Origin of the sequence: uncultured Sphingomonas sp. (assembly GCF_964237155.1) — a bacterium.
In the GTDB taxonomy this organism is placed as follows: Bacteria; Pseudomonadota; Alphaproteobacteria; order Sphingomonadales; family Sphingomonadaceae; genus Sphingomonas.
The window spans coordinates 1-53,646 of sequence record NZ_CAXSHH010000012.1 but is presented as its reverse complement, the minus strand read 5'-3'; the positions used below and the strand labels follow the sequence as shown (position 1 = coordinate 53,646).

43 protein-coding genes and 1 pseudogene are annotated in these 53,646 nt (G+C 67.8%); 16 read left to right on the top strand and 28 right to left on the bottom strand.

Annotated elements, in window-relative coordinates; translation table 11 throughout:
• Window positions 1-256, top strand: a pseudogene (locus ACFE71_RS04855) (translational GTPase TypA); the annotation flags it as partial.
• On the opposite strand, the gene ACFE71_RS04850 reads toward ACFE71_RS04855, so the two are convergent.
• Window positions 253-630, bottom strand: a complete 378-nt coding sequence (locus tag ACFE71_RS04850; RefSeq protein ID WP_375427687.1) for a hypothetical protein — start codon at window positions 628-630, stop codon at window positions 253-255. The pseudogene ACFE71_RS04855 and the gene ACFE71_RS04850 overlap by 4 nt on opposite strands.
• A 47-nt stretch (window positions 631-677) precedes the next feature.
• Between ACFE71_RS04850 and ACFE71_RS04845 the strand changes: the two genes are divergently transcribed.
• Together ACFE71_RS04845 and ACFE71_RS04840 are read left to right on the top strand one after the other, a co-directional pair.
• Window positions 678-953: a type II toxin-antitoxin system Phd/YefM family antitoxin gene (locus tag ACFE71_RS04845; RefSeq protein WP_375427686.1), complete on the top strand. Its 276-nt coding sequence runs from the start codon at window positions 678-680 to the stop codon at window positions 951-953.
• A gap of 62 nt (window positions 954-1,015) precedes the next feature.
• Entirely contained in the window at window positions 1,016-1,222 is a 207-nt protein-coding gene (locus ACFE71_RS04840; RefSeq protein WP_375427689.1) for a Txe/YoeB family addiction module toxin, read from the top strand.
• Here the strand turns inward: ACFE71_RS04840 and ACFE71_RS04835 are convergent.
• Window positions 1,210-1,614, bottom strand: coding sequence for an EVE domain-containing protein (locus ACFE71_RS04835; RefSeq protein ID WP_375427685.1), 405 nt, complete (start codon window positions 1,612-1,614; stop codon window positions 1,210-1,212). The two genes, ACFE71_RS04840 and ACFE71_RS04835, sit on opposite strands and share 13 nt — an antisense overlap.
• 134 nt (window positions 1,615-1,748) lie before the next feature.
• On the opposite strand from ACFE71_RS04835, the gene ACFE71_RS04830 reads away from it, so the two are divergent.
• Both ACFE71_RS04830 and ACFE71_RS04825 read left to right on the top strand, forming a co-directional pair.
• Window positions 1,749-2,231, top strand: a complete 483-nt coding sequence (locus ACFE71_RS04830; protein ID WP_375427684.1) for a hypothetical protein — start codon at window positions 1,749-1,751, stop codon at window positions 2,229-2,231.
• Between the two features lie 90 nt (window positions 2,232-2,321).
• A complete protein-coding gene (locus tag ACFE71_RS04825; RefSeq protein WP_375427683.1) occupies window positions 2,322-2,606 on the top strand; it encodes a DUF3297 family protein in 285 nt (94 codons plus the stop codon).
• On the opposite strand, the gene ACFE71_RS04820 is transcribed toward ACFE71_RS04825, so the two are convergent.
• The 10 genes from ACFE71_RS04820 to map all read right to left on the bottom strand — a co-directional run bounded on the left by ACFE71_RS04820 (window position 2,603) and on the right by map (window position 17,214).
• The gene (locus ACFE71_RS04820; RefSeq protein ID WP_375427682.1) at window positions 2,603-4,462 is read right to left on the bottom strand and encodes an ATP-binding cassette domain-containing protein; all 1,860 of its coding nucleotides are present in this window, start codon (window positions 4,460-4,462) and stop codon (window positions 2,603-2,605) included. The genes ACFE71_RS04825 and ACFE71_RS04820 overlap by 4 nt on opposite strands.
• Window positions 4,463-4,523: 61 nt before the next feature.
• On the bottom strand, window positions 4,524-5,213 hold the full coding sequence (locus ACFE71_RS04815) for a hypothetical protein (protein ID WP_375427681.1): 690 nt from the start codon (window positions 5,211-5,213) through the stop codon (window positions 4,524-4,526).
• A 79-nt stretch (window positions 5,214-5,292) separates the two neighbouring features.
• Window positions 5,293-6,099: a LytR/AlgR family response regulator transcription factor gene (locus tag ACFE71_RS04810; RefSeq protein WP_375427680.1), complete on the bottom strand. Its 807-nt coding sequence runs from the start codon at window positions 6,097-6,099 to the stop codon at window positions 5,293-5,295.
• A gap of 9 nt (window positions 6,100-6,108) precedes the next feature.
• Window positions 6,109-7,275, bottom strand: coding sequence for a sensor histidine kinase (locus tag ACFE71_RS04805; RefSeq protein WP_375427679.1), 1,167 nt, complete (start codon window positions 7,273-7,275; stop codon window positions 6,109-6,111).
• A gap of 116 nt (window positions 7,276-7,391) precedes the next feature.
• A complete protein-coding gene (locus ACFE71_RS04800) occupies window positions 7,392-10,775 on the bottom strand; it encodes a TonB-dependent receptor domain-containing protein (protein WP_375427678.1) in 3,384 nt (1,127 codons plus the stop codon).
• 146 nt (window positions 10,776-10,921) lie between these two features.
• Window positions 10,922-13,057: an NAD-dependent DNA ligase LigA gene (ligA, locus tag ACFE71_RS04795; RefSeq protein WP_375427677.1), complete on the bottom strand. Its 2,136-nt coding sequence runs from the start codon at window positions 13,055-13,057 to the stop codon at window positions 10,922-10,924.
• 9 nt (window positions 13,058-13,066) lie between these two features.
• Complete coding sequence (locus ACFE71_RS04790) at window positions 13,067-13,408, bottom strand: hypothetical protein (protein WP_375427676.1); 342 nt, start codon at window positions 13,406-13,408, stop codon at window positions 13,067-13,069.
• 22 nt (window positions 13,409-13,430) lie between these two features.
• Complete coding sequence (gene purL / locus ACFE71_RS04785) at window positions 13,431-15,659, bottom strand: phosphoribosylformylglycinamidine synthase subunit PurL (RefSeq protein WP_375427675.1); 2,229 nt, start codon at window positions 15,657-15,659, stop codon at window positions 13,431-13,433.
• A 32-nt stretch (window positions 15,660-15,691) separates the two neighbouring features.
• Complete coding sequence (locus ACFE71_RS04780; protein WP_375427688.1) at window positions 15,692-16,306, bottom strand: GNAT family N-acetyltransferase; 615 nt, start codon at window positions 16,304-16,306, stop codon at window positions 15,692-15,694.
• A gap of 80 nt (window positions 16,307-16,386) precedes the next feature.
• Window positions 16,387-17,214, bottom strand: a complete 828-nt coding sequence (map, locus tag ACFE71_RS04775) for a type I methionyl aminopeptidase (protein ID WP_375427674.1) — start codon at window positions 17,212-17,214, stop codon at window positions 16,387-16,389.
• Between the two features lie 66 nt (window positions 17,215-17,280).
• On the opposite strand from map, the gene ACFE71_RS04770 reads away from it, so the two are divergent.
• Window positions 17,281-18,039: a competence/damage-inducible protein A gene (locus ACFE71_RS04770; RefSeq protein WP_375427673.1), complete on the top strand. Its 759-nt coding sequence runs from the start codon at window positions 17,281-17,283 to the stop codon at window positions 18,037-18,039.
• Between the two features lie 133 nt (window positions 18,040-18,172).
• On the opposite strand, the gene ACFE71_RS04765 is transcribed toward ACFE71_RS04770, so the two are convergent.
• On the bottom strand, window positions 18,173-18,496 hold the full coding sequence (locus ACFE71_RS04765) for a hypothetical protein (RefSeq protein ID WP_375427672.1): 324 nt from the start codon (window positions 18,494-18,496) through the stop codon (window positions 18,173-18,175).
• 124 nt (window positions 18,497-18,620) lie between these two features.
• Window positions 18,621-18,974: a hypothetical protein gene (locus ACFE71_RS04760; protein WP_375427671.1), complete on the bottom strand. Its 354-nt coding sequence runs from the start codon at window positions 18,972-18,974 to the stop codon at window positions 18,621-18,623.
• 26 nt (window positions 18,975-19,000) lie between these two features.
• On the opposite strand from ACFE71_RS04760, the gene ACFE71_RS04755 reads away from it, so the two are divergent.
• The gene (locus ACFE71_RS04755; RefSeq protein WP_375427670.1) at window positions 19,001-19,780 is read left to right on the top strand and encodes a metallophosphoesterase family protein; all 780 of its coding nucleotides are present in this window, start codon (window positions 19,001-19,003) and stop codon (window positions 19,778-19,780) included.
• A 12-nt stretch (window positions 19,781-19,792) separates the two neighbouring features.
• On the opposite strand, the gene ACFE71_RS04750 is transcribed toward ACFE71_RS04755, so the two are convergent.
• The 3 genes from ACFE71_RS04750 to ACFE71_RS04740 are packed head-to-tail and all read right to left on the bottom strand — an operon-like array spanning window position 19,793 to window position 24,101.
• The gene (locus ACFE71_RS04750) at window positions 19,793-20,437 is read right to left on the bottom strand and encodes a hypothetical protein (RefSeq protein WP_375427669.1); all 645 of its coding nucleotides are present in this window, start codon (window positions 20,435-20,437) and stop codon (window positions 19,793-19,795) included.
• A gap of 5 nt (window positions 20,438-20,442) precedes the next feature.
• Window positions 20,443-22,428, bottom strand: a complete 1,986-nt coding sequence (locus ACFE71_RS04745; protein WP_375427668.1) for a S9 family peptidase — start codon at window positions 22,426-22,428, stop codon at window positions 20,443-20,445.
• Between the two features lie 53 nt (window positions 22,429-22,481).
• Complete coding sequence (locus tag ACFE71_RS04740) at window positions 22,482-24,101, bottom strand: M28 family peptidase (protein ID WP_375427667.1); 1,620 nt, start codon at window positions 24,099-24,101, stop codon at window positions 22,482-22,484.
• Window positions 24,102-24,734: 633 nt separating this feature from the next.
• On the opposite strand from ACFE71_RS04740, the gene ACFE71_RS04735 reads away from it, so the two are divergent.
• A complete protein-coding gene (locus ACFE71_RS04735) occupies window positions 24,735-26,339 on the top strand; it encodes a M16 family metallopeptidase (protein ID WP_375427666.1) in 1,605 nt (534 codons plus the stop codon).
• A gap of 255 nt (window positions 26,340-26,594) precedes the next feature.
• Here ACFE71_RS04735 and rpoC read toward each other — a convergent pair whose 3' ends face one another.
• Both rpoC and rpoB read right to left on the bottom strand, forming a co-directional pair.
• Complete coding sequence (gene rpoC, locus ACFE71_RS04730; protein WP_375427665.1) at window positions 26,595-30,881, bottom strand: DNA-directed RNA polymerase subunit beta'; 4,287 nt, start codon at window positions 30,879-30,881, stop codon at window positions 26,595-26,597.
• A gap of 139 nt (window positions 30,882-31,020) precedes the next feature.
• A complete protein-coding gene (rpoB, locus tag ACFE71_RS04725) occupies window positions 31,021-35,202 on the bottom strand; it encodes a DNA-directed RNA polymerase subunit beta (RefSeq protein WP_375427664.1) in 4,182 nt (1,393 codons plus the stop codon).
• A 363-nt stretch (window positions 35,203-35,565) separates the two neighbouring features.
• Here rpoB and ACFE71_RS04720 point away from each other — a divergent pair, with 363 nt between their 5' ends.
• Window positions 35,566-36,660 (top strand): hypothetical protein, encoded by a 1,095-nt coding sequence (locus tag ACFE71_RS04720; RefSeq protein WP_375427663.1) that lies wholly within the window; start codon window positions 35,566-35,568, stop codon window positions 36,658-36,660.
• 856 nt (window positions 36,661-37,516) lie between these two features.
• On the opposite strand, the gene rplL is transcribed toward ACFE71_RS04720, so the two are convergent.
• Both rplL and rplJ read right to left on the bottom strand, forming a co-directional pair.
• Window positions 37,517-37,891: a 50S ribosomal protein L7/L12 gene (rplL, locus tag ACFE71_RS04715; RefSeq protein WP_375427662.1), complete on the bottom strand. Its 375-nt coding sequence runs from the start codon at window positions 37,889-37,891 to the stop codon at window positions 37,517-37,519.
• Between the two features lie 48 nt (window positions 37,892-37,939).
• On the bottom strand, window positions 37,940-38,473 hold the full coding sequence (gene rplJ / locus ACFE71_RS04710) for a 50S ribosomal protein L10 (RefSeq protein WP_375427661.1): 534 nt from the start codon (window positions 38,471-38,473) through the stop codon (window positions 37,940-37,942).
• 460 nt (window positions 38,474-38,933) lie between these two features.
• On the opposite strand from rplJ, the gene ACFE71_RS04705 reads away from it, so the two are divergent.
• From ACFE71_RS04705 to ACFE71_RS04695, 3 genes are all read left to right on the top strand, one after another.
• Window positions 38,934-39,320: a response regulator transcription factor gene (locus ACFE71_RS04705; RefSeq protein ID WP_375427660.1), complete on the top strand. Its 387-nt coding sequence runs from the start codon at window positions 38,934-38,936 to the stop codon at window positions 39,318-39,320.
• Window positions 39,321-39,475: 155 nt separating this feature from the next.
• Entirely contained in the window at window positions 39,476-42,037 is a 2,562-nt protein-coding gene (locus tag ACFE71_RS04700) for an alkaline phosphatase PhoX (RefSeq protein ID WP_375427659.1), read from the top strand.
• Between the two features lie 93 nt (window positions 42,038-42,130).
• On the top strand, window positions 42,131-42,979 hold the full coding sequence (locus ACFE71_RS04695; protein ID WP_375427658.1) for an MBL fold metallo-hydrolase: 849 nt from the start codon (window positions 42,131-42,133) through the stop codon (window positions 42,977-42,979).
• A gap of 4 nt (window positions 42,980-42,983) precedes the next feature.
• Here ACFE71_RS04695 and ACFE71_RS04690 read toward each other — a convergent pair whose 3' ends face one another.
• The 3 genes from ACFE71_RS04690 to rplK all read right to left on the bottom strand — a co-directional run bounded on the left by ACFE71_RS04690 (window position 42,984) and on the right by rplK (window position 45,564).
• Entirely contained in the window at window positions 42,984-44,177 is a 1,194-nt protein-coding gene (locus ACFE71_RS04690) for an FAD-binding domain-containing protein (RefSeq protein ID WP_375427657.1), read from the bottom strand.
• A gap of 260 nt (window positions 44,178-44,437) precedes the next feature.
• A complete protein-coding gene (gene rplA, locus ACFE71_RS04685; RefSeq protein ID WP_375427656.1) occupies window positions 44,438-45,130 on the bottom strand; it encodes a 50S ribosomal protein L1 in 693 nt (230 codons plus the stop codon).
• 2 nt (window positions 45,131-45,132) lie between these two features.
• Window positions 45,133-45,564 (bottom strand): 50S ribosomal protein L11, encoded by a 432-nt coding sequence (rplK, locus tag ACFE71_RS04680; RefSeq protein WP_375427655.1) that lies wholly within the window; start codon window positions 45,562-45,564, stop codon window positions 45,133-45,135.
• A 171-nt stretch (window positions 45,565-45,735) separates the two neighbouring features.
• On the opposite strand from rplK, the gene ACFE71_RS04675 reads away from it, so the two are divergent.
• Window positions 45,736-46,230, top strand: a complete 495-nt coding sequence (locus ACFE71_RS04675) for a DUF2141 domain-containing protein (RefSeq protein WP_375427654.1) — start codon at window positions 45,736-45,738, stop codon at window positions 46,228-46,230.
• 6 nt (window positions 46,231-46,236) lie between these two features.
• Here the strand turns inward: ACFE71_RS04675 and ACFE71_RS04670 are convergent, their stop codons facing one another.
• From ACFE71_RS04670 to ACFE71_RS04655, 4 genes are all read right to left on the bottom strand, one after another.
• Window positions 46,237-47,316: a sugar-transfer associated ATP-grasp domain-containing protein gene (locus tag ACFE71_RS04670; RefSeq protein ID WP_375427653.1), complete on the bottom strand. Its 1,080-nt coding sequence runs from the start codon at window positions 47,314-47,316 to the stop codon at window positions 46,237-46,239.
• Window positions 47,317-47,326: 10 nt separating this feature from the next.
• Window positions 47,327-48,121, bottom strand: a complete 795-nt coding sequence (locus ACFE71_RS04665; RefSeq protein WP_375427652.1) for an NTP transferase domain-containing protein — start codon at window positions 48,119-48,121, stop codon at window positions 47,327-47,329.
• Window positions 48,122-48,126: 5 nt separating this feature from the next.
• Window positions 48,127-49,179, bottom strand: a complete 1,053-nt coding sequence (locus tag ACFE71_RS04660) for a phosphoribosylglycinamide synthetase (protein ID WP_375427651.1) — start codon at window positions 49,177-49,179, stop codon at window positions 48,127-48,129.
• 268 nt (window positions 49,180-49,447) lie between these two features.
• Window positions 49,448-51,043, bottom strand: coding sequence for an isocitrate lyase (locus ACFE71_RS04655; protein ID WP_375427650.1), 1,596 nt, complete (start codon window positions 51,041-51,043; stop codon window positions 49,448-49,450).
• A 185-nt stretch (window positions 51,044-51,228) separates the two neighbouring features.
• Here ACFE71_RS04655 and ACFE71_RS04650 point away from each other — a divergent pair, with 185 nt between their 5' ends.
• The 3 genes from ACFE71_RS04650 to ACFE71_RS04640 all read left to right on the top strand — a co-directional run.
• Complete coding sequence (locus tag ACFE71_RS04650) at window positions 51,229-52,248, top strand: hypothetical protein (RefSeq protein WP_375427649.1); 1,020 nt, start codon at window positions 51,229-51,231, stop codon at window positions 52,246-52,248.
• Window positions 52,249-52,332: 84 nt separating this feature from the next.
• Complete coding sequence (locus ACFE71_RS04645; RefSeq protein WP_375427648.1) at window positions 52,333-52,587, top strand: ribbon-helix-helix domain-containing protein; 255 nt, start codon at window positions 52,333-52,335, stop codon at window positions 52,585-52,587.
• Between the two features lie 294 nt (window positions 52,588-52,881).
• Window positions 52,882-53,646, top strand: a 765-nt coding sequence (locus ACFE71_RS04640) for a hypothetical protein (protein WP_375427647.1), incomplete at its 3' end; no start/stop codon positions are given.

The window sequence follows — 53,646 nt, the reverse complement described above, 5'->3', positions numbered from 1 at the left end:
CGGCGAGAACGCCAAGCCGGACGACCTCGAGGTCAATCCGATGAAGACCAAGGCGTTGACCAACTTCCGCGCGTCCGGCGGCAAGGACGACCAGGTCCGGCTGGCCCCGCCCAAGCGCATGACGCTGGAGCAGGCGATCGCCTATATCGATGACGACGAGATGGTCGAGGTCACCCCCAAGTCCATCCGCCTGCGCAAACGCCACCTCGACGCCAACGAGCGCAAGCGCGCGAGCCGGGCCAAGCAGGCGGCCTAAGCGCGGTCCAGCGCGGCGTCGAGCGCGCCGATCAGCGCCTCGACATCGCCGACGCCGTCCAACGTCCCCGCATCCACCAGGATGCGGGGATCGTCGTTTCCGGGATCGAGCAGGATCGCAGGCAGCGGGACCGCTACGCCGGGATAGGCGCGCGCGAACTCGCGCCGATGCAGGAAGCGGGCGGGGTAGGGGAGCGAGCGGAGATAGGCCCGCCATTCCGGCCGCATGCGGAGCGCGCCGTAGGTGATCGCGCACAACGAGCAGGGGTAGGTGTCGGGCGACACGACCTTGTGCACCGCGTCTCCGATCGCGGCGAACACGCCGTCGGCGGCGTTGTAGACGAAGACCAGGGTCGTCGGTTCGCCGACCATCATTAAAACTCCGGATTGACTCATTCAGCTCCGTACTGCATTCTGTACCGATGATACATGTCAGTTACACCGACCTTCGCAAGCGCCTCGCCCACTATATGGACCGTGCGAACGATGACCGCGACGCGATACTCGTCACGAGACAGGGATCTGACCCCGTGATACTGTTGGCGCAAAGCGAATATGAAGGCCTGCTCGCGACGCTTCATTTGCTTTCCAGTCCGGCGAACACGCAGCGTCTTCAGGACTCAGTCGCGGCGCTAGATGCTGGTGAGGGATTTGAAGTCGTGTGGGACGATGCCGCTCAAGCCTATCGTCCGAAGTGAAGCTAATCTTCGAGCCTAAGGGCTGGACTGACTATCTACATTGGCAGGCGCACGATCCCAAGATGGCACAGCGGCTAAACGCGCTAATCCAGGATACGATGCGTTCGCCATTCCGAGGGATCGGCAAACCCGAGCCGTTGCGCGAAAGCTTAACCGGCTTGTGGTCTCGCCGGATCGATCACGAGCATCGTCTGACTTACCGCATTGCAGGCAAGGGAAGTGAGCAGCGACTTGAGATAGCGCAGTGCCGCTTCCACTACGACCGCTGAGCCAGCTTCATCAGCACCACCCATTCCTCCTCCCCGACCGGCGACACGGATAGGCGCGACTGGCGAAGCATGGTCATGCCGGCGAGGCGCGGGTCGGCCTTCATAGCGGCCAGCGTGATTGAGTATGCGAGCGGTTCGACCGGCTCGATCCTGACCGACACCCAGTTGCCTTCGTCGCCATCCTTGCGCGCGGCGCGGGTGATGCGGGCCACGCCGACCGCGGCCTTTTCCGCGCCCGAATGGTAGATCAGCGCGAGGTCAGCTTCCCGCATCGCGCGCAGGTGACCCGCGGCGGCGGCGTTGCGGACGCCATCCCACTCGGTGCCGCCGTCACGCTCTAAGTCGGCCCAGCCGTAGCTGCCAGGTTCGGTCTTGAGCAGCCAGCCCGCCATATTCCGCTCCGTTCTCCGAACCTTAACGACCCGTTCCACTGCGGTTCAGATCGACTCGGGCATACCCCTGCTCACGCTCGCATAGTAGTTGCGTTCCTATAGCGGACCGGGCGTTTCTGTATGGAGGTCTGTTCATGGCTAATGTGATGACGAAAGCGGTCTTGGGCGCGACGCTCGCGGCGACCGCGTTGACGGCGGCGGCTCCGGCCGACGCGCAGCGTTACCGGCGTTACAACCGGGGCGGCGGCGACGTGGCGACGGGCGCCGTGCTCGGCGGTATCGTCGGGCTCGGCATCGGCGCGGCGATCGCGTCGAGCAACCGTAACCGCTATTACGACCGCAACTATCGCGGCGGTGGCGGTTATTACGACCGTAGCTACGGCTATAACGGTTATAACGGCTACAACGACGGTTATGTCGACGATCGCCGCTTTGATCGACGTCAGGCACGCCAAGCTCGCCGTGCCTACCGCAACGGCTACCGTGACGGTCGCGGAAACGGCTATTATGTCGATCCGCGCGGCCAGTATGGTCAAGGCGACGGCTATCGTGGCAATGGCCAGTACCGCCGCAGTGACGGCTACTACGTCGCGCCGCGCGGCTATTACGGCTACTGAGCCGAGCATCGTTCGACAAGGCGGCGCGGGGGCGACCCCGCGCCGCTTTTTTGTGGCGGCCCGTGCGTCGATGCGGTTAGGACCGCTGGAATGACCGACACCGCCCCCGACCGCTTGTCCACCAACCCTGACAGTCCCCACTATGACGAGGCCCTGCTCGCGCGCGGCGTCGGCATCCGCTTCAAGGAGTTGGAGCGCCACGATGTCGAGGAATATTGCCTGTCCGAGGGCTGGATCCGCGTCGCGCTGGGCAAGAAGGTCGACCGGCGCGGGCGTCCGCTGACGCTCAAGCTATCCGGTCCGGTCGAAGCCTGGATCGAACGGCCGGCGGACGGCGAAGCCGCTTCGACCGACGGCGAGGACGTTCAGGCCTAAGCCGCCTCTTCCACCACCGCGCTTGCCGCCAACCAGCGCGCCTCGGCCGCCTCGACCTTCGCCTGGACCTCGGCGCGGCGCTTCATCAAGTCGCTCATCGCCAGCTTGGCGAGTTGCGGATCGGCCGCCTTCGGATCGAACATCGCCTTGTCGAGCGCGTCGCGCTGCGCGGTCAGCCGTGCGGCCTCCGCCTCCGAGTCCTTGAGCTTCTGGCGGGCAAGCTTGTCCGCCTCGCGCGCGGCGGCGGCGAGGCGCTTCTCCTCCTTCTTGTCCCGCTTGGACGCGGCGGGCTTGCTGTCGCCCGTCAGCACCAGCCGGATATAATCGTCGAGCGTCCCGTCGAACTCGCGCGCGGTGCCGTCATCGACGAGCACCAACCGGTCGGCGGTCATCTCGAGCATGTGGCGGTCGTGGCTGACCACCACCACCGCGCCCGTATAGCTGTTGAGCGCCTGCACCAGCGCCTCGCGCGCATCGACGTCCAAGTGGTTGGTCGGCTCGTCGAGGATCAGCAAGTGCGGCGCGTCGCGCGTCACCAGCGCCAAGGCCAGCCGCGCGCGCTCGCCGCCGGACAGCCGCCCGACCTTGGTCACGGCCTTGTCACCCGAAAAGCCGAATCGGCCGAGCTGCGCGCGCACCGCCGCCGGGCTCGCGCCGCGCATGACGCGCGCCATATGCTCGAGCGCGGTGTCGTCGCCGTCGAGCTCCTCGACCTGGTACTGCGTGAAATAGCCGACCTTCATCTTGGCCGAGGACGCCATCTCGCCGTCCATCGCCGCGAGCTGGGCGGCGAGCAGCCGAGCAAGCGTGGTCTTGCCGTTACCGTTGCGGCCAAGCAACGCGATCCGGTCGTCCGGGTCGAGGCGAAGGTTAAGCCGCTTCAGGATCGGCACATCGCCGTAGCCGACGCTCGCCATGTCGAGCGTGATCAGCGGCGGGCGCAGCTCGGTCGGATCGGGAAAGTCGAACCGCAGCGACGGGTCCTCATGCAGCTCGGCGATCGGCTGCATCCGGCCGAGCGCCTTGGCGCGGCTCTGCGCCTGCTTGGCGGTCGAGGCGCGCGCCGAGTTGCGGGCGATATAGTCCTGGAGCTTGGCGCGCTGCGTCGCTTGGCTGGCGCGCGCCGCCTCGATCTGCGCGACCCGCTCGGCGCGCTGCCGTTCGAACGCGTCGTAGCCGCCGGGATAGAGCTGCACCTTGCCGCCGCTTAGATGCAGGATGTGGTCGACGACATTGTTCAGGAAGTCGCGCTCGTGGCTGACCACGACGATCGTCGCGCGGTAGGAGCGGAGGAAATCCTCGAGCCACAACACCGCCTCGAGGTCGAGATGGTTCGACGGCTCGTCGAGCAGCAGCAGGTCGGGCTGCGAGAACAATAGCGCGGCGAGCCCCACGCGCATTTTCCAGCCGCCCGAGAAGCTGTCGAGCGGCCGCCCCTGCGCCTCCTCGTCGAAGCCGAGCCCCGACAGGATGCGCGCCGCGCGGCCGGGCGCGGCGTACGCGTCGATCGCGAGCAGGCGTTCGTGGACGTGGCCCAGCCGGTCGGGATCGTGGCATTCCTCGCTTTCGACCAACAACGCCGCGCGCTCGGTGTCGGCGGCGAGCACCGTCTCGAACGGCGTGGCCGGCCCAGACGGCGCCTCCTGCTCCAGATAACCGATGCGGCTACCGCGCGGCATGTCGGCCGATCCGTCGTCCGGGTCAAGCAGGCCGGCGATCACGCGCACCAGGGTCGATTTGCCAGCACCATTGCGCCCGATCAGCCCCACGCGCGAGCCCGGCGGCAGCGACGCGGTGGCGCGGTCGAGGATGACGCGCCCGCCGAGGCGGACGGTGACGGCGTCGAGACTGAGCATGATCCGATGCCTAGCAGATAAGGAGGTGGGGAGCGAGCGATGCGGGTCGTTGCGCCCGAAGTCAGTCCTCGATGACGCTTCCGAGCGGAAGCAGGGCCTTGGCGAGCTTGCGTGTCGTATCGCGGTCGCCCGCGCGGACGGAAGGCAGCATCGCCGCCGCGCCGCGCTGGAAGCGGCGATCCATCGCCGTCGGAGTGGTGCCGCGGATCGCGGCCTCGAGCAGCGGACGTCCACGCGGGTCGGCCGGATCCAGGCCGAGCCGTAGCATCGCCGCCAGGGCCGGAAACATCGCGCGCGTGCCGCCCAGCGCGACGCCGCGGTCGATCGCCGCCAACCCCGCGGCCTTGCTCGCCCCCAGCGCTGCCCGCGCCACCAGGCGACCAAGTTTGTCCACTGCGCCGGTGTGCCATGCGCCAAGCAGTATCTGGCGTTCGGGATCGGTCGGCAGCCTGGCGACGAGCTGCTCCATCAGCTTGCGCGCGGCGATCGCGTCGCCGCGGCTGCCCGTCAGCTTGGCGCGGTAGCCGAGCGCGGTCGCCTGCATCAGCGCGGCCTCGCGGTCGCCGGGCGCACGCTGGAGCTGGATGGTCGCGGCGGTCTGCGCCGCCGTCACCCGCCGCAACGCGACCGCCCGGTCGCGGTCGATGAACGACGCCTGGGTCAGCAGGTCACGGGGCGACTGCGCGTCGGCGCCTGCGGCCGAGAGAACCATCATCACGCCGGTAAGCGCGGACCACGACCGCTTCATCATTCGCCCGCAGCCTCTCGATCCGGAGCCGGAACACGCGCCGGATGTGTTCGGGCCTAGTCACCCGAGCCTTGCCCCCACCTTAATGGACGAAGCGCGCCACCACGTCGCGGTAGGACCGCGACACCTTCACGCTCGCGCCCGAACCCAGCACCAGAAAGCATTCGCCATTGGTGTGCGGCTTCACCTGCTTGACCAGGTCGAGATTGACGATGGTCGAACGGTGGACGCGCTGGAACCGGCGGGGGTCGAGCCGCTTTTCCAGATCCTTCATCGTCTCGCGCAGGATCAGCGTGTTATCGCCGGTGTAGATGCACATGTAATCGCCCGCCGCGTCGATGCGCTCGATCGTGTCGACATCGACGCGGAAGATCTGCCCGCGGTCCTTGATGTTGATCAGCTTCTCGAACCGGTTGGAGGCGTGGTCGCCGGCGTTGGCCTCGCCCGCCATCTCGCCCGCCGCGTCGGGCGCGACCTCGGCCAGCACCTCCTTCAACTTCTCCGTCTCCCCCGCGCCGCGCTTGTCCGACAGGCGCTGGCGCACGCGGTCGAGCGTGTCGGCGAGCCGGCTCTCCTCGACGGGCTTCATCAGGTAATCGACCGCCTGCGCCTCGAACGCGCGCAGCGCATGGTCGGAGTAGGCGGTGACGAAGACGAACAGCGGCGGCTCCACCTCCATCAACCCCTGCACGACCGAAAAGCCGTCGAAACCGGGCATCTGGATATCGAGCAGCACCAGGTCGGGCTTGTGCGTCTTGATCGACCGGATCGCCTCGCGGCCGTTCTGGCACTTGTCGATGATCTCGACGTCGGGGTGCGCCTGTAAGCGGATCTCCAGGCCCTGGATCGCCAGCGGTTCGTCATCGACGAGGATGGTACGGATGGTCATCGGGTATTCCTATTCACGGTCGCGGTTCACGTCCTCAAGCTGGAACGGGATCTCGATCTCGACCGAGAACCCGCCCGCCGGGGTGGAGCGGGTGTCGAACCGCTGGTTCGGGCCATAGGCCTGCACCAGCCGCTCCTTGATATTGGCGAGCCCCACCCCCGTCGATGCGGGCGAAAGGCTTGGGGGACGCGCTGCGCCGTCGCGCAACCCCGGTCCGGTATCCGATACGGCGATCCGCACCCGTTCTCCGGCCAACCGCATGGCGACGTGGATTTCCGCCCCTTCCTCCTGCGGCGTGACCGCGTATTTGATCGCGTTCTCGACCAGCGGTTGGAGCAGCAGCGAGGGCAACCGCGCCCGCTCGACGCGCGGATCGATGTCGAACACGGGGCGCAGGCGCTCCTCGAACCGCATCTTCTCGATCTCGAGATATAGTTTCAGCGTCTCGACCTCCTGCGACACGGTGACGTGCGCGGTGGGTTCGTTGGCGAGCGTGTAACGCAGGAACGAGGACAGCCGCGACAGCATCGCGTTCGCCCGCTCGGTCTGCTTGAGCAGCACCAGCGTCGAGATGGAATTGAGCGTGTTGAACAGGAAATGCGGGTTCAGCTGGTACCGCAGCATCGCCAGCTGCGCCGAACTCGCCTGCATCTCCAGCAGCTGCATCTCGTCGATCTGCTGCTCGACGATCAGGTAGAAATTGATCCCGAAATAGAGCGCCGACCAGCCCGCGAGCACCGTGAAGTTCAGGAACACCGACCCCAGCACCAGCGTCAGGCTCAGTCCGGGCGATACCTCCTTCAGGAACGAAAAGGTGAACGCGTCGATGACCGCATAGAGCAGCGTCGCGCCGAGCAACGTCAGGATCGACAGGATCACGCCCGGCACCCGCCCCATCCGGCGGTACGAGCCATACAGCGTCGACAGCAGCAGCGTCAGGCAATAGCCGACGATCGCCTCGACGATGACGGGCACGATGACGTCGAGCTGCGGCCCGTTCGACACCGACGACACGCCGCGCAGCAACAGGTAGCCGCTCCACCCCACCGCCTGAAGCGTCCAGAACGCCCGCGTCTTGTTCTCGAAGAACGGCCGCGCCCCGACAATCCGCGCGCGCAACGAGGGCGCGGCCCCGGTAGGCGTGGGGATGGAGGAAGGGGGAGCGAGCGTGGCCATCGTCGCGGGCCGTTATAGGGAAGGGTGCGACGAGACGAAACCCGCCGTGAGTCCACAAGCGAAAGCCGCCGTCCCGGTGGGGACGACGGCTTCGCGAGGCCGACCGAATGCGGCGATCAGAAGGTGAAGCGCGCGCCCACCCGGATCGAGTAGAGCGACTGACGCGGGTAGATCGTGTCGGTCGGCGCGTTATTAGGGGCCAGGTAGCGATACTGCAAACAAGGCTGGTTCGAGTTGGTCGCGACCGCCGTGCCGGCCGCCGTCCCCGTCGCGACCGGCGCGGTCAGACACTGAACGCGCACCGCCGGGATGGTGTAGGGAAAATTGTATTCGCGGATCTGGCCCCAGTCCTTGTCGATCAGGTTGGTGATGTTCTCGATGTCCGCGAACACCTCCACCCGCGACCCAGCGATGCCGGTCGGAACCTGCTGGGCGACATGCAGGTCGAAGCGGGTGAACCACTTCGAGTTGAAGGCATTGCGCGGCGTGATCCGCCCCCGGTACTTGCCGAGCCCGGTCGAGTTGATCAGGGCCTCGAACGTGTCCCGCGTCAGGTTGGTGTCGTAGGACACGAGCGGATCGGTCGTGCTTGTCGGCACATATAGCAGATAGCGCGTCGTCGTGCCGGACGTTCCGAACACCGGGCTGCGCTGGTTGGACGCTTCCTGCATCGTGTAGCTGTACGGCCGGCCGATGCGCGTCTCGCCGAACAGCGCGAAGGTCGTCTTGTAATCGCCGAAGAAGGCGCGATCGAACGTGAGGTTGTATTTCAGATTGTGGCGCACCTCGTCGTTCGAGATGCCGTAAGCCGCGCCGTTAGCATCCAGGAACGCGCCGTTGCCGTAGTTGGAATTGGCGGTCGACGAGGTCGCGGGCGCCTGATCCTTGACGTCCTGATACGCGTAGCTAACGCCCGCGGTCAGGCCCCAATCGAACCGCTTCTCGAAGCGGGCGACGCCGATATAGCTGCGACCGAGCTTGGTGTTGGTGAGTAGCAGGTCCTGGTTGGTGTCGTTGAAGCTCGTGAGCGAATTGTAGCGCGCGCGACCGTCCGGGGTGAACAGCCCGTTGCGGAAGACGCGCGCGTCGGTGAAGAACACCTGGTTGCGCACGGTCGAATAGAACAGGTCCGCGCCGAACAGCCAGCCTCCTCCCAGGAACTCGGGCTCGTAGTCGAACGACAGCGTCGAGCGCCATTGCGACGGCAGCTTGAAGTCGGGATCGAGCGCGTTGACCGTCGCGGGCGCGGTGGCCGAACCCTGCAGCGCGAGGAGCGCGGTGTTCACCGGGGTCGGGATGGTGGTGCCGTTGACGCCCACCAAGCCTGCCTGCGCGGTCGAAGTCGCCGTCGCGCCGGTCTGGCCGGGAACGGTATAGCTCTGTGCGGTCTCGACGCCGTTGACCACCGTCGGATTGTTCTGTCGAATATCGATCGAGTTCGACAGGAAGCCGGTGTTGGAGAAGCTGTTGGACACGTACACGTCCGGCGAGCCGCCCGAGAAGATGCCTACGCCGCCCCGGATCGTCAGTTCGTTGACCGGCCGGAAATTAAAGCCGATGCGCGGCTGAACGACGTCGCGTCCGCTGATATACGCGGTATTGCGGAAGCCGGTGCGGTTCAGGAAGCTCTGGTTGAAGGCGGGAAGCGGCGAGCCGTCGTCGCCATAGACGTCGTAGCGGACACCGTAATCGAGCGTGAGATTGTCGAGCACGCGCCAGGTGTCCTGAACGCCGAAACTGTACTGCTGATACTGGAACCGCGCCGCCGCTTCGTCAGGATCCAGCGACGGCACCGCATTCTGATATTGCAGCCGCTGCGCGTTGCCCGCCTGGAAGTCGGCGATCGAGTCAAAATAGAAATCACCCGCACTGCGCTGCAAGAAGGCGTTGAAAATCTTGGTGTCCTGCAATTCACCGAAGATGCGCAGGTCATGGTTGTTGCGGTTCAACCGCGCCTGGACAAGACCGCCATAGGTCCGGCTGGTGAGCGCGTTCGTCTGGCGCGAGATGTCGGGGCCGAAGGACACCTGACCGAAGCCGGGCTGGCAGGCGGTGGACGCGTTCGCCCCCTGCGCGCCGGGATTGGCGCGATCGGAGGTCGGGGCGGCGCACACCCGAAACTGCGCGAAGCCGCGGCCCAGGATCGGATCCTGTCCGCGCTTGTAATCCTTGTAGAAGCCGCGGACCTCCGTCGAGAAATCGTCCGACCAGTCAGAGTTTAGCTGGAACACGCCGGTGTGGAGCCGGTTAGACGCAACGTAGCCGTTGGACTCCAGCCCGATTCCCGGATTGCCCGTGACCGAGGTGTTCTGCCCGATCTTGATTGAGTCCTTGGTATATAAATACGTCAACGAAGCGCGCTGCGTATCCGACAGGTTGGCGTCGAGGCGCGCGACGAGGCGGTCATCGCGATCATCCGAATTGTTGAGGATGCCGCCGGTCGCGTAGTTGTACCGGGATTGCGCGATCGCGGACACCTGGTCGACCTGGGCCTGGGTGATGTTCGGGATGACGGTGCCCGCATTGTTCTCCGCCGTGCCTTCGGCGATCGGCGTGCCGGCGCGGATGCGCTCGCCCGCGACCATGAAGAACAGCCGGTCGGGGATGATCGGGCCGGACAGCTGTGCGCCGTAATTCTCGATTTTATAGTTGGGGAGCGTCACCCGGCCGTTGACGACGCCCGGTCCCGGCTTGGTGCGATCGCCGTTCAGTTCGTCGGACGAATAGGAATAGAAGGTGGTCCCATGGAATTCGTTGGTGCCCGATTTCAGCACCGCATTGATCGCGCCACCCTGGAAGTTGCCCTCGCGCACGTCATACGGCGCGACCTTGGTCTGGAACTGACCGATCGCGTCGAGCGGGACGGGCGAGCGACGGGTCGGAAGACCATCGGGGTTCAGGCCGAAATTGTCGGTGACGGGCACGCCGTCGACCGAAAAGCGGTTGAAGCGGGCATTCTGGCCCGCGAACGAAACCGCGCGGCCGCCGCCTGGGGAGTCATCAAGGCGCGCGAACGGGTCGCGGCGCATCAGGTCGCGGATGTCGCGGTTGATGGTGGCGACGTTGGCGATCGCCTCCGCGTCGAGCACGGTGGCCGGACCCTGCGACGTGGTGCCGGCGCCCGCGATCGACGATGCGGTGACGACGATCTCCTCGGCGGCGGCATCCTCGGCGGCGAGTTCGACCGGCAGCTCGAACGTCTGGGCGATGATCGTGAAGATGTCGGTGACGGTCGAACCCTGATAGCCGGGCGCGGTGACTGTGACGGTGAACGGTCCGCCAACGCGCAGGCCGCTTGCGTTGAAGGTGCCCGACGCGTCCGTCGTGCTGGTCGCGGTAGTGCCCGAGGGGACATTGACGATTGTCACCGTCGCGCCCGACACGGGCTGGCCGGCCGACGTCACGGTGCCACGGATCGACGAGGTCGTCTCCTGGGCGGCGGCGGCGGCCGGGATCGCGAGCGCGGCGATTGCCGCGCTCAAAAGAAAGCGATTGCGCATGTGTAGTCCTCGATGTTCGGCTCGGCCCGGCGCTCGACGGCACCGTATGACCGCGCCACTGCCTCGGTTGTATTGCGCTTCGATGACAAACGCGGGTGCGACCCGGACAGGTTAGCGAAAGGTTTTCGCTGCGTTGCAAAAAGGCATCACGCGCCCGCCACGATGGCCGCCCACCCCGCTTCGTCGATGACGCGGACGCCCAAGTCGGCCGCCTTCTTCAGCTTCGACCCGGCGCCTGGCCCGGCGACGACCAGGCCGGTCTTGGCCGACACCGACGCGGCGACGCGCGCGCCGAGCGCCTCGGCTTGGCGCTTGGCCTCGTCGCGCGACAGCGTCTCGAGCGATCCGGTGAAGACCACGACCATGCCCGACACCTCCGACGCGCGCGTCTCGTGCATGACGGGGAGCGGTTCGACCTCGCGCAGCAGGTCGGCGACGACGTCGCGATTGTGCTTCTCCGCGAAGAAGCCGAGCAGCGCGTCCGCGACCTCCGGACCGATGCCCGCCGTCTCGATCGCCGCGACCAGCGCGCGGCCGCGCCGAAGCGCGAACCGCCGCCCGTCCTCGCCGATCACGGGTGTCGTCGCGCGCCGCACCCGGAGCGCGGCTCGGATCATGCCTGCGATGGCGCGCGCCGTGCCGTAACGCCGCGCCAGGTCGCGCGCGGTGACCTCGCCGACATGGCGGATGCCCAGCGCGAACAGGAATCGGTCGAGCGGGGTCCGCCGCCGCTCATCGATCGCCGCGAGCAGTTTGCCCACGACCAGTTCCGACATCCGCTCACGCCCGACGAGCGCGTCGCGGTGGCGGTGGAGCCGGAAGATGTCGGCGGGCGACGCGATCAACCCGGCGCGGAAGAAATCCTCCACGCGCACCAGCCCCAGTCCCTCGATGTCGAACGCGCGGCGCGATACAAAATGGATCAGGCGTTCGACCCGCTGCGCCGGGCAGACCAGCCCGCCCGTGCAGCGCACCACCACCTCGCCCTCGCCGCGCTCGGCGAGCGAGCCGCATTCGGGGCAGGTGGTCGGGAACGTGAATGCCGGGCGCTCGACGTCGCGCGTCAGGTTTTTCGTGATTTGCGGGATCACGTCGCCCGCGCGCTGGATCAGGACGCGGTCGCCCGGCCGCACTCCCAACCGCGCGATCTCGTCGGCGTTGTGAAGCGTCGCATTGGTGACGACGACGCCGCCCACCGTCACCGGCTGCAACCGGGCGACCGGGGTGAGCGATCCCGTGCGCCCGACCTGGATGTCGATCGCCTGGAGCGTCGTCTGGGCCTGTTGCGCCGGGAACTTGTGCGCGATCGCCCAGCGCGGGGCGCGGCCGACGATGCCCAGTCGCGCCTGCCAGTCGAGCCGGTCGAGCTTGTAGACGACCCCGTCAATATCGAACGGCAGGTCCGCGCGCGCCTCCTCGATCGCCTGGTACGCGGCGAGCGCCCCATCGACATCGCCCGCGCGCGTGAAGCGCGGATCGACGGAGAAGCCCCAGCCGCGCCACCGCTCCACCAGCGCGGCCTGCGTGTCGGGCAGCACCGACGCCTCGCCCAGCCCATGCGCCAGGAAGTGGAGCGGCCGCGTCGCGGTGACGCCCGCATCCTTCTGCCGTAGCGACCCGGCGGCGGCGTTGCGCGGGTTGGCGAACTGCCGCGCCTTCGCCGGGTCATCGGCCTCCGCGAGCAGCCGAGCGTTCAAGGCGGCGAAGTCGGCCTTGGTCATGTAAACCTCGCCGCGCACCTCGAACACTTCCGGCGCGTCGCCGCTCAGCGTGTCGGGTATGCCGGCGATCGTGCGGACGTTCGCCGTCACGTCCTCCCCCACCGCGCCGTCGCCGCGCGTCAGCGCCTGGACGAGGCGGCCGCGCTCATAGCGCAGCGAACAGGACAGCCCGTCGATCTTGGGCTCGGCGGTCAGCGCGACAAGCTCGTCGTCGGGAAGCTTGAGAAATCGGCGGACGCGCGCGGTGAACTCGACCACCTCCTCGTCGGAGAACGCGTTGTCGAGGCTCGTCATCGGCCGCGCATGCGCCACCTTGGCGAGGTGCCCGGCCGGAGCCGCGCCGACTACCCCGGCGGGCGAGTCCCCGCGCACCAGCGCCGGAAACGCCGCCTCAATTGCCGCGTTGCGCCTGACCAGCGCGTCGTACTCCGCGTCGCTGATCTCGGGCGCGTCGTCGGTATGGTAGAGCCGGTTGTGCCGCGCGATCTCTGCGGCGAGCGCCTCCAGCTCGGCGGCTTCGGCTTCTGTATCGGGGATCTCGGTCTCGGGCCGCACGTTCATGGGCGGCGCTTACGGACCCAGGCCGAGTCGCACCATCCCCGACGGCAACCACAATCCGGGATAGAGCAGGACGATCAACCCGGCCAGCGCGATGACGCGAAGCATGGGTCGCCAAGCCAGCGTCCCGATCGCCTCGACGGCCGTGACGGCGTTGTACGCGGACGTCACGCCGCCCGCCCAGCACCAGAACGCCACCAGCGCGGTCCCGGCCGCGCCGTCCTCGTTCCATAAAGCCAGGGCGAGGAACGTCAGGAACAGGCCCGCCAGCACGAGACCGAGCATCGCCAGCGCGGACACGAAGGCGAGAACCGCGCCGACGGGCAGCACCAGCAGCGATGCCGCGGCTTCCACGGCGTCGCGTCGGGCCTCGCCGTCACGCAAGCGCCGCGTCCGCTCCCATCAGGTCGGGAAAGAAGCCCTCATGCGCGGTCCGGAGCTCGTCGAGCGTCACCACGAAATCGCCGTGCGGCAGCTCGAAGATGATCCGCTTGCCGGCCGTGCGGCCGATCGGGATCACGTCCACCCCGGCCGCGTCCGTCGAGAACAGGAAGTCGAGCAGCGCCGTGTCGCGGATCGTGACCACGAAGAGAGCCTGGTCCTCCGCGAACAGCGCCTCCGTCACCGGGCGGATCAGCGGCCGGTCGATGATCGCGCCGATGCCGCCCGCCAGCGCCATCTCCGCGATCGCGACCGCGACGCCGCCGTCCGACACGTCGTGAACGGCGGTGAGGCAGCGGCTGTTGATCCGGTGGCGGATCAGCTCACCCACCCGACGCTCCATGGCGAGGTCGACGGGGGGTGGGGGGCCGGCGTCGCAGCCCTCGATCCCGTGCAGCTCGCGCAGGTAGAGCGACTGACCGAGATGCCCGCCACGATTGCCCACCAGCAGGATCACATCGCCCGCCTGCTTGAAGCTGATGGTCGCCGAACGGGTCCAGTCGTCCAGCAGCCCGACCCCGCCGATCGCGGGCGTCGGCAGGATCGCCGATCCGCCGCCGGTCGCCTTGGATTCGTTATAGAGCGACACGTTGCCGCTCACGATCGGGAAGTCTAATGCGCGGCAGGCGTCGGCCATGCCCTCGATGCAGCCGACGAACTGGCCCATGATCTCCGGCCGCTCGGGGTTGCCGAAGTTCAGGCAATCGGTCGCGGCGAGCGGCTTGGCCCCTACCGCGCACAAATTGCGCCACGCCTCCGCGATCGCCTGCCGCCCCCCCATGACCGGGTCGGCGAAGCAGTAGCGCGGCGTGCAGTCGGTGGTGATCGCCAGGCCCTTGTCGGTCCCATGCACCCGCACGACCGCGGCGTCGCCGCCCGGCCGCTGGACGGTGTCGCCGCCCACCATATGGTCGTACTGCTCCCAGACCCACCGCCTGGAGGCTAAGTCGGGCGAGGCCATCAGCTTGAGCAGGTCGGCCGCCGGGTCCTCGCATTCCGGGTAGCTCGCGAGCGGGGCGGGCGGCTCGGTCGCGACATGCGGCCGGTCGTAGCAGGGCGCATCGTCGGCGAGCGGCCCGAGCGGGATGTCGCACACCGTCTCGCCCCGCCACCGGAGCACCATCCGCCCCGTATCGGTCACCTGCCCGATCACCGCGAAATCGAGTTCCCATTTTCGGAAAATCGCCTCCGCCTCCGGCTCGCGCCCGGGTTTGAGCACCATGAGCATCCGCTCCTGACTCTCGGACAGCATCATCTCGTACGGCGTCATCCCCGTCTCGCGCTGGGGGACGTCGTCCATCGTCAGCTCGATCCCGACGCCGCCCTTGCTGGCCATCTCGACCGACGACGAGGTCAGCCCGGCCGCGCCCATATCCTGGATCGCGACGATCGCGTCGGACGCCATCAGCTCCAGGCACGCCTCGATCAGCAGCTTCTCGGTGAAGGGATCGCCGACCTGCACCGTCGGGCGCTTGGCATCCGCGTCCTCCCGGAAATCGGCCGACGCCATCGTCGCGCCGTGGATGCCGTCGCGCCCGGTCTTGGAGCCGACATAGACGATCGGGTTGCCGATCCCGCTCGCCGCCGACAGGAAGATCTTGCCCTGGTCCGCCACGCCCACCGTCATCGCGTTGACGAGGATGTTGCCGTCATACGCCGCGTGGAAGTTCACCTCGCCCCCGACCGTCGGCACGCCCACGCAATTGCCGTAGCCGCCGATCCCCTGCACCACGCCCGCGATCAGGTGCCGCATCCGGGGGTGGTCCGGTCGCCCGAACCTGAGCGCGTTCAGGTTCGCGACCGGCCGCGCCCCCATCGTGAACACGTCGCGCAGGATGCCCCCGACCCCCGTCGCCGCGCCCTGATAGGGCTCGATGTAGGAGGGGTGGTTATGGCTCTCCATCTTGAAGATCGCCGCCTGACCGTCCCCGATATCGATCACCCCGGCGTTCTCGCCGGGCCCGTGGATCACGCACGCGCCGGTCGTGGGCAGTTTCTTCAAATGGATACGGCTCGACTTGTACGAGCAATGCTCCGACCACATCACCGAAAAGATGCCGAGCTCCACCAGGTTCGGCTCCCGTCCCAACGCATGGAGCACCCGCTCATACTCGTCGGGGGACAGGCCGTGCTCGGCGACGATCTCGGGGGTGATGGCGGTCATGGCAAGCGCGATAGCGCCTGCACGGCCGCAAGTCAGCCTCGCGTGAACAACGCATAGTCGAGTTCGACCCTGGTCCGGAAACCCAGCGACTCATATAACGCGATCGTGGATCGGTGGCCCGCATAGGCATGGAGGAACGGACGATCGCCGCTCGTCTGGATCGCGCGAGCGACCACCGCCGACAATGCGCGCGCCAGCCCGCGGCCGCGGTGTCCGGGATCGACGCACACGCCGCTCACCTCCACATGGCCCGGCAGGGCGAGCCGGGTGCCTGCCATGGCGACCAGCCGACCGTCGCGCTTCACCCCGACAAAGCCGCCGAAGCTATGGGTGGAGCGGCGGAACGGGCCGGGCTCCGTTCGCGTCGCCAAGTCGAGCATGGCGGGCGCGTCCGCGTCGGTCAGTCGCACGACGTCTAGATCGGCGGGTGCGCGAACCTCCGCCTCGGCGACCATCTGCACGCACCGCGCGCTTCCCGACGGCTCGAGCCCTGGCGGCGCGGGCCAGCCGGGCAACTCGACCAAGCCGATCGTCTCGCCGGGCGAGAGCATCGCCGCGAGCGCATCCGCGGCTGTGACCGATCGATCGACCGCCGCTGCGAACAGACCGATGTCGGCGCGAAGCCGCCGGGCAAGCATACCGCCCATCGACAAATCAGCGCGCCTGCTGGTCGGAGACGACCAGACCGGTCGATCGAGCGGGTGGGTTGTCGCCCGCTCCGGTCGGTTCACGAATAAGGCGGCTGGTGGTGCCCGCCGGGGCTGGTCGTGAACACCTCGCATCCGTCCTCGGTGATGCCGATCGAATGCTCGAACTGCGCGGAAAGCGATCGGTCGCGCGTTACCGCCGTCCATCCGTCGTCGAGCAGTTTGACGTCGTGCCGCCCGATATTCACCATCGGCTCGACGGTGAAGATCATGCCGGGCCTGAGCTCCGGCCCCGTGCCCGGCTTGCCGACATGCACCACCTCCGGCGCGTCGTGGAACAGCCGCCCCAGCCCATGCCCGCAAAAGTCGCGCACCACGCCGTAGCGGTGGCGCTCGGCATGCCGCTGGATCGCGTGCGCGACGTCGCCCAGGTGATTGCCCGGCCGCGCCTGCTCCAGCCCGAGCATCAGGCACTCGTACGTCACCTCGACCAGCCGCCGCGCCTTCAACGGCACGTCGCCGATCAGGTACATGCGGCTCGAGTCCCCGTGCCACCCGTCCAGGATCGGCGTCACGTCGACATTGACGATGTCGCCCGACTTCAGCGTCTTCTCGGACGGGATTCCGTGGCACACGACATGGTTGATCGAGATGCACGACGAATGCGTGTAGCCACGGTAACCGAGCGTCGCGGGCACCCCGCCGCGCCCCAGCACGAAGTCGTAGATCAGCCGATCGATCTCCGCCGTCGCCACGCCCGGCACCATGTGCGGCACCAGCATGTCGAGCGTCTCGGCGCACAAACGCCCCGCGCGGTGCATGCCCTCGAACGCGGCGCGGCCGTGGAGCTTGATCGCGCCGGTGCGCCCGTCGGGAGCGTTGGCGGTGACGGAGACGTAATCGGTCATACCGGGGTCATATAACCGCCCGATCGCCGCTTTGCGAGACCGCCCCGCGGGTCTAAACGCGCCCTGATGGACACGACCCGCATCTGGACCGCCGCGCTCGTCGTCATCGGCGACGAGATCCTGTCCGGTCGCACCCAGGACAAGAACATCGCCCAGATCGCCGCCTGGCTGAACGTCCAGGGCATCAGGCTGGCCGAGGTGCGGGTGGTCGGCGACCGCACGGACGCGATCGTCGAGGCGGTCAACGCGCTCAGGACCCGCAACGATTACTGCTTCACCACCGGCGGCATAGGACCCACGCACGACGACATCACGGTGGACGCGATCGCGCAAGGGCTGGGCGTCGGCGTCGTCCACCACCCGGAAGCGTTGGCGGCGCTCGAGCGGTACTACGAGACGCGCGGCGGCTTGAACGAGGCCCGCGCCCGCATGGCGCGCGTTCCGGAGGGGGCGGAGCTGATCCCCAACCGAGTCTCGGGCGCGCCCGGTATCCGCGTCGGCAACCTGTTCATCATGGCGGGCGTCCCGCACATCACCGCCGGCATGCTCGACGCGCTGACGGGGACGCTGGAGGGCGGCCTGCCCGTCATCTCCAAATCGATCGGCTGTTGGGTCGCCGAGTCGGAGGTCGTCCACCTCCTCGCCGCCGCCGAAAAGACCCACGATGGCGTCGCGATAGGCAGCTACCCCTTCTTCCGCGACGGCCGCGTCGGCGCCAACTTCGTGGTGCGGAGCCCCGACGAGCCGCTAGTCGACCGCTGTCTCGCCGACCTCACGCGCGAGTTGGAGGCGGTGGGCAAGGAGGTGATGGAGGGCGGTATCTAATGTATGAGCACTAAATAGGCATATTTGGCGGGGTTGGTTTCCCTGACCGTCCGCTTTCAGGGTGTCGCATGGGATTAGCTGACACACATTCGAGCATTGCTCGAGATCTTATCAGCCAAAAACTATTGTTTGCTTATCTCACGTTGAAATGAGGGTCGGCGTTCTGCTTTGCGACACACTCCTCAAGCAGTCTAATGGTTGCGCGCTCGTCGTGCGCTGCCTCCATTTTCCTCCCGACCTTTATAGACTGCGGCATGACCTTCTTGATCCATTCGAGACCGCCGTGCTGACCAGCCAAGAATGATGCTCTTCTGATCATCTCGTCGGCAACCGCAGGCTGAGACACCTGCTTCGCACCATTCGCGGCAACACCGAAGATCACCATGCAGCTTACCGGGTTCGAGCTGTCGAAGGTGGGTTCATCGGCATTCGCGCAACCCGCCAGAAGCATCGACACTGTCGCAAAGATTGATCGCCACATTTGCTGCTCCCTTTGTGTTCAAATCGGGCAGCGATAGTGAAGTTCAGGTTACCGGTCGGGGGATAAGCTAGCCTGGCTCGGTCCGGGTGACCGATCTTACTCACGGACTTCCGATTGGGTTTGTTCCCGCCAACCCCGCCCACCAATCCGCATAGGGCGAGTTCCGCGCCATATGCCGGTTCCAATCGGGCGCGCCTTCGACCCACCAGACCGGCCCGCGCTCGCCGAGCGCGACCTTCGCCCGGTGCACGTCCGCCCGCGCCGAATGCTCGCCATTCACGTCCTTCGCCTTGAGCGCCGCCCCGACCCGCCGCCGCGCGTCCATCAGCTCGCGCACCAGCTCGGCCCGTCGATCGGGCGCGAGCGCCGGGTCGGAGCACCGCCACAACCGGCCGCGCACCACGAAATAACGGCCGTCGGGCGTGGTGGGGTGGCGTTCCCGGTCGTCGCTCATCTATGCGCGGGCCGGAGAGGATGACGATGAAGCTGTTCCATGTGAGCGACGTCCATTTCGGGGCGGAGGACACCGACGCGATCGCCTGGTTCGACCAGCTCGTCGCGAACGAGAAGCCCGACGCGGTGATCATGACCGGCGACCTCACGATGCGGGCGCGAGCGCATGAGTTCGAGGCGGGGGCAAACTGGCTCCGCGCGCTGAAAGTCCCCGTGACGCTCGAGGTCGGCAACCACGACATCCCCTATTATTGGGATCCGATCCGCCGGTTCCTGTTCCCGTATAAGCGGTACGAGAAGCTCGAACGCATGATCGAGCGCGAACTGCATCTCCCCGGCCTGACCATCGTCCCGCTCCAGACCACCGCGCGCGCGCAGTGGCGCTGGAACTGGTCCAAGGGGCATGTCAGTCCCACCGCACTCGACCGCGCCTTGGCGGCGGTCGCCAAGGCGCCGAGCGGCGACCTGATCTTCATCGCCGGCCATCACCCTTTGGTGGAGGCGGGGACGCGCGGCACCGCCCGGACCGAGAACGGCGAGGAGGCGCTGACCGCGCTCGCCGCCGCGGGCGCGCATGCGGTGCTGTCGGGTCATGTCCACGATGCGTTCGACGTGCCGGTCGAACGCGGCGGCTGGACCGTCCGCATGATCGGCGCGGGCACCTTGTCCAAGCGCGTGCGCGCGACGCCCCCCGCCTTTAACGAGATCCGGGTCGCGGACGGCCGCTTCGAGACGATCGTCCGCAGCTTCTCGCCCGACCCGGAGCGGTCGATCAGCGGGACGACGCGGTCGGGGACGCGGCGCTGAGCGGGGGGCATCTCACCGACAGCGCGAATCGCGGATGCGCGTGAGCCGCCATTCCGGGGGATCGACGACGACGTACCAGGTCGACCGCGGCTTCGGGACGCCGTCGAAGTAGCCCTCGATCGCGGTGAACGATACGCACTCGTCGCCTCGCCAGCGGAGATCGGCGGTATAGGAAAGCGCCTCGCGCACGATCCGTCGCCGTAGCTCCAGGCCCTCGACCGCCCAGAGGTGGAAACCCTCGGTCGAGGTCTCATGCCCTTCGTTGGCGACGGCGGCGGCCAAGTGCTTGCCGTCGGGAGAGATCACGGGCTTCTCGCCCGTCGTGATCCAGCTCGAACCCCGTGCGGCGACGGCGTACTCCGTCCTTTCGTAATAGCCGACGTCGACCCCGAACAACGAGTTCCCGATCAGCGCGTCGCGGACGCGGAACCATACGCAGGTGTCGACATCGACGTCGCAGCTCACGTCGGTCAACTCGGTATCGCCGATGAACAGCGTCGGACCGACGCGGCGCACGATGCCGGGATAAGCGGCCATGATCCGCCGCTCCCCGTCGTCCGCCGGCCCGCTCGCGCGAAGCGGCGCGGGTGCGGACGACGGCACCGTCGCGCAGGCGGACAACGCCGGCGCGAGCAGGAGCGCCCACCGGACCGACACCGCGGCTACCGTCGGCGCGACGAAGCGGCCGCGACCGTCCGCTTGACGCCATCCGTCGTCCCCGCCTCCAGCACCCCGCGCAGGAACACCGTCTCCACCTGCAGGCTCAGGTCGCTGTTGGGCTTCTTGCGCCAGCCGTGGCCCTCGTCCGCGAACAGCAGGTACGACACGGGCACGCCGCGCGCGCGCAGCGCGGCGACCATCTGCTCGCTCTCGGCACGGGGCACGCGCGGGTCGTTCGCGCCCTGCTCGATCAGCATCGGCTTGGTGATCCGGGCCACGTTCGCGCGCGGGGAGATGCGCGCGAACACCGCCTGCATCGCGGGAGTCCGCTCGTCGCCATATTCGGCGCGGCGGTTGTCGCGGCGGTACGCCTCGGTCTTTTGGAGGAACGTCGTCCAGTCGCCGATCCCGAACAGGTCCACGCCGCCCGCCAGCCGGTCCGAATACATCGTCATCGCCGCCAGCGACATATAGCCGCCATACGACCCGCCGATCACCGCGACCCGCGACGCGTCCAGATCGGGCTGTCGCGCGATCCAGTCGAGCAGCGCGCCGATGTCCTTGACCGAGTCCTCGCGTTTCTCCGCGTTATCTAGGTTCAGGTATTTGGTCCCGTACCCGTCCGACCCGCGCACGTTGGGGACGATCACCGTCGCGCCGAGCGTGTCGACGAAGCTGGCGATCGTCGGCGACCAGCCTGGCCGCGCCTGCCCCTCCGGCCCGCCATGGATCGATATCAGCACGGGCGTCCGCGCGCCGGCGGCCGCCGCCTTGGGTCGGTACACGAAGGCGGGAACGGACAGCTTATCGAAGCTCTCGAACCTGACGAGCCGAGGCTCAGGCAGTGCCGCGCGGTCGATCGGGCCGATCTCCGACTGCGTCCACCTTTCGAGCCTGCCCGCGCCCACGTCCCAGACATGCACGTCGCCCGGCGCGCTGGGCGAGGCGACGCCGATCGCCAGCCGCTTGCCGTCGGGCGAAAGGCGCAGGTTATTCACCACCCCGACCGGCAGGGTCGGCTGTGGCAACGCGCGCCGTGTGACGAGGTCCTGGACGACGACCTTCGAATAACCATCCTCATTGACCGCGTAGGCGAGCACGCGCCCGTCGTCGCTCAGGTCGAAATCCTCGACGTTCCATTTGGACGCCGCGCTGACCGGGGTCATGCGGCCGCTCGCGACATCGAACTCGACCAGCCGCTTCACGTCGCTGTCCCGGTCGCTCAGCGCGATCACCGATCGTCCGCCCCGCGCGAACCGGGCACCTTGCAGCAGGGCGGGGGTTCCTTTCGCAATCTCGACGGGCACACCGCCCGCCACCGGCATCGTAAACAGCTTCTGCTCGAGGTTCGACACGGTGCGCGAGAGCAGCAGCGTGCGCCCGTCGGGGGACACGTCGTCGGGTCCGATTGCGCCCGTCCCCTTGTGGATGACCACGCGCGATGCCGGGTCCGCCGGATCGGCGGCGAGGATGTCGTAGTCGCTCGCGCCCTTGCTCGACCGGCTCCAGAACACGCGGCCGCCGTCGCGCGCGACCACCGGCCCGGCGTTGCGCGTCCCCGTCTCCGTCAGCTGGACCGACTTGCCGTCGGGTCTCATGCTGTAGAGCTGAAACCACTCGTCCCCGCCCGTATCGCGGCCATACAGGATGCGGTCGGAGCCGGGGATCGACACCGCCCCCGCGATCGGCTCGGCGGCGAAGGTCAGCTGGCGGCGGTCCATCCCCGGCCCGGCGACGCGGTGCAGCTGCGCCGTCGCCCCGAACCGCGTGGTGATCAGCAGCGATCCGTCGGTGGCCCAATCCGCGATCCCCGCCGACCGACTCTGCTGGTACCGCGACACCGCGTCGGTCACCTCGGCCGGGATCGGGGGCACGTTCTCCAGCGTCGCCGCGCCCACGGTGCGCCTGGTCACGTCCTGGGCCGCCTCCTGCGCGGGGGCGGTCGCGGCGAGCGCGAGAAGGGCGGTGGCGGCGAGCAACTGGCGCATGATGGAACTCCCTATGTTCCGCAAGACTAGCCGCCCGCCGCCCGCGCGCAAGCTCAGCGCCGCTGATTGTCGGTCTTCGCGCGCGCCGCCCGGTACGCCGCGTCCGCCCGCCACTCGGGCCAGCGCCCGCCATCGGCGATTTCGCGCCCGAGTACATACACCAGAGCGCCGTCCTGCGCGGCGGCGGCCATGTCCCACTCCACCCGGAACTCGTCGCACCGCTGGTGATAGCATTGCGCGTTATATTGCTCCACCACCGCATCAGCGCGTCCGCCGCTCGCCAGATCGCGGCCGCTGCGGAAATAGAGGCTCGGCACCCCGGCGGCGGCGAACGCGTAATGATCGGATCGCTGATACCAGCCCGCCGCGGGCGCGACCTCCGGCTCGATGCGCCGCCCCTGCGCGCCCGCAAGCCGTACCAGATCGTCCTCCAGATCCACGAGGCCCGCCCCGATGAGCTCGACGGATCGCGTCGCGGGCAGCGCCAGGTGCGGGTCGAGATTGAACACCGCCGCCGTCGTCGCCAGCGGCCGCACGGGGCTGGCGACGTAATGATACGCCCCGAGCAGCCCGTCCTCCTCCGACGTATAGCCGATGAACAGCACCGTCCGCTTCGTCCGAGGCCCCCGCGCGAACGCCCGCGCCACCTCGAGCAGCGTCGCGGTGCCGACCGCGTTGTCGACCGCGCCGTTGCGGATCGTATCGCCCGTCGCGTCCGCCGGCCCGACGCCGTACCCGTCCCAATGCGCCCCGAACACGACCGTCTCGGCGGCGCGCGTCGTGCCGTCGAGCTTGGCGACGATGTTGCGCGTCGTCATCGACGATGCGGTGACGGTCGCCGCCGCGCTGAGCGTCGCGTTCGGGATCGGCACCGCGCGGAACCCCGGCTCCTGCGCGCGTCGGAGCAGCGCCTCGAAATCCAGCCCCGCCCGCGCGAACATCCCCGCCGCCACCTCGCCCGTGACGTACCCCGTCAACCGCGCGGGCCCCGTCGGCGCGGGGGCCGATGCGAGCCGGTAGGTCGCGTTCGGATCGGAGTTCGCGATCTGCTGCCACGGCCAGCTCGTCAGCGCCGCGCGGTGCACCGTCAGGACGCCCACCGCCCCTCGGTCGAACGCCGCTTTCGCTTTGCCGCCCGCATATCTGCTCCGTGCGCGCCCCCCGAACGGCCCGGTCGCCCGGTCGAAATCCGGATCGTTGGGCAGGATGACCACGACCTTCCCGCGCACGTCCGCGCCGGCGTAATCGTCCCAGCCCAGCTCGGGCGCGTGGATGCCGAACCCCAGGAACACGAGCGGCGCGTCCGCTACGCTCACGTGCCCCTCATGCGACGCGCCGATGCTCCAATCGCGCGCGCGCTCGAGCGCCAACCGCTCGCCCCCGGACCGCAGGTCGAACGATTGCGCCCCCTTGTCGAGCTTGATCAACGGCACATCCTGGAACCACGAACCGCCGGGTCCGCCCGGCTGGAGTCCCGCCGCCTCGAACTGAGCGCGCAGATGCGCCAGCGTCGCCGTCTCCCCCCGCTCTCCGGGCCCACGCCCCAGAAATGCGTCGCTCGACAGCACCCGCACATCCTCCCTGATCGCCTCGGCTTGAACAGGAGAGGGGGTTTGCGCGGCGATCGGTGCCGCAAGGGCGGTAGCGACGAGAAGGGCGGTCACGATGCGCATCGGTGGCGGGACTCCGGGTTAGACGCGCAACTTGGCAGCGGACCGCGCACGTGTCGAGAACAGGCCGCTCACGCATGGAAGTTCACTAAAGTTCACGCCAACGCGACCGGCGCGCGCAGGGCCGAACATGAATAAGTCGAGGGGAGTAGCGGCGTACACAGGGGTCGAATCAGGTGAGTTGGGGATGGGGTAGGATGGACCGGTCGCGTCACGCTCGCTTCCGACTCGCGGGACGTGCCGGGTTCGAACGTCGAGGAACACCGTGCCACGCCTCCGTTGAAGTTGCCCCTCGCCTGGATTGAACGGTGCACGCGCGCGGGCGGTCGAGGCGGATCGGACGTTCATCCACCAGCTTGGATCATAGTCGCGTGCTGTAGGACAGGAGTTTTTCGCGCAGCCGGTCCCGGAGCCTTGAAACCCTGTGACCGAACTCGGCGGCTCGGCGGGTCTGCTCTCAAAACCAAATGCAGTTCTGAGTTTCGCGGGTCGTTAAACGCGGACATTTCGACGCGCGGCTAGGACTGTTTGAGCGTCGCAGAACAGTGCTGGTTGCGCAGCGCGCCGAAACTGACCGGTTGCGCACTCCGACATGTGGGCACTTGAAGTATCCGACAATCATATCGGGCGCTGTCCATGCGCGACCGCCACTCTATAGCCTTAAATAATCTTCATGAGTCGGTCGGCACCGCGACAGGAGATCGAATTTTGCAGTTGCCGGATGCCTCACGGCTGCTGCTGCGCCTGATATGCCTGACCCTGCCGACGGGCGCGCTTGCATCGCAGACCGCTGATTCGCCAGCGGCCTCACGGAAATCCGCGGTTCGTACCGCGCCTCCACCTATCCATGCGTGGCGGCCGGTGGTGCAGGGGCGGCTAAAGAACGGCCTGCGCTACGCCATCCTGCCCCGCAGGGTAAACGAGCCCGGGGTAGGACTGCTCATGCGGGTGAAAGGCGGCTTCATCGCCGAACGGCGGCCGGGCGAGCGCGGCCTAGCCCATCTGATCGAACATCTCGTCTTCCATAGCCCAACCCGATCCGCACCGGACGAATTACGTCGGTTCCGCCAAGTCGGCTTTCCGTTGTCTCTCCCGGAGCCTGCCGGCGGCACGACGAGTTGGCGGGAGAGCGACTATTTCGTGGTGTCCCGCACGACGCGGCCAGCCGACCTCGACACCTTGCTGGGGCTATACCGCGAGGTGGCGAGCGAGCTGACCTTCCGGGCCGACGCGGTGGATGGGCAACGCGCGGAGGTGATGCGGGAGATGGCCGACAAGAAGCTCGGCAACGACATCTATGCCGGCTATATCGCGGCGGTCGCCCCCGGCTCACCCACCGATGTGATCGACGCCCAGAACTCGGACGACGTGCCGACCGCGAGCGTGGAAACCATCCGCGCGCTCTACCACCGTCTGTACCGGCCCGAGAACACGACCGTCGTTATCGTCGGCGACGTGGACGCGAGCCAGCAGGAGGCGCTGATCGGCAAGCGGTTCGGCGACTGGCGGGGCGTGGGTCCCACACCCGACCACGTCGCGATCCCGGCCTTTCGACGCGATCGCATCGCGCCAATCAGCCACTCGAGTCTCAAATATGGTCGCAACGGCGCCATGGCGACCATCGCGACGCCACTGCCGCCACCGCAGCCGTCGCGAGCCGGCCAAGCCGAGGCGATGCTGATGGACATGCTGGCGGTCAGGGCCGTCAACAATCGGCTGGCGCTTGCACGGGCGGACTATCCACCCGGCAAATATGGGTTCTTCATCGAGAACGGCGAGCAAGGCCATCGCCTGCTCATGCTCTGGGACGATTTCGTTCCCGGTCGATGGCGGCCCGCCGTTGCCGGCCTGAAAAAGACGACGTGCGCGCTGAACACGGTCGGTTTATCCGAAGCGGAATGGAACACAGCCAAGCGAGACCTGGTCCAAGAACTGGAACGACGCGCTAAGGACGCAGCCGGAGTGCCGAATTTCGAGCTGACGAAGGATCTGTCGAACGCCCTCACCTACGGACGCGACCTGATCCCGCCCGACGAACTGCTGGATCACGCGCGAACTTGGCTCCCTACGGTCGGCACGGAGGCGGGCAACGACTGGTGGCGTCGTCAGTGGCGCGCGGGCGTCGAGCATATTCGGGTGGAGTCGCCCGAACTGGCACGGGTCAACGATGCTGGGGCAGCTATCCGCGCAGTCGTCGACGAGGCTGTCCAAGGTGCCGGCTGCAAGGTGCGCCCATCCTAAACTGCGCTTCCGGCACATGACATGTGTGCGTCGCCAGGTCTCACGACCGAACGGTCGTGACATCGCGGTCGAGGGTTCGTCGTCGGCTCGGCTCGTTCGCACGCGGTCGTTCCATTAACGGCTGGACCTCGCCGCCATGATGGATCGACGCTCATCGTGCCCGTCGATCTCGCCGATGATCCGCCCCCCGAACCGAAAACCGCCGCCCGGGTCTCCCCGGACGGCGGTTGTTCGACTTCGTACCGATCCGGACGTTTACGGGTTCAGATACTCGCCCGCGTCCTCGTCGGTGCCGGTGCCCGACGTCACGACCTCGGCGAGCGGGTCGCTGCCCGTACCGCCGTCGTCGCGGATGTCGCGCGCCAGTTCGGCGGCGTGCTCCTCCGCCGCGCTGACGGGGGCGACGATCGCCGCCGCCAATGCCCGCTGCTGCACCCGGAGCGCCGCGTCGCGGCTGGATGCCGCCACGCGCAGCCGGTTCATGCCCGCGCCCGTGCCCGCCGGGATCAGCCGTCCGACGATGACGTTCTCCTTCAGGCCCATCAGATTGTCCTGCTTGCCCTGGACCGCCGCCTCGGTGAGGACGCGGGTGGTCTCCTGGAACGACGCCGCCGAGATAAAGCTCCGGGTCTGGAGCGACGCCTTGGTGATGCCGAGCAGGATCGGCTTACCCGCCGCAGGGGCCTGACCCTTATCGAGCTTGGCGTTGGTCGCCTCCATTTCCTCGCGGTCGAGCTGTTCGCCCTTCAGCAAGGTGGTGTCGCCGCCGTCGGTGATCTCGACCTTCTGCAGCATCTGACGGACGATCGTCTCGATGTGCTTGTCGTTGATCTTCACGCCCTGCAGTCGATAGACCTCCTGGATTTCCGATACGAGATACTCGGCCAGCGGCTCGATCCCCATCGTCTCCAGGATGTCGTGCGGATCGGGCGACCCGCCGATCAGATTGTCGCCGCGCTTGACGTAATCGCCTTCCTGCACGTCGATGACCTTGGACTTGGGCACCAGATATTCGACCACGTCGCCGCCGTCCTCGGGCTGGATGCCGATCTTGCGCTTGGCCTTATAGTCCTTGCCGAACACCACCCGGCCGGAGATCTTGGCGATGATCGCCGAGTCCTTGGGAATGCGCGCCTCGAACAATTCGGCCACCCGCGGCAGGCCGCCGGTGATGTCGCGCGTCTTGGCCGACTCGCGGCTGACGCGCGCGACGACATCGCCCGCCTGCACCTGCATGCCGTCCTCGACCGACAGCGTCGCGCCGCTCGCGAGCATGTACCGCGCCGCCTCGCCGCTGGCGTCGTCGAGCAGGGTGATGCGCGGGCGCAGATCCTCCTTCGACTTGGTCGTCGCCCGGAACTCGGTGACCACCCGCTGCGCGATGCCCGTCGCCTCGTCGGTGACCTCGGACAAGGTCTTGCCCTCGATCAGGTCCTGGAACTTCACGGTGCCCGCGTTCTCGGTGATCAGCGGCATGGTGAACGGGTCCCATTCGGCCATGCGGTCGCCCTTGGACACGATGTGCCCGTCGTCGAACAGCACGTACGCGCCGTAGGGGATCCGGTCGACCGCGAGCTCGCGGCCGTCCATGTCGAGGATCGCGATCTCGCCCGACCGCGACAGCACCACGCGGCGGCCCCGCTGGTCGACGATGACGCGCAGGTCGCGGTACGTCGCCGTCCCGTCGGCATGCGCCTCCAGGTTCGACTGCTCGTTCAGCTGCGCCGCGCCGCCGATGTGGAAGGTCCGCATCGTCAGCTGGGTGCCCGGCTCGCCGATCGACTGCGCCGCGATGACGCCCACGGCCTCGCCGATATTGACCGGCGTGCCGCGCGCGAGGTCGCGCCCGTAGCACTTGCCGCACACGCCGACCTTGGACTCGCAGACCAGCGGGCTGCGGATCTTCATCCCGACGATGCCGATCCCCTCGATCGTCACGATCATCGCCTCGTCGAGCAGCGTGCCCGACGGGATGACGACCTTGCCGGTCTTGGCGTCGACCACGTCCTCGGCCGTGGTGCGGCCCAGGATGCGCTCGCCAAGCGACGCGATGGTGCTGCCGCCCTGGACGATCGCCTTCATCTCCAACGCGCGCTCGGTGCCGCAATCCTCCTCGATGATGACGCAGTCCTGGCTCACGTCGACGAGGCGGCGCGTCAGGTACCCCGAGTTGGCGGTCTTCAACGCCGTGTCCGCGAGACCCTTGCGGGCGCCGTGGGTGGAGTTGAAGTATTCGAGGACGGTCAGGCCCTCCTTGAAGTTCGAGATGATCGGCGTCTCGATGATCTCTCCGCTAGGCTTGGCCATCAGCCCGCGCATCCCCGCCAGCTGCTTGATCTGCGCCTGCGAACCGCGCGCGCCGGAGTGCGCCATCATGTAGATCGAGTTGATCGGCTTCTCGCGGCCCTTGTCGGGGCCATCCTCGTACTTCTTGACCGCCTTGATCTCGTTCATCATCGCGGTCGCCACGCGGTCGCCGCAGCCCGACCAGGCGTCGATGACCTTGTTGTACTTCTCCTGCTGCGTGATCAGCCCGTCCTGATACTGCTGCTCGAAATCCTTCACCAGCCCGCGCGTCTCGTCGACCAGCGCCACCTTTTCGCCCGGGATGATCATGTCGTCCTTGCCGAACGAGATGCCCGCCTTGAACGCGTGCCGGAAACCCAGCGCCATGATGGCGTCGGCGAACAGCACCGTCTCCTTCTGGCCGGTGTGGCGATAGACCTCGTCGATGACGTCGCCCACGTCCTTCTTGGTGAGGAGGCGGTTGATCGTCTCGAACGGCACCTTCGACGATTGCGGCAGCGTCTCGCCCAGCAGCATGCGGCCGGGCGTCGTCTCCACGCGCTTCATGTACGACTTGCCCGCCTCGTCCGTCTGCGGAACGCGCGTGGTGATCTTGGTGTGGAGCGTCACCGCCTTGGCCTCGAGCGCCTGGTGGACCTCCGACATGTCGGAGATCAGCATGCCCTCGCCGGGCTCACCCTCCTTCATCATCGACAGGTAATAGAGCCCGAGCACCATGTCTTGCGACGGGACGATGATCGGCTTGCCGTTCGCGGGCGACAGGATGTTGTTGGTCGACATCATCAGCACGCGCGCTTCCAGCTGAGCCTCGAGGCTCAGCGGGACGTGGACCGCCATCTGGTCGCCGTCGAAGTCCGCGTTGAACGCCGAGCAGACCAGCGGGTGGAGCTGGATCGCCTTGCCCTCGATCAGCACGGGCTCGAATGCCTGGATGCCCAGACGGTGGAGTGTCGGCGCGCGGTTCAGCATCACGGGATGTTCGCGGATCACCTCGTCCAGTATGTCCCAGACTTCCTTCCGCTCCTTCTCCACCCATTTCTTCGCCTGCTTGAGCGTCATGCTCAGGCCCTTGGCGTCGAGGCGCGCGTAGATGAACGGCTTGAACAGCTCGAGTGCCATCTTCTTCGGGAGCCCGCACTGATGCAGCTTCAGCTCCGGCCCGGTCACGATGACCGACCGCCCCGAATAATCGACGCGCTTGCCGAGCAGGTTCTGGCGGAAGCGGCCCTGCTTGCCTTTCAGCATGTCGGACAGCGATTTCAGCGGACGCTTGTTCGCGCCCGTGATCGTCCGCCCACGGCGCCCGTTATCGAACAGCGCATCGACCGCCTCCTGCAGCATGCGCTTTTCGTTGCGGACGATGATGTCCGGCGCGCGCAGTTCCATCAGCCGCTTCAGGCGGTTGTTGCGGTTGATCACGCGGCGATACAGGTCGTTCAGGTCCGACGTCGCGAACCGGCCGCCGTCGAGCGGCACCAGCGGGCGCAGCTCGGGCGGGATGACCGGCACGACCTCCAGGATCATCCACTCCGGGCGATTGCCCGAGTCGATGAAGCTCTCGACGACCTTCAGCCGCTTGATGATCTTCTTGGGCTTCAGCTCGGACTTGGTGACCGCGAGCTCCTCCAGAAGCTGCGTCCGCTCGCCGACCAGGTCCAGGTCCTCGAGCATCTTGCGGACCGCCTCCGCGCCGATCCCGGCCGAGAAGGCGTCCTCGCCATACTCGTCCTGCGCCTCGAGCAACTCGTCCTCGGTCATGAGCTGATACTTCTCGAGCGGGGTCAGACCCGGCTCGGTGACGATATACGCCTCGAAATACAGCACGCGCTCCAGCTGCTTGAGCTGCATGTCGAGCAGCAGGCCGATGCGCGACGGGAGCGACTTCAGGAACCAGATATGCGCGACGGGTGCTGCGAGCTCGATATGCCCCATCCGCTCGCGGCGGACCTTGGACACGGTCACCTCGACGCCGCACTTCTCGCAGACGATGCCCTTGTACTTCATGCGCTTGTACTTGCCGCACAGGCACTCGTAATCCTTGATCGGCCCAAAGATGCGCGCGCAGAACAACCCGTCGCGCTCGGGCTTGAACGTGCGGTAGTTGATCGTCTCGGGCTTCTTGATCTCGCCGAAGGACCACGAACGGATCTTGTCGGGCGACGCGATGCCGATCTGGATCTGGTCGAACGTCTCGGCCTTGACGACGGGGTTCGCGAAGGGGGTCATCTCGTTCATGGGTATGAACCTTTTTTGATTCTTCTCCCTCTCCCCGCTTGCGGGGAGAGGGCAGGGGAGAGGGGCAGTTCAGAGGACAGGCGCTTGGAACAGCCCCTCTCCCCGACCCTCTCCCCAAGGGGAGAGGGAGAAGCAAGGACTACTCCGCCGCGATCTGCACGCCGTCGCTGTCGAAGCCTTCTTCCATCGTCTTCAGATCGACGTTCAGGCCGAGCGAGCGCATTTCCTTGACGAGCACGTTGAAGCTCTCCGGAATGCCCGCCTCGAACGTGTCATCGCCCTTGACGATCGCCTCGTACACCTTGGTGCGCCCGACCACGTCGTCCGACTTCACCGTCAGCATCTCCTGGAGCGTGTAGGCCGCGCCGTAGGCCTGGAGCGCCCAGACCTCCATCTCGCCGAAACGCTGCCCGCCGAACTGCGCCTTGCCGCCCAGCGGCTGCTGGGTGACGAGCGAGTAGGGGCCGATTGACCGCGCATGGATCTTGTCGTCCACGAGGTGGTGGAGCTTGAGCATATAAATGATGCCCACCGTCACCTTGCGGTCGAACTGATCGCCCGTGCGCCCGTCGAACAGGTCCGACTGACCCGACGGGTCGAGACCCGCCAGCTCGAGCATGTCGGTCACGTCCTTCTCGACCGCGCCGTCGAACACCGGCGTCCCCATCGGGATGCCCGGCCGCAGGTTCTCGGCCAGCTCGGCGATCTCGTCGCCGCTCCGCGCGTTGATGTCGTCGAGATAATGCTCGCCATAAATGGTCTGGAGCCGCTCCTTGACCGCGTCGGGCATCGCGCCCGGCTTGGCGTCGGGATTGGCCTCGCGCCAATCATCCAGGGCTTCGGCGACCTGCTGGCCCAGACCGCGCGCGGCCCAGCCCAGATGCGTCTCGAAGATCTGGCCGACATTCATCCGCGACGGCACGCCGAGCGGGTTGAGCACCAGATCGACCGGCGTCCCGTCCGCCAGGAACGGCATGTCCTCGGCGGGCAGGATGCGGCTGATCACGCCCTTGTTCCCGTGACGGCCGGCCATCTTGTCGCCCGGCTGCAGCTTGCGCTTCACCGCGACGAACACCTTGACCATCTTGAGCACGCCCGGCGGCAGCTCGTCGCCCCGCTCCAGCTTCTCGCGGCGATCCTGGAACTTGTCGGTAATGACCTTGGCGGCGTCGTCATACTGCACCTTCACCGCTTCCAGGTTCGCCTGGACGGCGTCATCCGCGACCGCGAACTTCCACCATTCGTGCCGGTCGACCGAGTCGAGCAGGTCCTGGTCGATCTCCGCGCCCTTCTTCAAGCCCTTGGGAACGGCGGTGGCGACCTGACCCAGCACCATCTCGCGCAGACGCGACCAGGTCGCGCGGTTGAGGATGGTGCGCTCGTCGTCCGAGTCCTTCTTCAGCCGCTCGATCTCCTCGCGCTCGATCGCCATCGCGCGCTCGTCCTTGTCGATGCCGTGGCGGTTGAACACGCGCACATCGACGATCGTCCCCGAAACGCCCGGCGGCAGCTTGAGCGAGGTGTCACGCACGTCCGACGCCTTCTCGCCGAAGATCGCGCGGAGCAGCTTCTCTTCCGGCGTCATCGGGCTCTCGCCCTTGGGCGTGATCTTGCCGACCAGGATGTCGCCCGGCTCGACCTCGGCTCCGACATAGACGATGCCGGCCTCGTCGAGGTTGCGAAGCGCCTCCTCGCCGACGTTGGGGATATCGCGCGTGATGTCCTCCGGCCCCAGCTTGGTGTCGCGAGCCATCACCTCGAACTCGTCGATATGGATCGACGTGAACACGTCGTCCTTCACGATCCGCTCCGAGATCAGGATCGAGTCCTCATAGTTATACCCGTTCCAAGGCATGAACGCGACGAGCGCATTACGCCCGAGCGCCAGTTCGCCGAACTCGGTCGACGGACCGTCGGCGAGCACGTCGCCCGCCGCCACCGCGTCGCCCACCTTTACCAGCGGACGCTGGTTGATGCAGGTCGACTGGTTCGACCGCTGGAATTTCATCAGCGTGTAGATGTCGACGCCCGACTTGCCCGCATCGACCTCGCCGGTCGCGCGGATGACGATGCGCGCCGCGTCGACCTGGTCGACGATGCCCGCCCGCCGCGCCGAAATCGCCGCCCCGGAGTCGCGCGCCACCGTCTCCTCCATGCCGGTGCCCACGAACGGGGCCTCGGCGCGGACGAGCGGCACCGCTTGGCGCTGCATGTTCGATCCCATCAACGCGCGGTTCGCGTCGTCGTTCTCCAGAAACGGGATCAGCGACGCCGCGACCGACACCAACTGCTTGGGGCTGACGTCCATCAACGTGACGTTGTCGGGCAGCGCGTTCAGGAACTCGCCCGCCTGACGCGACGACACCAGCTCCTCGGTGAACCCGCCCGTGCCGTCCAGATCGGCGGAGGCCTGCGCGATCGTGTGCTTGGCCTCCTCCATCGCCGACAGATAGACGACGTCGTTCGTGACCTTGTGATCGACGACCTTGCGGTACGGTGTTTCGATGAAGCCGTATTTGTTCACGCGGCTGAACGACGCCAGCGAGTTGATCAGGCCGATGTTGGGGCCCTCGGGCGTCTCGATCGGGCAGATGCGGCCATAATGCGTCGGATGGACGTCGCGAACCTCGAAACCCGCCCGTTCGCGCGTTAGGCCGCCCGGCCCGAGCGCCGAGACGCGCCGCTTGTGCGTCACTTCGGACAGCGGGTTGGTCTGGTCCATGAACTGGCTGAGCTGCGACGACCCAAAGAACTCGCGCACCGCGGCGACCGCGGGCTTGGCGTTGATCAGGTCATTGGGCATCACCGTCGACACGTCGACCGAGCTCATCCGCTCCTTGACCGCGCGCTCCATGCGCAGCAGGCCGACGCGGTACTGGTTCTCCAGCAGCTCGCCGACCGACCGGACGCGGCGGTTGCCGAGATTGTCGATGTCGTCGATCTCGCCCTTGCCGTCCTTCAGGCCGACCAACGTCTTGACGACCGCCAGGATGTCCTCGGTACGGAGCGTCGTCACCGTGTCCTCGGCGTCGAGGTCGAGGCGCATGTTGAGCTTGACGCGGCCGACCGCCGACAGGTCATACCGGTCGGGATCGAAGAACAGCCCGGCGAACAGCGCCTCGGCGGTCTCCAGCGTCGGCGGCTCGCCGGGACGCATCACGCGGTAGATGTCGGACAGCGACTGCTCGCGCTCCTCCGCCTTGTCCGCCTTCAACGTGTTGCGGATCCACGGACCCGTCGACACATGGTCGATATCGAGCAGCTCGATCCGCTCGATCCCCGCGCGGTCGAGCTTGTCGAGGTTCTCGGGGGAGATCTCGTCGCCCGCCTCGACATGGATCGCGCCCGTCGACGCGTCGATCAGGTCGTACGCCGAATAACGCCCGAAGATCTCCTCGGTCGGGATCAGCAGCTCGGCTAGCCCGTCCTTGGCGGCCTTGTTGGCGGCGCGTGGGGAAATCTTCTGGCCGGCCGCGAACACGACCTCGCCCGAAGCGCCGTCGACGATGTCGTAGGCGGGCTTCACGCCGCGCCAATTCTCGGCCGCAAACGGGATCTTCCACCCGCCGGTCCCGCGCACGTAGGTGACGCGGTTGTAGAACTCGTTGAGGATCTCCTCCGAGTTCATGCCCAGCGCATAGAACAACGCGGTGACGGGCAGCTTGCGCTTGCGGTCGATGCGGACATTGACGATGTCCTTGGCGTCGAACTCGAAATCGAGCCACGAGCCGCGGTACGGGATCACGCGCGCGGCGAACAGGTACTTGCCCGACGCGTGCGTCTTGCCGCGGTCATGGTCGAACAGGACGCCCGGGCTACGGTGCATCTGCGACACGATAACGCGCTCGGTGCCGTTGATGAAGAAGGTGCCGTTCCCCGTCATGAGCGGCATGTCGCCCATGTACACGTCCTGCTCCTTGATATCGATGACCGACTTGGCCTCGGTATCCGGATCGACCTCGAACGCGGTCAGCCGCAGCGTGACGCGCATCGGCGCGGCGTAGGTGATCCCGCGCTGGCGGCACTCCTCGACGTCGAACTTGGGCTCCTCGAGCACGTAATCGTCGAAATCGAGATAGGCCGTCCCTGCGAAATCCTGGATCGGGAACACCGATCGCAGCGTCTTCTCCAGGCCCGACACATGGCCGATCGACTTGTCCGAGCGCAGGAACTGCTCGTAGCTCTCGCGCTGGACCTCGATCAGGTTCGGCATCTGCACGACTTCGTGGATGTTGCCGAAGATCTTGCGGATGCGCCGCTTGGCCGTTCCGCCATTCTGGTCGCGCCGCGCGGAGCCGCCGTCGATCGCCTTGGTCGCCATGTGGATTATTCGCCTCTGCAGCCGTGATCTCTGCCCGGGAGCCCCCGGGCGGGACGCAGCGACCGACACCGAACGGCCGATCGCACAAGGTGCGTCGGCTTCGGGCGTCGGGAGAACCAAAAACCCCATCCGTACGGCCCGCTGCGCGACGGCGTGCCATTTCTCGGAGATCGTGGTGAGCACTTCAAATAGGACCGGACGCCCGCGCCGTCAACCGAATGGAAAAGATCGGCCAAGGGGGCAGGGTGGTCGGCCATCGACTTGAAAGCACCCGCCGCTATAGACGCCGTCGATCCCGCCCCGCCGCCGGGCCGCGCCCGCCGGCGTCGGCGAACAGGCCATCCAGCCACGGAGCCCATCCCCATGCCACCGATCCGGCGGCGCGTCCTGCTCGCCACCGTCCTGTCCGTCGCCGCGTTCGGACCCGCGTCGCTCGCCGCCCAGACCGCGTCGCAAGGCCCGCCGCAGACACCGCCCGTTTCGATTCCCGGGCTGGAGCGGTTCAGCCTACCGGGCGTCCCGCAGCCGGCCCCCACGCCGAGCCCTACGCCGGTGCCGCCGGTCACCACGCCGACTCCCGCCGCCGTGGCGACGCTGTCACCCGCGGCAGTCGCCACGCCGTCGCCTCGCTCGACGCCGCGACCCACGCCGACACCGACCGCCGCTCCGCCGCCCGAGCCCACCCCGGCTCCCGTCGCCCCGATCGCGCCCGCAGCCGCGCCGACGCCCGAGCCGCTGGCGACACCTGTCCCAGCCGAACCGGCGACCCAGGCCGCCGCCGACGGCGCACCCGCTTGGCCCTGGTGGCTCGGCGGCGGCGCGCTCGCGCTGCTCGGCGGCTGGCTGACGCTACGTCGCCGCCGCGAGGGCCAGCCGGAGGCCCGGTTCGTCGAACCCGCCGAGCAGCCGATCGCCCCCGCCACGCCGCCGCCACCGCCCGCACCCCGCGCGCGCCTCGCCCTCGACCTCCGCCCGACCCGCGCCGGGATCAACCTCCTGAGCGCCACCGTCGATTGCGAGGTCAGCGTCACCAACACCGGCGACGCGCCCGCCGAGGGCATCCGCATCGGCGTCCGCCTCTTCAGCGCCCACGCCGACCAGGACGCCGAACTCGCCGCCTACCAAGCACAGCCCGTCGCCCGCCCCGCCGTGCCGCCCTTCGGGCTCGCCCCCGGCGAGACCCGCACGCTGCGCGCGGTCGCCGCCTTGCCCCACGTCGACATCCGCCCGCTGAGCGCGGCGGGCCGCCCGATGTTCGTCCCCGTAATTGCCCTCAACGCCCTCTACTCCGCCGCCGAGGACCTGGGCGGCCAGACCGCCCGGAGCTTCGCCGTCGGCATCGAACGCGCGGACTCGCCCAAGCTCGCGCCTTTCTGGCTCGACCAGCCGCCACGCACGGTGACGGAGGTGGCGGCGAGAGCGCACGGCGCAGCGATCGAAACGGATCAGCCCCACTGATCCGTCTCGATCACGAGCCCGGCCGGCGGCGCCCAGCGCCGTCCGACAACGCGGCTTTGCAGTGGCAGGGTTGGAGGGATCGGGAAACTTTCGACCTATCGCGAACATTTCGAGCGAGTCGCCAAACAACCGCTACCGTCCATTTCCACGTGAGAATGTCTTGATCAGCCAGAGATGAAGTAGCTGGACAGCAATGAACATGAGTCCAATGCCGACCAATGTCGAAATCACGCTATTCTCCTGCCCTGACCTGGGCCGGAGGTTCGCCGCCAAAACAACATAGATCGTCATGACGCAAACGGCGACCGCTGGTATGAAAGCAAGTGCGAGGGCGCGAGGCGCGGACCAAGTGACCTTCCCGGTTATCCCCCACTGCATCGGAAGACGGTCTACGTCTCGAAGCCGCCTGTTAGCTGCAAGAGAAGACCCGCAGAGCGCCAGGCTAAAGAGAAGTACCACGCTCAGCACATACATAGATGTGTCCTCCATGATATACGGTAGTACCTTAATCCGTCGCACGCTATTAGACCATAACGTGCTATCCATGCGATGCGTTACCCTCGCGTTCGACCAAGACGCATCGGCTTCAGATAACAAGTGCGCGCTTGAGTCGACGTCAAGAGACTCAACGGGAGGCGCCGTCCGTCAGCAATGACCTCCTGTTCGCGTCCCGCCCTCACCGGCGCTGACCATAAAAAAGGGCGCCCCCGTCGCCGGGGCCGCCCTCCTTTCCACCGCACCGGTCACGGGCAAAGCCCGTGACGTCGAACGGCATGGATGCCGTCGGCCGGCTCGGCGGGGGTGCGACTTAGCTTGTGCTAAGCCGTCTCCCCCGCACGGCGGCCTCAAGCGTCGGTCACTTAATTTCGACGGTGGCCCCAGCCGCCTCGAGCTGCGCCTTGAGCTTGGCGGCTTCTTCCTTGTTGACGCCTTCCTTGACCGCCTTGGGGGCGCCCTCGACCAGCGCCTTGGCTTCGGTGAGGCCCAGCGCGGTGATCACGCGGACTTCCTTGATGACATTGATCTTCTTGCCGCCGTCGCCGGTCAGGATCACGTCGAACTCGGTCTGCTCCTCGGCGACCGGAGCGGCCGCGCCGCCGCCCGCCGCCGGGGCCGCGACCGCCGCCGCCGCCGAAACGCCCCACTTCTCCTCGAGCATCTTGGACAGCTCGGCTGCCTGGAGGACGGTGAGCTCGGAGAGCTGGTCGACGAGCGTGTTCAGGTCTGCCATGTGTATTTCCTTCGTTCTACTGAGTTGAAATCAATCAGAGGTGCGCCTTTAGGCGGCCTCTTCCACCTTCTCCGCGTCCTTGTCGGCATAGGCCGACAGCACGCGCGCCAGCTGCGCGGCGGGAGCCTGCGCGATCGTCGCCAGCTTGGTCGCGGGCGCGACCAACAGCCCGATGATCTTCGCGTGCAGCTCGTCAAGCGACGGCAACGTCGCCAGCGCCTGCACCCCGGCCAGATCGAGCGCGGTGGAGCCCATGGCCCCACCCACGATCTCGAACTTGTCGTTCCCCTTGGCGAACTCGACCACCACCTTCGCGGCGGCGACCGGGTCGACCGAGGAAGCGAGCCCGACCGGCCCCGTCAGCATGTCGCCGAGCGAGAGATAGTCGGTGCCGTCCAGCGCGATCCGCGCCAGCTTGTTCTTGGAGACCTTGTAGGTCGCCCCGGCCTCCCGCATCCGGTTGCGCAGCACGGTCGACTGCGCCACCGTCATGCCGAGATTGCGGGTGACGACCACCACGCCGACCTCGGAGAAGCTGCGGTTCAACTCGGCGACGGCCGCGGCCTTTTCCCCACGATCCATGCCATACTCCCAAATTTCCATCGAAGCGGGGCTTCGATGGAGTTCAACGTACCGAACCTCCCGAGAACGGGAGGATACGGTTGCGGACCGGAAAGCGACGACCCGCTTCCCGGGTTGTCCATCGAAGGGGAGGGGGCAGGCGGCCTGAGAGCACGCCGGACGAGGACGGCCGGACCGCTCCCGTTATACCATTCCCCGTCTCGGCGGGCGATTAAGCGACGGTCCACCCGGCGCACCCACTGTCTAGGACGGACCCCGCCCGGCCAACGCCCGCGGAGTGTTGCCCGCGCCCATAGCGGATCGGGCGGTCGGGTCAACCACCAACCGAGCCACCGTCGCGGTCCGTCGATGGGTAGGCGTGCAGGCCCGCGTCCACGTCCCGGTTACCGCGTGGTAACCATCGCTGGGTAAACGGCACTCCGATCGCCCGTGAGTGGGCGATGCAGCTGGAGTTCACCGATTGGCGCGCATCATCCTGGCGGAGGACGACGAGATCGTGGCGGAGCTCGTCCAGGACGTGCTCATGGCCGCCGGCCACGGCGTCGGCGTCCTGCCGACCGGCGTGGAGGCGCTGGCGGTGATCCGGGCACGGATGCCCGACCTCGTCATCCTCGATTGCAACATGCCCGGGATGTCGGGGCTGCTTGTCCTGCGCGAGATGCGGAACACGCCCAAGCTCGCGCGCATCCCCGTGCTGATGCTGACGGGCAGGCGGAGCGAGAAGGACGTGTCGCTCGCCATGTATGACGGCGCGAACGATTACATGAAGAAGCCGTTCGACCCGGATGAACTTGTCTTTCGTGTCGAGGAACTGCTTCCGACCGGCGCGCGTCTCGTGGCGCGGTGACGACCGCAGCCGACCGATGCGGTCCTTCCTGTCACCGTCGCGTCACCGTCCTGTCCCCGTTCCGTCCCCGAAGCGCCACATCGCTGTAGCCTTCATCGCCCAATGGCCGGGTGGAGAGCGCGGCCGGGTGGACGCGGGCGACGGGGAACGGTCACATGGCATTCGGGTTCAAGCTCAGCTCCGCATGGAGCTACGACGACGGCGATATCGAGACGAATCGCTCCGCCAACCCGCATTTGAGCGATCTTGTCGCCCAGCGCTATTCGCGTCGGCAGGCCTTGTTCGGCGGCGTGTCCGCGATCGGTGCGGCGACGCTCCTGGCGGGCTGCGGCGGCGACGATGACGGCCCCGCGCTCAGCGTCTCGGCGGGCGACTCCGTCACGACCTCGGGCGGGCGCATGGTCAACCTGGTGGGCGGCGTGTCGGGCGGCACCGCCACCGCGAGCAGCTGGACCCAGGTCAGCGGCCCGCCGGTCGCGCTCACCCCCGGCGCGACGGGCGACACCGTCGCATTCTCCGCGCCCAACGTCGCGTCGGCGACGCCGCTCGTCTTCCGCTTCTCGGCGGTGAACCAGGCTGGTCCGGCCAATGCCGACACGACCGTCACCGTCAACACCGCCGAGCTGGGATTCGCCGCCGTGGCGAAGAGCCTCGCCGATACGGTCACGGTGCCCACAGGCTATTCGGTCACGGTGCTCTATCGCCTGGGCGACCCGATCAACGCCGCGACGAGCGCCTACGCCAACAACGGTACCGACACGGGCTTCTCGGCGCGCGCGGGCGACCATCACGACGGAATGAGCTACTTCGGCCTGGCGGCGAGCGGGGCCGCCCCCGATCCGGCGAACAGCGCGCGCGGCCTGCTCGTCCTGAACCACGAGAACATCACCCAGCTGATGCTTCACGCGAATGGCCCGACCACCGTGAACGGCGCGCGTCCGGAGGCGGAAGCGTTGAAGGAGATAGAGGCGCACGGCGTCTCGGTCATCGAGGTCAGCCGCGCCGGCGCTTCCGGTGCCTGGTCGTACGCGCAAGGCTCCGCGCTCAATCGCCGCATCACGCCCAACACGGCGATGGACATCTATGGCCCCGCGCGCGGCGACGCGTCGCTCCGCACCGTCTTCTCCCCGACCGGCATCGCGGGCCGCGGCACCATCAACAACTGCGCGAACGGCTATACGCCCTGGAACACCTACCTGACCGCCGAGGAGAACTGGACCGGTTACTTCCGCCGCACCCTCGGCGACGCGGCGGCGCGCGGGGGCCCGACCGCCAAGGTCAACGTCTCGCTCGCGCGCTACGGCCGCTCCGACGCCGCCACGCAGGCAGCCCCGAACGGCCCGCAGGGCAATTACGGCTGGGCCGGCGTCCAGGCCGCGGACCCCGCAAGCACGCTGTTCCGCAAATGGAACATCACGTCGGTCGCCGGCGCGCCCGCCGACGGCACCGGCGACTTCCGCAACGAGATCTTCCAGTATGGCTGGATCGTCGAGATCGATCCGTTCAACCCCGCCTCGACGCCGCGCAAGCGCACCGCGCTCGGCCGCATGAACCACGAGGGCGCCTGGCCCGGCCGCTTCGTCGCGGGCACGCGCCCCGCCTGGTACATGGGCGACGACGCGCAGAACGAGTATATCTACAAATTCGTGTCCACCGCGCCCTGGGTCGCCGCGGACGCGACGGGCACCGATCGCCTAGCACTTGGCGATAAATACCTCGACGCCGGGACGCTCTATGTCGCGCGCTTCGACGCGGACGGGACGGGCGTGTGGCTTCCGCTCGTGTTCGGGCTAGGGCCACTCACCGCCGCCAACGCCGCCTATTCGTTCAGCAGCCAGGCCGACGTGCTGATCAACGCGCGTCTGGCGGGCGACGCGCTCGGCGCGACGCGGATGGACCGGCCGGAATGGACCGCGGTCAACCCGGCCAATGGCGAGATGTACTGCACCCTCACCAACAACTCGTCGCGCACCACCGCCAACACCAACGCGTCCAACCCGCGCGCCTATACCGACCTGAAGCGTCCGACCGGCGATCAGGTCAACGCCGACCCGCCCTCGCCGCCGTCGCGCACCAACGGCAACCCCAACGGCCAGGTGATCCGCCTGCGCGAGACGGGCGACACGACGGAGGCGACCGCCTTCATCTGGGACGTATACGCCTTCGGGTCGGGCGCGGACCTCAACCGCGACAACATCAACTTGTCGGGACTGGACGACACCAACGACTTCTCGTCGCCCGACGGCCTGTGGTTCTCGCGCGCGCAGAATGCGGGCGGGACGATCAATCCGCTGGTCTGGGTCCAGACGGACGACGGGGCCTATACCGACGTTACCAACTGCATGATGCTGCTCGGTCAGCCCGGCCGCGTCGGCGACGGAACGACGCGGACGATCACCAACACGATCACGCCGCTGACCGGTGCCCCCACCACCGGCACCGCCACTGCGCGGGTCGGCGCGGTCCCGGGGACCAAGCTTCGTCGCTTCCTGGTCGGCCCGGTGCAGTGCGAGATCACGGGTATCGACTCGACGCCGGACGGCCGCACGGTCTTCGTCAACATCCAGCATCCGGGCGAAGAGGCCACATCCGTCGCTACGTTGGCGTCCAACTGGCCCGCCAACCAGGGCGGCGCGGCCCCCTCGCCGACGGGCGCGCGGCCACGCTCGGCGACGATCGTGATCACCAAGAACGACGGCGCGGTGGTCGGGCTGTAACCGCCCGCCCAACCTGGGTTAGCCGCTGAACAAGAGGCCTCTTCCGCTCGTTCCTCCCTGGTTGATTCCAGCGGGACGATCAGGAGAGGTCCTTTGCGCATCCATCATCTGAACTGCGCCACCGACTGCCCGCTCGGCGGCGCGATCTTCGACGGTAGGAGCACCGGTCCCCTCGGCGAGATCGTCGGCCACTGCCTGCTGATCGAGACCGACGCGCACGGGCTGGTGCTCGTCGACACCGGCTACGGCCTGAACGACGTCGCCCACCCGCACCGCTCCCCCGAGCGCATCCCCAAATTCTTCCGCGGCCTCCTGAACATCCGCCTGCGCGAGGAGGAGACCGCCGCCCGGCAGATCGAAGCGCTCGGCTTCGCCCGCGAGGACGTGCGCCATATCGTCCTCACCCATCTCGATTTCGACCATGCCGGCGGGATCGACGACTTCCCAGGCGCGCGCGTCCACCTGCTCAAGGCCGAGTACGATCAGGCAACCGGCCCTTGGACGGGCTTCGTCCAGTCGCGCCGCTACCGCCCCGCCCAATGGCAAGGGGCGGACTGGCGTACCTATTCGGCGAGCGGGCAGGGCTGGTTCGGCTTCGATGCGGTCCGCCAACTCGACGGCCTGCCGCCCGAGATCCTGATGGTCCCGCTCCCCGGCCACACCTGGGGTCACGCCGGGGTAGCCATCCGCCAGGACGGGGGCCGCTGGCTCCTCCAGGCGGGCGACGCGTACTTCTATCGCGGCGAGATGCGCGCCGCCCGCCGCCGTTGCACCCCCGGCCTGCGCGCCTACCAGTCGCTGATGGAGACCAACCGAAGCCACCGCCTGCGCAACCAGGAACGCGTCCGACGGCTCTCGGTCGATCACCGAGCCGAGATCCAGGTGATCTGCTCGCACGACCCGGTCGAGCTAGAATGCTGCCGAGCGGGCCGTCCTTTATAGACGCTCAGCGCAGCCCTTCGCGCGCCAGCTTCGGCTCGATCTCCTTCCTGAACGCGAAGAAGCCCTTCTTCGCATGCGGCCAGAACCGCTCGTCCCATGATCGCCGCGTCTGGACGAGCGCGACGCCCGACGCCTCGAGCGTGGCGGCGGTCGGCACCAGCGCATCCGCGACCGGCCCGACGGGCGCATAAGGCGTCACGATCGTCCTCACGCCAGCCTCCGCCGCCGCCCCGCGAAGCGCCTCGGCGTCGAGCGCGTCGAGCATACGGACCGGACAATCGAACCGCGCCCGCACCCGCGCAGCCGTGTCGTCGGCCGTCGCCGCCACGAACGCGCTCGAATTGTCGCCGTCCCCCGGGATGCCCGCCACGACCAGCGCGCCCACGAACGATCGACCATCGAAGGCGGTTTCCGGGCTCATATCCTCGGGCGTGACCAGCAGCAGCGCCGGTTCGTCATGACCAAGGTCCGGCAGGCGGGGCAGGGGCGACGGCCCCGGGACCGGCTCCTCGGTCAACGCCGTCGCCGACGTCGCGAGCCCGGTCGGCGCGAACCGTCCGCCGGTGTGACGCTCGATATTCTCGGTCATCGCCAGATACGTCTTGCCGACGGTCTGCAAGCCAGCGATCCAGCGCCAGGACAGCGTGTTGCTCGCTGGATCGGCGTCGACCAGATGCCGCATGAAGAAGTCCGCCCCGAGCGTCCAGGGCAGCCGCAACGTGAAGATCCAGATCGACGCGAACCACATCCGCGCATGATTATGCAGGTATCCATTCTCGACCAGCTCGCGCGCCCAATCGTCAAAGCCGTCGACGCCCGTCTCCCCCGCCTCGGCGCGTTCCAGCTCGCGCGTCCCCTTGAAGCTCGCGCGCACCGCGTCGCGCTCTTCGAGGTATCGCCGCCAGACCTCCGGGCGCATCTCCAGCCAGCCTTTCCAATAGGTCCGCCACGCCACCTCCTGGATGTACTTCTCCGCCGCAGCGAAGTCGTGCCGCTCGAGCACGGCGGCCACGACCTCGCGCTCGGTGATCAGCCGACGGCGCAGATAGGGTGACAGCCGCGACACGCCGGAGGGGCCGTCCGGCCCGTGATCGGTGTTGCGCCCCTCCGCATAGTCACGCGCGGCGCGCGGCGCGAACGCCGCCAATCTCCCCAGAGCCTCGGCGCGGGTCGGTGGAAACTGGGTGGTGACGGTCATCTGTCGGCCGGAGCTCCTGCACGTTCGGATTGCCTGAACGCGGGAACCACGGTCCGGACCCTTCAAGCGCGCCGAGCCTCACCGGCAAAAACGCGAAAAGGGCCGGGGGTTAGCCCGGCCCTTTCTTCTGCGCCACGCCGGCTTAGGCCCTTACCTCTCAACCTGGCCGTCACCCCGGACTTGATCCGGCGTCCCGCAATTCTTCGACCGCGACGAGACAGCGAGACCCCGGGTCAAGCCCGGGGTGACGAACGGGGGTTTTAACCGCCCGCGACCTCGGCCACATCGACGCGTATGCCCGGGCCCATGCTCGACGACACGGCGATCTTCCTGACATACTTGCCCTTCGCGCCCGACGGCTTCGCGCGCACCACCGCCGCGACCAGCGCGTCGAAGTTCGCGCGCAGGTCCTCGGCCGGGAAGCTCGCCTTGCCGATGCCCGAATGAATGATCCCGGCCTTTTCGACGCGGTACTCGACCTGGCCGCCCTTGGCGTCCTTGACCGCCTGCGCGACGTTCATCGTCACCGTGCCCAGCTTGGGGTTCGGCATCAGGCCCTTGGGACCCAGCACCTTGCCCAGCCGGCCGACGACTCCCATCAGATCGGGCGTCGCGATGCAGCGATCGAAATCGATCGTGCCGCCCTGGATGATCTCCATCAGATCCTCCGCGCCGACCACGTCGGCCCCGGCCTCGCGCGCCTCGTCGGCCTTGGGACCGCGCGCGAACACGCCGACGCGGACCGTCTTGCCCGTGCCCTTGGGCAGCGTGACGACGCCGCGGACCATCTGGTCGGCGTGGCGCGGATCGACGCCCAGGTTCAACGCGACCTCGATCGTCTCGTCGAACTTGGCGGTGGCGTTGGTGCGCGCGAGCGCGATCGCCTCGTCGACGCCGTGAAGCTGCTCGGGGTTCACCGACAGGCTTTTCTGCTTCTTGCTCAGCTTGGGCATGATCAGCCCTCCACCACTTGGAGGCCCATCGCGCGCGCGGAGCCTTCGATGATCTTCGTCGCCGCGTCGATGTCGTTGGCGTTCAGGTCCTTCATCTTGGCCTCCGCCACGCCCTGCAGCTGCGAACGCGTGATGGTGCCCGCCGACGTCTTGCCCGGCTCCTTGGAACCCGACTTCAACCCCAGCGCCTTCTTGATCAGGAACGTCGCGGGCGGCGTCTTGGTCTCGAAGCTGAACGAACGGTCGGCATAGACCGTGATCTTGGTGGGCAGCGGCGTACCCTTGTCGACATCGGTCGTCTGCGCGTTGAACGCTTTGCAGAACTCCATGATGTTCACGCCGCGCTGACCCAGCGCCGGCCCGATCGGCGGCGCGGGCTTCGCCTCGCCCGCCGGAACTTGCAGGTTGATGTAACCCGTTATCTTCTTCGCCATGTCTCTCTATTCCAAGGTTAGTGGTGCGAACGGGCGCGAACCCTCCCACGGCTTTTCCGCAGTCGATAATCTGGGAAGTGCGCGCCGTTAGCCCAAACTGCCCGCTCGCGCAATCGACGGCTTTCGCGGTCGTTCAGCGACGGCTAAAGCGCGACCGCTAGGACGCCCATCATGCTTTCGATCATTCCACACCTTTTCACGGCCGCGCTCGCCTTGCCGCTCGCGCTCGCCCCGGCCGGAGCGGCGCAGCTCGGCGACAGGGGCTGCGACGGCGCGGGCCGACCTGCCGTGCTGGTCACCGTCACCGGCTTGAAGCCGGGTGGGGGCAGCCTGCGTGTCCAGGCCTACGGACCCGACCCGGCGACGTTCCTTCAGAAAGGCCGATGGGTCCGCCGCATCGATGTTCCGATCACCGGGCGCGCGGCCGAGGTGTGCCTGGCGCTGCCCCGCGCGGGCCGGTTCGCGGTGGCTGTCCGCCACGACGCGAACGCCAACCGCAAGTCCGACTGGAACGACGGCGGCGGCTTCTCGCGCAACCCGAAGGTGACGCTGTTCCGTTTGAGGCCGTCGTTCGAGGCGGTGGTCATCACCGTGCCACAAGGGACCGTGCGATCGGACATCGTCATGAACTACCGGCGCGGGCTGTCGATCGGTCCGATCGGCTAAGGGCCGTCAGCCCGGCCGCCGGTCCCAATGCATGACGCGCGCGGCCGCCCAACGCTCGGGCGGTGCGCGGTGCAGGTGATGACGGTACAGCTCGCCGAGGCGGGTTCGGTCGACCCCGGCCTCGCCGACCAGCTGCGGGATGACGGTGCCCGGATTCCAGTTCCCCTCGATCAGCACGGGACCGCCCGGCGCCAGGCCCACGTCCCAGCCGACCACGGTCCACCCGTCGCCCAGCGTCCGGTGCGCCCGAAGCGCCAGCGCCGTCGCTTCCGCCAGCCCGGGCACCGGCCGCCCCGTGAACGCCCTCCCCGTCGTCGGATGTACCTGGACGACCACCGCCGCGTCGCCCCGGCGGTGCAGCGCGCGCCCGCATCGGCCCGACCCGTCGACCGCGACCGCCAGGTTGCCCGCATTGAAATTGTCCACCGGCCGCGGCCCGCCCGCCGACAGCCGCAGCACGATGCCGCACTCCTCCGGCCCGCCCGCCTCGTTCCGGCAAGTCATCACCCTGAGCGTTGGCAGCGCGCCGGGCGACAGGTCGGCGAGCATGGGATGTGGGACCAGCCGCTCCTGGATCACCGAGCCCCGCCGTGCCGCTTGCCCCAGCGTCGTGGTGACGTCGCCCGGCCGCCATCCGTCCGGGCCGCGCGCGAACGCCTCGATGCCCTGGCCCTTGGAGCTGTAGTTGCGCTTCAGGATCACCGCATCGAGGTCCGTCAGCCAATCGTCGATCGAACCCGCATCCGCGTCGAACGTGGCGGGGATGGGCAGGTCATGCTGCGCGGCGTGCCGTGCGAACAGCAGCTTGTTCTTGAGCGGATTGGCGCGGAGCGGGAACGCCGCCGGGTTGAGGATGCGGTGCAGACCCTTCCGCTCGGCCATGCTCAACCCGGCCTCGCGCACCGCCGGTGCGAGAAAACTGAGTTCCGCTTTCGACCAACCGACGCCCAGCCCACACCGCGCCAGCAGGGCGGCAAGCCTGCGCTCGGGCCGCCCCCATCGCGCGCGGAGCGTTCCCCGATATAGTTGAAGCAACGCGTTCGTCGCGTCGGCATCGGCGGGCGGCAGCGCGCGCAGCGTCAGCAATGGACAGCCTTCACCGCGCCGCCAGCAGCTGCTCCGCCACCCGTAGCGTGCGTGGATTGTCGACATCGATCGCGGCCGCGCCGTCCGCGATCACCACCGGCATCATGCGAAGGCCGAACCGGCGAGAGAAGCGTCCGAACGCGGCGGCGAGCGTACCGATGCCGAACCGGAAACGCAGGAGGTTCAGGACGCCGAACGCCCCGACGATGCGGAGCGGATGTTTGGCGAACTGCCCGCCCGACCGGAACGTCTCCGCCGCCGCGAGCGCGCCGTCGTTCCCCAACCAATACAGATTGCAGTTGGAATAGCTGCCGCATCGGAAACGATAGAAGCGCCGCTGCCCGTCGGGGTGCGCCGCCAGCACGGCGTCCCGCGTCGCGAACCCGACCGCCACTTCCGCCCGCCCAGCCCGCGCCGCGCGTCCGAACTCGGCCACGATCGCCGGGGTCAGCAGGACGTTGTCGGCGGTGGTGATCAGCAGCGGAAACCCGCTCACGTCGGCCGCCGCCGCGACGCTATCGACCAGGTTGGGCCGTGCGGGAACGATCACGATCCGCCCCTCGTCGCGCCAAGCCACGATCTCCGGCACGGCATCCAGCACGGCCGGGTCGTCGATCGATATGTAGATGCGCGTCACGTCGGGCGCGGCGACCAGTGTGGCCAGCGGATGGAGCAGCATCGCCCGCCCGCCCACCTCGACCAGGCATTTATGCGTGACCCCCGCATCGGCGGCGAGCGGATCGACCGCGCCGCCGCGCTTGCCGGCCAGCACCAGCGCCGCGCCCCCAAGCGGGTGCGCACCCATCGCCGTCACGCGGCCAGCACCAGCGCATCGGCGCGCACCCCCTGGCGGGCCAGGCTATGCGCGACGATCGTCTCCACCAGGCTCGCATGATCGATCCCGATCGACGCGGCTGAGCGCGAGATCGTCTTTTTCGACCACAGATTGCACGACAGGTTGGCTTCCATGAACAGCGCGTCGCCCGTCGCCGGATCGTATCGATATTCGAACCGGCCGTAATCGAACGGCCAAAGCTCGGCGACCAGCGTCCGCGTCATCGCCCCCAGTCGCGCGAGCAGCGCCGGATCCTCGACGAGGACGAGCGGATCGTCCCCGCCCTCGACCAGTCCGCGCTTCTCCTCGTAGGACCGCAAGATGCGCGGATCGTCGGGCAGGTAGGTCATCGGCGGCAACAGCCAGGGCAGCCCGTCGCGGTCGCCGATCACCGGCACCGCGACATCGACCAGCGGCGTCCACCGCTCGACCAGCACATCGTGGCCTTGCGCGGCCAGCGCATCGGCATGATCCTGCGCCGCCCGCCAATCGTCGACCACCGCTATGCCCCACGAGGCGGAGGACGCGTTGGGCTTCACCACCCAGCGCCCGTCGGAGCGGTCGCGACCGCACCCGCTCGTCTCGGGCGGCGAGGGCAGGGGGCCCGTACCGCGCCGGGCCGCGACCCAGTCGGCGGTCGGCACGCTCCGCGCCCGCGCGACGAGCTTCAGCAGGTGCTTGTCGTCCGACAGCCCGCGCAGGATCGGACTGGCTCCCAGATACGGTACGCTCTGCTCGGTCAGCAGCAGAGGGGCGAGCATCTCGCTATGTTCGAAACCCGCGCGGTTCAGCAGCGGGATCGCGAAATCCACCTCCGGCCGCCGCAGCTCGGCGAACCGATCCGCCGGCATCACATCCAGCCCGATCCCCTCCAGCGTCGTGCGCAATTCGTGATGATAGACCGCATGGTTTCCGTCCACCGCGTCCGCCGCGCCGGACGCCCGCGCATGCTTGGCCAGCAGCATCACGCGCAGGTCGCGCTTCAGCGCGGGCGGGATGCGTCCGCAACGGGGATGGGGCGTGTTCATTGCCCGATGTTAGTCCGCCCGCGATACGGGCCGGTGACGGTTTCCGGTCGGGGGCGTTACAGCGGGGCAGGCCTGCCCCGACGGAAAACACCCGCCGGACGGAGCCGACGGGTGTTCCTTTTCCTCCCCAGGAAAACTGGTGGGCCGGGTGCGCCGCGGCGAAGCCGCAAGCCTGCCCCCGCGTAGGCGGGGGGTCGGACGGGGCTTGCGGCCCCGCCGGCCGGGCCGGATGCAGGTGACGGTCGCAGCTTTGCTGCGACCTGGCGCGTCAGGCGGCGAACTGATTCATCGTGTTATGCGCGCCGCCCGCCTTCAGCGCGGCCTCCCCGGCGAAATACTCCTTGTGGTCGTCGCCCAGGTCCGAACCCGACATGTTCTGGTGCTTCACGCAGGCGATCCCCTCGCGGATCTCCTTGCGCTGCACACCCTTGACGTACCCCAGCATCCCCGCATCGCCGAAATACTCCTTGGCCAGATTGTCGGTCGACAAAGCGGCCGTGTGATAGGTCGGGAGCGTGATCAGGTGATGGAAGATCCCCGCCCGCGCCGCCGCGTCGCGCTGGAACGTCCGGATCCGCTCGTCCGCCTCGTCGCCCAGCTCGGTTCCGTCATAATCCACCGACATCAACCGCGCCCGGTCGTACGCCGCCACGTCGCGCCCCGCCTCCGCCCAGGCGTCGAACACCTGCTGCCTGAAATTGAGCGTCCAGTTGAACGAGGGCGAGTTGTTATACACCAGCTTCGCGTTCGGAACGACCTCGCGGATGCGGTCGACCATCCCCGCGATCTGTTCGATATGCGGCTTCTCCGTCTCGATCCACAACAGGTCCGCGCCGTTCTGGAGCGACGTGATGCAGTCGAGCACGCACCGGTCCTCCCCCGACCCCGCCCGGAACTGGTACAGGTTCGACGGCAACCGCTTGGGCCGCATCAGCTTGCCGCCCCGGTTGATCACCACGTCGCCGTTGATCCCGCCCAGGTCCGTCACCTCCTCGCAATCGAGGAACGCGTTATACTGGTCGCCCAGATCGCCCGGCTCCTTCGAGAACGCGATCTGCTTGGTCAGCCCCGCGCCCAGCGAGTCGGTGCGCGTGACGATGATCCCGTCCTCCACCCCCAGCTCGAGGAACGCGTAGCGGCAGGCCCGTACCTTCTGCAGGAAATCCTCGTGCGGGACCGTGACCTTGCCGTCCTGGTGCCCGCACTGCTTCTCGTCGGACACCTGGTTCTCGATCTGGAGCGCGCACGCCCCCGCCTCGATCATCTTGCGCGCCAGCAGGTACGTCGCCTCCGCATTGCCGAAACCCGCATCGATGTCCGCGATCACCGGCACCACATGCGTCTGGTGCGCGTCGACTGCGTTGAGCAGCCGCCGCTCCTCCACCTGGTCCCCCGCCGCCCGCGCCGCGTCGACGTCGCGGAACAGCATCCCCAGCTCGCGCGCGTCCGCCTGCCGCAAAAAGGTGTACAGCTCCTCGATCAGCGCCGGCACGCTCGTCTTCTCATGCATCGACTGGTCGGGAAGCGGCCCGAACTCCGACCGGAGCGCCGCCACCATCCAGCCCGACAGATATAGGTACCGCCGCTCGGTCGACCCGAAATGCTTCTTGATCGAGATCATCTTCTGCTGCGCTATGAAGCCGTGCCAGCACCCCAGCGACTGGGTGTAGTCCGCCGGGTTCGCGTCGTACGCCGCCATGTCGCGCCTCATGATCCCCGCCGTGTAGCGCGCGATGTCGAGCCCAGTCCGGAACCGGTTCTGCGCCCGCATCCGCGCCACCGCCTCGGGATCGATCCCGTCCCAGGTGCCGCCCTGCGCGCCGATCAGCTTTGCGGTCTGCGCGATATGATCCTGATAGGGCACGGCGGAATTCCTTTACGGGGGAGATTGCAACGATCCATACACGCCCGCACCCCCGTCCAAAGCGAAATGCGACCTAGCTCGTGGTACGGGAGTGTGGCCGGAACGATCAAACCCTGTGTCGTTGTAAATATCACACAATCGGCAATACGCTTGCAATGTTGGATTCCGCTCGGAACAAACAGCGAATGACCATTCCGCCGCTCACCCGCGCCCAGTTGCTCGAGAATGCCGCCTTCCTGCGCGAGCTTCGCCGCACGGGCAATGCCCTCGCCGCCGCCGACAAGATCGGCGTCCACCGCGTCACCCTGACCCGTCGCCGTGCCAGGCACCCCGGCTTCGCCGCCGCCTGGGACGCCGCGCTCGCCTTCGCCCATGCCCGGATCGAGGGCGAGCCCCGGGCCACCCGCACCCCGTCCGGCCGCCTTCAATTCCGTCGTCGGCAACCGAGCGCGATCACCCCCGCCGTCGAGCAGCGCTTTCTCCTCGCCCTCTCCGCCACCGCCAACATCCGCCTGTCGGCCAAGGCGGCGGGCTTCTCCCCGGCGGTGTTCCACGTCCGCCGCCACCGCGACGCCGGCTTCGACCGGCAATGGCACGCCGCGCTCGCGAGGGGATACGACCGCGTCGAGGCCGCGCTCCTCGAAAGCGGCCTGGCCCACGAGGCCGACCGCGACGCCTGGTCGCGCAACGAGCCCCCCGCGCTCCCGCCCATGACGACGGCCCAAGCGCTCCAGCTCCTCTACCTCCACCAAAAGGAGGCGCGCCTCCTGGCCGAGCCCGCCCACGTCAAGCGCCGCCGCGGCGAGTCGCCCGAGGCGCACTCATACCGCCTGTCCGCCATGTACGAGGCTCGCCTGGAGCGCGACCGCGAAGCCTTCCGCCGCGCCGAAGCCGCCCGCGAGGCGAAGGGCGAGGCGCGCTACCTGCCCGTGGAGGTGATCGGGCTGCCGGACCTGGCGGCGGTGACGGGTTGGTCGAAGGCCAAGCCGGCGACGATGCCGCACGCGGGTAGCGAAGCTAATCGCGAGACGGCGCCCGCCCGCCCGGCGGGTCGCGCAGCGAACCCGTCCGACGACGCGGGATTTACTCCCGCGTCCGGGGGGAGCGAACACGGGCCGATCCACCATCCCGAACGGGCGCTGTTCGGCGGCTGGCGGATCGAGGACTTGGAGAAGCGGCGGCGAAACCGGGGCGGGGGCAAGTAGCGGCCCGACCACCCGCGATTGCGGCGCTCCCGCCCAAAAGCTATATCGTGTTTGACTTCGACACCCAAAAGGGTCCCGACGACCATGGCCGAGCTCGCCCGCTGGAGCCTGAATGTCTCCCGCGAGACCGACGCCGACCTCCGTGCGCTGCTCTCTGAGCGCGGACGGCGGCGGGGCGATCTGTCGCGCTTCGTCGAGCAGGCGGTCGCCCGCGAGATGATGCTGGAGACGTTGGCGCAAGTTCACGCGCGGAACGCGGCGGTAGATCCCGCCGAGCTGATTGACCTGATCGACTCGGAGCTGGTGGAGTACAGGCGCGAACGGCGCGTCGCTGTCTGAGCCCCGCGCCGCCCGCTCGTACATATCCCGTCACCCCGGACTTGATCCGGGGTCCCGCTTCCCCGCCGCGAAAGCATGGATCACGAACGGTACTGCGCGGAAGCACGCGTCGTCCGAGCGGTGCGCTTCGGGCCAGCGATAATCGTCCGACCTGCTGGCATGATTAAAGCGTGACCGGAGAACAAGCGGGACCCCGGGATCAAGTCCGGGGTGACGAAGGAGGAGCGGCGCGCACCTCCCTTGCTCCTCACGGCGTCGATGCTACCCCTCTCGTCGAACGGAACGGGTGCATCCTTGAGTAAGCAGCTTATCAACGAATATCGCGCGGAGCTCGATCGCCTGCGCACCGTGTCCGGCTCCAGGCGGGAGGGGGTGTTGAGCGAAGCGTTCAAGGACCTGCTGAAACGCTGGGGCAGGAGCCGTGACCTCATCTTCAACGCGCAGCACGAGATCACCACGACGCTCGGCACCCGGATCTACCCCGACGGAGCGCTGCTCCACGCGCTCAGGGTGCCGTTCGGCTATTGGGAGGCGAAGGACGAGGACGACGACCTCGACCGCGAGATCGAGGCCAAGTTCCGCAAGGGCTACCCGCGCGACAACATCATCTTCTCCGACGACCGCACCGCCGTCCTCGTCCAGGGCGGCCACGAGGCCATGCGCGTGGCGATGGAGGACGTCGACGCGCTCGACCGGCTGCTGACCCGCTTCTTCGCGCACGAACGCGCGGAGATCGCCGACTTCAACAAGGCGGTGAAGCAGTTCGCGCTCGATCTGCCGCACGTGCTGGAGGAGCTGCGCCGCCTGATCGCGGAGAAGCAGGCGGCGTCGCGCGACTTCGCCGCCGCGCTGAAAGCGTTCCTCGACCACGCCCGCGACGCGATCAATCCAGCCGTGTCGGAGGACGACGTGCGCGAGATGCTGATCCAGCACGTGCTGACGGAGGACATCTTCGCCAAGGTGTTCGACAATCCCGACTTCCACCGCCAGAACAACGTCGCCGCCGAGCTGTATAAGTTGGAGGGCGTGCTGTTCGGCTACGGCGAGAAGCAGCGGCTA

What these genes read in the sequence shown, in the direction of transcription:
- ACFE71_RS04850 (WP_375427687.1), bottom strand. Translation starts at nt 630, where the DNA reads ATGATGGTCGGCGAACCGACGACCCTGGTCTTCGTCTACAACGCCGCC.
- ACFE71_RS04845 (WP_375427686.1), top strand. Translation starts at nt 678, where the DNA reads ATGATACATGTCAGTTACACCGACCTTCGCAAGCGCCTCGCCCACTAT.
- ACFE71_RS04840 (WP_375427689.1), top strand. Translation starts at nt 1,016, where the DNA reads ATGGCACAGCGGCTAAACGCGCTAATCCAGGATACGATGCGTTCGCCA.
- ACFE71_RS04835 (WP_375427685.1), bottom strand. Translation starts at nt 1,614, where the DNA reads ATGGCGGGCTGGCTGCTCAAGACCGAACCTGGCAGCTACGGCTGGGCC.
- ACFE71_RS04830 (WP_375427684.1), top strand. Translation starts at nt 1,749, where the DNA reads ATGGCTAATGTGATGACGAAAGCGGTCTTGGGCGCGACGCTCGCGGCG.
- ACFE71_RS04825 (WP_375427683.1), top strand. Translation starts at nt 2,322, where the DNA reads ATGACCGACACCGCCCCCGACCGCTTGTCCACCAACCCTGACAGTCCC.
- ACFE71_RS04820 (WP_375427682.1), bottom strand. Translation starts at nt 4,462, where the DNA reads ATGCTCAGTCTCGACGCCGTCACCGTCCGCCTCGGCGGGCGCGTCATC.
- ACFE71_RS04815 (WP_375427681.1), bottom strand. Translation starts at nt 5,213, where the DNA reads ATGATGAAGCGGTCGTGGTCCGCGCTTACCGGCGTGATGATGGTTCTC.
- ACFE71_RS04810 (WP_375427680.1), bottom strand. Translation starts at nt 6,099, where the DNA reads ATGACCATCCGTACCATCCTCGTCGATGACGAACCGCTGGCGATCCAG.
- ACFE71_RS04805 (WP_375427679.1), bottom strand. Translation starts at nt 7,275, where the DNA reads ATGGCCACGCTCGCTCCCCCTTCCTCCATCCCCACGCCTACCGGGGCC.
- ACFE71_RS04800 (WP_375427678.1), bottom strand. Translation starts at nt 10,775, where the DNA reads ATGCGCAATCGCTTTCTTTTGAGCGCGGCAATCGCCGCGCTCGCGATC.
- ligA (WP_375427677.1), bottom strand. Translation starts at nt 13,057, where the DNA reads ATGAACGTGCGGCCCGAGACCGAGATCCCCGATACAGAAGCCGAAGCC.
- purL (WP_375427675.1), bottom strand. Translation starts at nt 15,659, where the DNA reads ATGACCGCCATCACCCCCGAGATCGTCGCCGAGCACGGCCTGTCCCCC.
- ACFE71_RS04780 (WP_375427688.1), bottom strand. Translation starts at nt 16,306, where the DNA reads ATGGGCGGTATGCTTGCCCGGCGGCTTCGCGCCGACATCGGTCTGTTC.
- map (WP_375427674.1), bottom strand. Translation starts at nt 17,214, where the DNA reads ATGACCGATTACGTCTCCGTCACCGCCAACGCTCCCGACGGGCGCACC.
- ACFE71_RS04770 (WP_375427673.1), top strand. Translation starts at nt 17,281, where the DNA reads ATGGACACGACCCGCATCTGGACCGCCGCGCTCGTCGTCATCGGCGAC.
- ACFE71_RS04760 (WP_375427671.1), bottom strand. Translation starts at nt 18,974, where the DNA reads ATGAGCGACGACCGGGAACGCCACCCCACCACGCCCGACGGCCGTTAT.
- ACFE71_RS04755 (WP_375427670.1), top strand. Translation starts at nt 19,001, where the DNA reads ATGAAGCTGTTCCATGTGAGCGACGTCCATTTCGGGGCGGAGGACACC.
- ACFE71_RS04745 (WP_375427668.1), bottom strand. Translation starts at nt 22,428, where the DNA reads ATGCGCCAGTTGCTCGCCGCCACCGCCCTTCTCGCGCTCGCCGCGACC.
- ACFE71_RS04740 (WP_375427667.1), bottom strand. Translation starts at nt 24,101, where the DNA reads ATGCGCATCGTGACCGCCCTTCTCGTCGCTACCGCCCTTGCGGCACCG.
- ACFE71_RS04735 (WP_375427666.1), top strand. Translation starts at nt 24,735, where the DNA reads ATGCGCGACCGCCACTCTATAGCCTTAAATAATCTTCATGAGTCGGTC.
- rpoC (WP_375427665.1), bottom strand. Translation starts at nt 30,881, where the DNA reads ATGAACGAGATGACCCCCTTCGCGAACCCCGTCGTCAAGGCCGAGACG.
- rpoB (WP_375427664.1), bottom strand. Translation starts at nt 35,202, where the DNA reads ATGGCGACCAAGGCGATCGACGGCGGCTCCGCGCGGCGCGACCAGAAT.
- ACFE71_RS04720 (WP_375427663.1), top strand. Translation starts at nt 35,566, where the DNA reads ATGCCACCGATCCGGCGGCGCGTCCTGCTCGCCACCGTCCTGTCCGTC.
- rplL (WP_375427662.1), bottom strand. Translation starts at nt 37,891, where the DNA reads ATGGCAGACCTGAACACGCTCGTCGACCAGCTCTCCGAGCTCACCGTC.
- rplJ (WP_375427661.1), bottom strand. Translation starts at nt 38,473, where the DNA reads ATGGATCGTGGGGAAAAGGCCGCGGCCGTCGCCGAGTTGAACCGCAGC.
- ACFE71_RS04700 (WP_375427659.1), top strand. Translation starts at nt 39,476, where the DNA reads ATGGCATTCGGGTTCAAGCTCAGCTCCGCATGGAGCTACGACGACGGC.
- ACFE71_RS04690 (WP_375427657.1), bottom strand. Translation starts at nt 44,177, where the DNA reads ATGACCGTCACCACCCAGTTTCCACCGACCCGCGCCGAGGCTCTGGGG.
- rplA (WP_375427656.1), bottom strand. Translation starts at nt 45,130, where the DNA reads ATGCCCAAGCTGAGCAAGAAGCAGAAAAGCCTGTCGGTGAACCCCGAG.
- rplK (WP_375427655.1), bottom strand. Translation starts at nt 45,564, where the DNA reads ATGGCGAAGAAGATAACGGGTTACATCAACCTGCAAGTTCCGGCGGGC.
- ACFE71_RS04675 (WP_375427654.1), top strand. Translation starts at nt 45,736, where the DNA reads ATGCTTTCGATCATTCCACACCTTTTCACGGCCGCGCTCGCCTTGCCG.
- ACFE71_RS04665 (WP_375427652.1), bottom strand. Translation starts at nt 48,121, where the DNA reads ATGGGTGCGCACCCGCTTGGGGGCGCGGCGCTGGTGCTGGCCGGCAAG.
- ACFE71_RS04660 (WP_375427651.1), bottom strand. Translation starts at nt 49,179, where the DNA reads ATGAACACGCCCCATCCCCGTTGCGGACGCATCCCGCCCGCGCTGAAG.
- ACFE71_RS04650 (WP_375427649.1), top strand. Translation starts at nt 51,229, where the DNA reads ATGACCATTCCGCCGCTCACCCGCGCCCAGTTGCTCGAGAATGCCGCC.
- ACFE71_RS04645 (WP_375427648.1), top strand. Translation starts at nt 52,333, where the DNA reads ATGGCCGAGCTCGCCCGCTGGAGCCTGAATGTCTCCCGCGAGACCGAC.